Raw genomic sequence first — 46,678 nt, forward strand, 5'->3', positions numbered from 1 at the left:
TCATGGAGCAGTTGGGAATCAAGAAAATCGAATGGGTAACAACCAATTTCGGCTCGCTTATTCCCGGCCTCAGCGCCAATCGCTTTGATATGGTTGCCGCGGAAATGGCGATTCTGCCTCAGCGCTGCAAGGAAGTGCTGTTTTCCGAACCGAACAGCTCCTATGGTGAAGGCTTGCTCGTGGCCAAGGACAATCCAGACGATGTCCACACCTATGAGGATTTTGCCGACAACGACAAGAAGATCGCCATCATGGCGGGTGCCGACCAGCTCGAAATGCTGCAGGCGCTGGGCGTGCCGGGTGACCGCATGGTCACAATCTCAAATAATGCCGATGCAATTTCCACCGTTTCCACCGGCCGCGCAAGCGCCTATGCCGCCACCAGCCTGACCGTCAACCAGTTGGCCAGCAAAAGCGACAAGGTTGAAGAAGCCGCGGATTTCAAAGATCCCGTCATCGATGGCCAACCAGCGCGCAGTTGGGGTGGGTTCACCTTCAGCAAGAATGCCGAGGACTTGCGCGACGCCGTCAATGCAGAGCTGGCGAAATACAAAAAAACGCCTGAGTGGGAGAAAATGCTGACAGGCTATGGGTTTAGCGAAACCGACGCAAAAGAATCGTTCTCGCGAACCACGGAGCAGCTCTGCAAGGAGTAAAGCCCTTCGCCATGCCCACCAACACGCGCCGGCCGGCCGCCATGGGCGGTGAGTCCATGGGATCGGGATGGCGCGAGGGCATCCCGCCGTCAACCAGGAAATTTCCCTGATGGATTGGATAAGCTACAGCAAGCCGCTGATGGAAGGCGCCTGGGTTACGGTGCAGCTCACCATTTACTCGACAATTCTGGGCGCCATTGCTTCGTTTGTCTTTGGCATAGGCAAGCTTTCGCACAACTGGATTGCCAAGGGGTTGTCGATTGCTTTTATTGAAGTTTTTCGCGGCACTTCCTTGCTGGTGCAATTGTTCTGGCTGTATTTCGCGCTGCCGGTTCTCGGCCAGCAAATTGGCGTGGATCTTCGCCTGCCGCCTGTCGTTGCAGGAACATTGGCGCTGGGCCTGAATATCGGCGCGTACGGCGCGGAGGTTGTGCGAGGCGCCATACAAGCGGTGCCACCTTCCCAGCACGAGGCAGCAAAAGCACTTGATTTCACGCCACGCCAAGTGTTGTGGCGCATCTCGCTGCCGCAGGCCATTCCCGAAATGATGCCTAGCTTTGGCAATCTCGCCATACAGAATCTGAAAGATACAGCGTTGGTGTCCCTGATCAGTCTCGGCGACCTTGCGTTCAGAGCGGAGCAGATTCGCAATTTCACGCAGGACAGTGTCACGATCTATACCATGCTGCTGTTCATGTATTTTGGCATGGCGCTGGTGCTTACCGCCTTCATGAAGCTGCTGGAGCGCTCAGTTGGGCGCTGGCGCGCGGGGAGGGCCTGACATGTTGTTCGGCATAGAGTGGAACACCGCCTCCAACTGGCTTTTTGCCACGTCAATTTTTCCCATTCTTCTCAAAGGCCTGGTGATCACCATACAGGCCACGGTGGTTGGCTTCTTTGTGGCCGCCATCCTCGGACTGATATTGGCCGCACTCAAGTCAGCGCGCCTGCGTATCATTTCGTGGCCCGCCCGACTCATTACTGAATTCCTGCGCGACACGCCCTTGCTGGTTCAGTTGTTCTTTCTATACTACGTACTGCCCGAATACGGCATCGTGCTGCCCGCGTTTCTCACTGGCGCGCTGGCGCTGGGCGTGCAGTACAGCGCCTACCTGTCAGAGGTCTATCGCGCCGGCATCGAATCGGTGGCGCACGGGCAAACCGAGGCCGCTCGCGCACTGGACCTTTCCCCCCTGCGGCAGTTTGGCATCATTATTGTGCCGCAGGCTATTCCGCGCATTATCCCAGCCATGGGTAATTACCTGGTGTCCATCATGAAAGACGTACCCGTGCTGTCGGTCGTCTCTGTGCTGGAAATGCTCAATGTCGCCAAAATCATTGGTGATCGAACCTTCAATTACCTGATCCCGCTTTCCATGGTGGGCGGACTCTATCTGATAATGACGCTCGTGGCCTCCGGCGCCGTGCGCTACCTGGACCGCCGCCTGCCCAAGCAAGGAATACCGCTGAAATGAACGAATCCATCATTACCTTCGAAAAAGTCGTGAAGCGCTTTGGCGAAATCACGGTGCTGGATGAGCTCGATTTTCAGGTGCGCAAAGGCGAAAAAGTCACCATTATCGGACCTTCCGGGTCGGGCAAATCCACGGTGCTTCGCATTTTGATGACACTGGAAAACATTAACGAGGGTGTCATTTACGTAGCCGGCAAGCCTCTCTGGCACGAAGAGCGCAATGGGGACCTTGTGCCAGCCAGCGAAGAGCACCTGCGCGCCATGCGCAAGGAGATGGGCATGGTGTTCCAGCAGTTCAATCTGTTCCCTCACATGACTGTGCGTCGCAATATTACCGAAGCGCCTGTGCACGTATTGGGGCTGTCCAAGGAAAAGGCGGCCGAGCGCGCTGAAGAGTATCTTGAGCTGGTCGGCCTGTCGGACCAGGCCGACAAATTCCCCAGCCAACTCTCCGGCGGCCAGCAGCAGCGGGTTGCCATTGCCCGCGCTCTCGCCATGCGGCCCAACATCATGCTGTTCGACGAACCGACATCCGCACTGGATCCAGAACTGGTTGGCGAAGTACTGAATGTTATCCAGCGCCTTGCAGGTGAACACGACCTGACCATGCTGCTGGTCACTCACGAAATGCAATTCGCCAAACAGATATCGGATCGCGTCTGCTTTTTCGACAAGGGCAAGATCGTGGAAGAAGGACCACCGGAACAAGTGATGGTTCATCCCCGCGAAGAGCGCACGCGCGAATTCCTGAAAGCGTTCATCAGCCCCGAATAAACAGGTCAGAAAAAACAAGCGGCCCCACGCATGGGGCCGCCCTTTCGGAACCGCCAGGCTCTGCGCTGCTCAAGATCTGAAGCAGCGCACGTTCCAGTGGTCTTAATCCGCCGCCGCCGTCGCCGCAACCTCCAGCGGCACCAGCGGGTCGAAACGCTCGCGGGTGGCAATGTGTTCCGGCCGTGGCTTTAGGCCATATTTCGGTGGCTCCAGCGTGTTCTCCATGCTGTTGTAAACCATGAAAACATTGGCGCGCGGCCATGGCGAAATATTGCTGTTGGAACCGTGCATGGTGTTGCAGTCGAAAAACACGACTGATCCAGCCTTGGCTGTCATCGTCTGAATACCGCCCTGCTCGACCAGCAACTGCAGGCTGAGCGGATCAGGCACACCATACTCCTGCTTCTTCAGCGATTTCTTGTAATGGTTGTCTGGCGTCTGGCCCTGGCACGAAATGAACTGCTGCTGCGAGCCAGGAACCAACATCAAAGGCCCGTTGCAGTCGTTGTTATCCGTCAGCAGCACGGAGCAACTCAACGCCCGCATGCCTGGCATGCCATCTTCGACGTGCCACGTTTCAAAGTCCGAATGCCAGTAGAACTCCTTGCCCTTGAAACCGGGCTTCATGTTGGCACGCGATTGATGCATATACACCTCGGAACCGAGTATCTGCCGCGCCACATGAATGAGACGGGGATCGCAGGCCAGCTGGCCTATCAGGTCGCTCAACGCATGCACACGAAAGATGGAACGCACAGCATTACTGCCAGGTTCGGTAATGGCCTCGTCCAGGCTGGTAATCGCCTTGTCGGAGCTCATGCGCTTGATTTCATCCAGCAGCCCCTGGACTTCGCTGTCGGTAAATACGTCTTCCAGCAACAGAAAACCGTCGCGCTCGTAGGCGGCAAGTTGTTCGGCATCAAGCGCATCGGCATAGGTGCCGCCTGCATAAACGACTGGATCCTGTCGTGCAATGATGGCTGCCGTCCTGTCCGTACGCGACGCGTACAAATCCTTTACGGTAGATGTCATAGCTACTCCTTACTGATTCAGGCCGCGGTCGACTCTAGCGGGTAAACACCTTCTGCATCGTGCACCTCAAAGCCGGTCAGCGGCGGATTGAACACGCAAATCACGCGCAGCGGCTCCTTGCCGCCACGCAGCCAGTGTTCGTCATTCTGGTCCAGTGCGTAGACAACGCCTGGGCCCAACGCGTATTTCTTGCCATCGGCAATCGTTTCGATCTCGCCATCACCCTCCACGCACCAGACCGCCTCAAGGTGATTCTGGTAATGGATATGGGTTTCCGTACCGGGAAAAATGACGGTTTCATGAAATGAAAAGCCCATGCCGTCTTTTTTGAGCAAAACCCGACGGCTCAGCCAGTTTTCCGTCTTCACTTCCTGATCGGTGCCAATGACATCCTTGACGTTCCTTACGATCATCGTGCTTGTCCTCCAAACTTCAATACACGGGCCCTGACGCCCTTCTCTGCCAAAACTTCTGCAACGCTGCGCTCAATGACCCCAAGCCCGCGCTCCAGCAACTCATCTTCAATGGTCAACGCCGGCAGAAGCTTGAGCACTTCATCGTTGGCGCCAGACGTTTCGATCACCACACCGTGCTCGAAGCACCGACGTGCAAACTGATTGGCCAGATCGTCATCGGCAGGCGTCACCAGGCCCTGTATCAGACCGCGCCCGCGCACGCTGAGCCCCGCCATGGGGTAGCTGTGCACCAGGTTCTCCAGCCAGTCACGCACAATGCGTTCCTTGCGGGCAGTTTCTCCCGCAAAGCTGTCGTCAGCCCAATAGCTGTTAAGCGCTTGCGACGCCGTGACGAATGCCAGATTGTTGCCACGAAACGTGCCGCTGTGCTCGCCAGGTTTCCAGATATCCAGTTCGGGCTTCATCAGCACGAGCGACATGGGCAGTCCGAAGCCGGAGAGAGACTTGGACAACGTAATAATGTCAGGCTCGATGCCAGCGCATTCGAAACTAAAGAAATTGCCTGTCCGACCGCAACCGACCTGGATGTCATCCACAATCAGCAGCATGTCGTGCTTGCGACAAAGTTTTTGGAGCTCCTTCAGCCAACGTTGGGTTGCGACATTCACGCCGCCCTCGCCCTGCACGGTTTCCACAATCACTGCAGCAGGGTGATCCAGCCCGCTGCTGGGATCGTCGAGCATCCGCTCCAGATAAGCCATGGTATTGATGTCTGGCCCGAGGTAGCCATCGAATGGCATAAACGTTGTGTTGGCCAGCGCCACGCCTGCAGCGTTGCGGAATTTCGCATTGGCCGTCACCGCCAGCGATCCGCCGCTGACCCCGTGGAAACCATGTGTGAAAGAGATGATATTCTGGCGGCCCTTGACCTGGCGCGCAATCTTGAGCGCAGCCTCGACCGCATTGGTACCGGTAGGCCCGGTAAACTGCAAGGTGTAGTTCCAGTCGCGCGGCTTGAACAGCACGCGGTCAACGGTTTCCAAAAAGAACTTCTTGGCGCTGGTTGCCATATCCAGGCCGTGGACCACGCCATCAGTGCTGAGATAGTCAATCAGGCTATCTTTGAGGATGGGGTTGTTGTGGCCGTAGTTGAGCGTACCTGCGCCACTAAAAAAATCGATGTATTCCTTGCTCGCCTCATCAACCAGGATCGAGCCTCTGGCCTTCTTGAACACCACCGGGAACGACCGGACGTAGCCCCTAACTTCCGACTCCATCCGGTCAAATATTTTCAAGTCCATCATCTTTTCTCTCCTTGTTTTGGTGAACGCTATTGAGACGGCTATACGGCCCTTCCGGCGCCGCGAGCGTTCAAGTTTCAGACTACCGGCCAGTTCCAGCCCTGTGTTTACAGGGATTGGAATGGGCCGATACGAAGCAAGGGTTCATCTTCATGCCCATGCCGACCAAATAAAGCGCGGTCGAACAGGGGCGTTTCGAGAACCGGGGCATTGAGGGTGCGGGCCAGACTGTTGAACATGCCTCGCGAGGCAAGATTGTCCGGACCGACGGTGGTTTCGATGTAGCGTACGTGTTCCAGGCTGGGACGCTGCAGCAATTGCGACAGCATACGTTTACCCAGCCCTTTCCCACGGGCGTTGGCATGTACGGCGACTTGCCAGATAAACAGCGTGTCGTGTTTTTCCGGAACGAGATAGCCAGAAATAAATCCTTCAAGCTGATCGCCTTCGCCGGCCAAAATACTGGTGTCGGCGAAGTGCTCGCTCAAAAGCAGATAGGTGTATACGGAATTGAGGTCGAGTGGAGGACACTCGGAGATCAACTGATGGATGCCTGCGCCGTCTGTTCTACGCGGCTGGCGCATCCACGCGCCGGTAGTCTTGCGGTTATCCGCGAGTGTGGGTGAGTTCTGGGTGAGGGACGTTTCTGCTGTGCAATCCGTCACACCACCAATCCCGATTCAGGAAGCGCTCCCTTTGTGACGGGCACATCCAGGAGCGGCGAAGCCTGTTCGCCTGGCGCTTCGGCCGGCACAACGCCATCGGACTCCATCAAGTCAACGATGCGTTCAAGCGACATGGTAATCGTGGCCTGCTCCGACTCGGGCAAGGCATTCAGGGCATCCGACAGCTTTTTCTGCAATGGCGACGGCGTATCGGTGGCAAGCTGGCGCCCTTCGTCCGTCGCGGTAACAAACACAATGCGACGGTCTTCCCGGCCCCGCTCTCGCCTGATCAAGCCTTTGTCTTCGAGCCGATCGAGTATGCCGACCACCGTGCTGGCGCTCACGTGTATTTCACGGCTGATTGCCGTCGCGGTGAGCGGACCATGGTCGATAACCGCGCGCAAGCACACCAGCTGCGGTGCCGTGATATTGCTGCAGGCAGCCAACTGCCGCGAATGCAGCGCGACAGACCGCGTTATGCGGCGCAGGGCGCGAAGAATTCGCAGGTCGTACTGTTGCGGAGTCAATTGCGTGGTCATAGGTAAATAAAATTGTATAAAAACAATTCAATCAAATTGATTTCTACTGAAATCATAAGCTCGCGAACAAATTATGTCAAGCCAACAATACGGTTTCAGGTATAAAGAAAGCGGCGCCGTAACAAGGCGCCGCAACGAATAACCGGATAAACGAACTGCGCTGGCACGACGCCTGGCCGTGCCTCACCCAGCGCTCACCAGTCAGCACCTGAGATTTGATCCATAGCCAAATCCTGCAGTGCGCGAACGGCGGATGTCAGGCCGTGCCGCCCACGGTCAGACCGTCCATCCGCACCGTGGGCATGCCGACGCCGACCGGCACGCTTTGCCCTTCTTTTCCGCACGTGCCGACACCAGAATCCAGTTGCAAATCATTGCCTATCATGCTGACTGTATTCATGGCGTCGGGGCCATTGCCTATCAATGTCGCCCCCTTGACGGGATACGTAATTGTTCCGTTTTCGATCATATAGGCCTCAGAGGCCGAAAACACAAACTTGCCGCTGGTGATATCTACTTGGCCACCCCCGAAATTGGCGGCATACAACCCCTTCTTGACGGACCTGATGATTTCTTCGGAAGGCATGTCGCCCGCCAACATATAGGTGTTGGTCATTCGGGGCATGGGCAGATGCGCGTAGGATTCGCGTCGACCATTACCTGTCACTGGCATTTTCATTAGCCGCGCATTCAGCGAATCCTGCATATACCCCTTGAGGATGCCATCTTCAATCAACACATTGCGCTGCGTGGGCGTGCCCTCGTCGTCGATATTGAGCGATCCGCGGCGGTCGGCAATTGTGCCATCGTCCACCACTGTCACGCCTCGGGAAGCGACACGTTCGCCGATACGGCCGGAAAATACACTGGATCCCTTGCGATTGAAGTCTCCCTCAAGCCCATGCCCTACCGCCTCATGCAGCAGAATGCCAGGCCATCCCGCCCCCAGCACTACCGTCATTTCCCCAGCGGGCGCAGGACGGGACTCTAGATTGGTCAGTGCCTCGTGCACCGCTCTCTGTACATACGAACGCAGAATATCGTCCGTGAAATATGCTAGGCCACTGCGCCCCCCGCCACCTGCGGAACCCACTTCGCGGCGGCCATTGCGCTCGGCAATAACCGTCAAGGACAGCCGAACCAGCGGGCGAATATCTGCGGCAAGACGCCCGTCACTGCCGGCTACCATAATCACATCGTATTCGGCCCCAAGCCCCGCCATCACCTGAATAATATGCGGATCCGCAGAACGGGCCATCGCCTCGATGCGGCCCAACAACGCAACCTTGTCGGGCGCAGAAAGCGTCGCAACAGGATCCAGGGCCGGATACAAACTCTCACGAGCCCGCGGCTCTTTGCTGTTTACCTTCTGGCGGCCGGCGCCACGCCTGGCGATAGTGCGCACCACTTCAGCCGAAGACATGAGCGCCTCAGGCGACAGGCTATCGGAATAGGCAAAAGCCGTTTTCTCGCCGCTGAGCGCGCGCACCCCGACGCCCTGCTCAATCGAGAAGCTGCCCGTTTTGACAATACCCTCTTCCAGACTCCAGCTTTCGCTGCGCGTGTACTGAAAATAGAGGTCGGCATAATCAACTTTGTGCGTGAAAATTGCGCCGATGGCGCGAGCCATGTGGGCTTCGGTCAGCCCCCAGGGATCGAGCAGCAGCGTTTTTGCCGTGGCAAGTGATTGGATCGAAGGATCAACAGGTTTCATAAATTATGTGATATACAGTAAAAAAACAGCCCGTCCGGAACAGACAACGTGGTTTGTTCCAGGCTGACTAATAATGAATTACATGGTCCGATGCGCCAACGCTGGCAGGGACGCACGAACCGAAGCAATACGGTCAGGATTAATATCGCCGATGGCAAACCCAGGGCCTTCGGGCTTTACATCAATGATTTCCCCCCAAGGGTCTATCAGCATTGAATGCCCCCAGGTACGGCGTCCATTTTCGTGCTTGCCTCCCTGGGCGCTGGCCAGCACATAGCACTGGTTTTCGATTGCACGCGCCCGCAGCAAGGTTTCCCAGTGAGCCGAGCCGGTGGTATATGTAAATGCGGCTGGCAGGATAATCAGGCTAACATCTCCCAGCGCACGAAAGTACTCCGGAAAACGCAAATCGTAGCAAACGGAAATGCCAACCTTTCCACAAGGCGCGTCGAATAACTGGGGATTATTCTCTCCGGGCCTGATCGAAATGGATTCATCGTACGATTCGTCTCCCTTTCTGAAGCCGAAAAGGTGGATTTTGTCGTAGCGAGCCACCTGCGCACCCGACGGGTCGTAAACCAGGCAAGCGTTATAGATTCGATCGGCATCGGGGCTCTCCAATGGCAGCGTCCCGCCCACCAGCCAGACGCCATGACGACGCGCCTGCCCAGACAGAAAATCCTGAATGCGACCTTCGCCGGGCCGTTCCTTCAGCGCCAGCTTGTCAATATCGTGATGGCCCATGAAACAGAAATACTCGGGCAAGGCAAGCAAACCTGCCCCAGCCTGCGCGGCTTGCGCAATAAGCGCTTCTGCTTGCGTCAGATTATCCTCCAGACTGGTGGAAGATACTGTCTGTATCGCGGCCACTCGGAAACCATTATGTGTTTGCGCCATGAGTAAACGATTAATAAATATTGCACACTGGCAGGCATTCAAGATATCTCACGCCCGAACCTGCCACCATATGGATAAATAAACTGTCATAACAAACAGCCTAATAAAACACCGCTGCGTCATTCAATCCGTAGAATTGCAGCCATATATCCCGCTAGTTTCAATCTATATTCATCGCATATGCTTTGTGTCGCAATTTAATCCATATTCAATATAAAAAATACGATAGAATCCATTGCTGCCGTAACCTATTCGGCTACCATCACTTTATAAGCTTGAAATCATCAATACAGGGATATCTAATGCCTCGCGAAACAAGCTCTGCGCTTCAGAAAATTGAAAAAGAAATCCAACGGCTTCAAAAACAGGCCAAAACCCTCCAGGCAAAGCGCCGGGGCCCCGTCCTGACCAGCATACTGCGATCGATGCGTGAATACGATATCACGCCAGAGGATATTGCAGCGGCCTTCAACAAAAAAACGGTGACCAAGACGCCACGGAAGCAGGCTACGCCCGCAAAGCGTGTGGTTCCAGCCAAATACCGCAACCCGGAAACCGGCGACACCTGGACAGGCCGCGGCAAGCCTCCACGCTGGGTCACGACAGCTGAAGCCGAAGGCAAAAGCCGGGCAGACTTCCTGATCCAGCAGTAAAGCTGTTTGCCGGGCGCCTGCCAGGCAACAGCGTCGCTGAAGATGGCCTGGAGCCGCCCCAAGCACCTTATCAGTTTTCGCGATATATCCCGGCTTCGGCCGGGATTATCTTTGGCGGGGGTATTCCACCTCTCTTACCTGCCCGTTGTTTCCGGGAAAACTATCAAATACCGCCTGGGCCAGATAAGGCATCGCCTGGAGCAGGTTCTCTTGGCTGCTGAGGTTGACTGCGGTTGATCGATACACTTCGGCATTGTTGTTTTTGCTGTCATTGATGACGACCGTCAGGGTATTCTTGTAAACCATGACCGGTACATTCTCTATCGGCGGAGAATAAAACACCGAGCCGCCCCAGTATCGATACCCGCCATTGAAGAAACCGAACGACGGCCCGAAACCCCAGCCATCATTCAGATAAGGATCCGGATAGCGCTGCACCCATGTCTGGGTAGCCGGATTCGAATATTGGATGTGGATATCGAAGCGGGCATCCGATTTTCCGTTGCCATTGGGCGATGAATGGCCCTCGACCAGGCCCACTGGCCCAAGCGAAGCGCGAACCATATCCGCTACGGCATCGAACTCCAGATTATTGCGCTGACCGGGTTCCGCCACGATGCGATAGCTTGCACCCTGCGCGTCCGGAGGCCATTGCTGAAAGCTGGTAACACGCGCCGAAAGGGTTGATGCGCAACCCGATACCAATACAACACTCAACGCTATCATCCAGCACTTGAGCAGCGCACGTTGACGCGACCATAGACTGTGCCACATATTACCCCCTTGCGCATGTACGCGTTCATGACGTCGCACAGCGACGATATACATCCCGTTATCAGACCAGCAAAGCCGGTTAAAGGTTGCATCTTTATTATAAAAACCGCAACACGCCGCAAACACTACAATAAGAACACTTGGAACCTGATGAAACACTTGTCATGCGCACTGAAACAGCCCCGACCATCACTCGCCTCGATTACAAGCCTTATCCTTACCGGCTTCCAGCCGTCGAACTGCTCTTCGATCTGGATCCGGCCCAAACGACGGTACGCGCCACACTGCAGTTCGAGCGGGCAGGAAGCCAGGGCGACGCCTTGATTCTGAATGGCGAAGACCTGGAGCTCCTGAGCCTGGTCCTTGACGGCAAGCCACTCAGTTCAGATGAGTATGAGCTTGCAGACAGCACACTGACCCTGTACCCGGAGCAAGCCCGCTTTACGCTGGAGATCACCAGTCTTTGCAGACCCGCGGACAATTCCTCGCTCATGGGGCTTTATGTGTCAGGCGATCAACTGTTCACGCAGTGCGAAGCCGAAGGCTTTCGTCGCATCACGTGGTTTCCGGATCGTCCCGATGTCATGGCTCGCTATCGCGTACATCTGCGGGCCGACAAGAAGCGCTACCCCCTGCTCCTTTCCAATGGCAATCTCGTGGCCCAGCAAGACCTGTCCGAGGGACGCCACGAGGCAATCTGGGAAGACCCTCATCTCAAGCCAAGTTATCTGTTCGCGCTGGTCGCAGGCGATTTCGAATGTCGCGAGCACACGCTCACCACGCGCAGTGGCCGTTCAGCCCTGTTGCAGGTCTACAGCGACCGGGGTTCGGGCGCCAAGACCGCCTGGGCGCTGGATTGCCTGGCCCGCTCAGTGCGCTGGGACGAGCAGCGTTTTGGCCTGGCGCTGGACCTGGACCGATTCATGGTGGTCGCGGCTCGCGACTTCAATATGGGCGCGATGGAAAACAAGGGCCTCAATATCTTCAATTCCGCCTATGTATTGGCGGACAAGGACACGGCCACCGATGCGGCCTACCGCGCCATTGAGGCGGTCATCGGCCACGAATACTTCCATAACTGGACCGGCAATCGCGTGACCTGCCGGGATTGGTTTCAGCTGTCCCTGAAAGAAGGGCTTACCGTGTTTCGGGACCAGGAATTCTCGGCAGATATGTTGGCCCAAGGATTGGAAGGTACCGAGGCGGTCAGCGCGCGCGCCGTCAAGCGCATTGACGATGTCACCACCTTGCGCATCGCGCAGTTTCCGGAAGACGCTGGCCCGATGGCGCACCCGATTCGCCCTGAGAGCTATCAGGAGATCGGCAATTTTTATACCGCGACGGTGTACGAAAAAGGCGCCGAAGTCGTCCGCATGCAACATACCTTGCTGGGCGAAGCGGGCTTCCGGGCGGGCCTTGACGAGTATTTTCGCCGGCACGATGGTCAAGCAGTAACTTGCGACGACTTCGTCAGTGCAATGGAGTCGGTGTACAGTCAGCGGAACCCGGGTAAAGACCTGCAAGTGTTCAGGCGCTGGTACAACCAGGCAGGAACGCCGCGCGTCACGGTCACCCTGTCCTGGAACCAGGCAACACAGACCTGCTCAATCACGCTACGCCAGCGCTGCGCCCCCGCCGGTATCGAAAAACTCCAGGATCCTCCGGTCGCCAAACCACCGCTGCACATCCCGTTTGCCCTGGGCTTGCTGGGCCGCGACGGGCGCTCGCTTGCGCTTTCTCACGAAGGCAAAAGCGCCGAGACTGTGTTGCTGGAGCTTACCGAGGCACAGCAGACGTGGACATTCGAAAATATCCCTGAAGCGCCGGTGCCCTCTCTGCTGCGCAACTTCTCAGCCCCCGTCATGGTGGAATTTGACCGCCCTGATGCCGATCTGGCCCTGCTGGCGCAACACGACACAGACCCGTTCGCCCGCTGGGAGGCGGGCCGTGAGCTGGCTTCGCGCCAGTTGCTCAAAATGGTGAGCGCGGGCGCCAGCCAATCGACCGTCGATCCCCTGTTCATCGACACCTGGCGCAGCCTACTGCAGGACGACAACATTACCGATGCCTACAAGGCACGCGTACTTAGCCTGCCGAGCGAGAAGGAGTTGCTCGAAAAAACCGAGCCGCTGGATCCGCTTGGCGCCGTGCGGGCCTGCCGGGAACTGCGTGGTGCGCTGGGCAAGCAGTTGGCTCCGTTGTGGCAGAAAACCTACCAATCTACGCTGGCCCAGGCTGGCTCGGAATACAGTCCTGATCCCGTGTCGGCGGGCAAACGCGCACTCAAGAACCTTGCACTGTCCTATCTGATGGCGGGCGGAGCGGAATTCGGGCGCCTGGCCAGAGAGCAGTATTATGGCGCCGGCAACATGACCGATCGAATGGGCGCATTGTCCGCATTGATGCACTACAGCGCCGAAAGCGAACGTGCAGCAGCCCTGGAACACTTCTATCAGCAATGGCAGCAAGATCCGCTGGTCATGGACAAATGGTTTTCGCTGCAGGCCACGGCGCCGGACGCTACGGTGGAAACCATGCGCTCCCTGATGCTGCATCCGGCGTTTTCGCTTCGCAATCCCAATCGCGCGCGTGCGCTCATTTTTCAGTTCTGCATGAACAACCTCCAGGGGATACACAATGTACAGGGCTACGATTTCTGGGCGGACCAGGTATTGGCCCTGAACAGTCTGAATCCCGAGGTCGCCGCGCGCCTGGCACGCGCCTTCGACAATTGGGCGCGTTTTGCGGAACCCCAGCGCAGCGGCATGCGTGCTGCGCTGGAGCAGGTTCAGCAACACCCCGAGCTGTCACGCAATGTCGCCGAAATCATTTCCAAAGCCTTGAAAATATAATTGACGGAGCATTCATGTCACGCAAAACCCTGACCCAGTATCTGGTCGAACAACAGCGAAAAAAGCAGGCGGTCTCAGCCGAAGTACGCCTGCTGATCGAAACCGTGGCGCGCGCCTGCAAGGCCATTAGCCACGCCGTGAGCAAAGGTGCGCTGGGCGGCGTGCTTGGCAGCCTGGGCACAGAAAACGTGCAGGGTGAAGTGCAGAAGAAGCTGGATGTCATGTCCAATGAAATTCTGCTGGAAGCCAATGAGTGGGGCGGCCATCTTGCCGCCATGGCCTCCGAGGAAATGGAAACCATCCACCTGATTCCCAACCGCTACCCCAAGGGCGAATACCTGTTGCTGTTCGATCCCCTGGACGGTTCTTCGAATATCGACGTCAACGTATCCATTGGTACTATTTTTTCGGTGCTGCAGGCGCCGCATCATACGTCCGGGCAGGATGTGGATGAGCAGGATTTCCTGCAGCCCGGCTCGCGTCAGGTGGCCGCCGGCTACGCCGTCTACGGACCGCAAACAACGCTGGTGCTCACGGTGGGCACGGGCGTGGTGTCCTTTACCCTGGACAAGGAAATGGGCTCGTGGCTGCTGACAGGCGAAGACCTCAACATTCCCGAGCAGACGTCGGAATTCGCCATCAATATGTCCAACATGCGCCACTGGGAAGCGCCGGTCAAGCGGTATATCGACGACTGTCTGGCCGGCAAGGAAGGCTCGTTGGGCAAGGATTACAACATGCGCTGGATCGCGTCCATGGTGGCCGATGTGCATCGCATTCTGACGCGTGGCGGCCTATTCATGTACCCACGTGACAACCGCGCTTCGGGCAAAAAGGGAAAACTGCGGTTAATGTACGAAGCCAACCCCATGAGTTTCATCATCGAACAGGCGGGCGGCGCTGCCATAGACGGAAACCAGCGCATTCTGGACATTCAGCCCGAAGCGCTGCACCAGCGCGTGGGCGTTGTATTGGGATCCAAGGAAGAAGTCGAGCGCGTCAGGCGCTATCACGAAGAAGGCTGACGCAAAACCGGGATGTATGTACATCCCGGTTTTGCTATGGCTGCACGCAGGAACGCGCTACCGCTCCCCCCTGCGCGCGCCTTCAGAAAGGCTTACTCCAGCGTAAGGATGGTCGCGCCCGTGGTCTTGCGGGCGGCCAGCGCCTCCTGGGCCGCACCGGCATCTTCCAGCGCAAAGCGCTGTCCAATGGCGATACGGATTTTCTTTTTGGTTACTAGCCCAAAGAGCTCATCGGACGCGGATTGCATTTTTTCGTGGGTGGTGACATGGTCCCCCAGCTTGGGCCGCGTCACGAACAACGAACCCTTGGCGGCCAGCACCCCCAGATTGACCCCTTCGACGGGACCAGACGCGTTGCCAAAGCTGACCATCAGGCCGCGAGGCTCAAGACAGTCGAGCGACGTGCTCCAGGTATCCTTGCCCACGCCATCGTAGACCACAGGCACTTTACGCCCATCGGTCAATTCGAGCACACGCTCGGCAACATTCTCGCGCGAGTAGTCGATGACCTCCCAGGCGCCATTGGCCTTGGCAAGCGCCGCCTTCTCGGGGGTGGACACCGTGCCGATGAGCTTGACGCCCAGTGCCCTGGCCCATTGGCAGGCAATCAGGCCCACCCCGCCGGCCGCCGCGTGAAACAATATGGTTTCACCGCCCTGCAGCCGGTATGTCTGGCGAAAAAGATACTGCACCGTCAGGCCCTTGAGCATCAGGGCCGCGGCGTCCTCGAAACTGACACCGCGTGGAATCTTGACCACACGTTCAGCAGGCACGTTATGCGCTTCGGCATAGGCGCCGATGGGGCTTTGGCCATATGCCACGCGGTCGCCGACCTTCAAGTGCCTGACGTTTTCTCCAACCGCCTCGACGATACCCGAGGCTTCGAATCCCAGCCCATGCGGCAACGGATGCGGATATAGGCCAGTGCGGAAGTAGATATCGATAAAATTAAGGCCAACCGCTTTTTGGCGTATAGTTACTTCGTTTTTCTGTGGGGCGGGTACGTCTATCGTTGCCAGTTTAAGGACATCCGGACCGCCATGCTGTTCGATGCGTATTGCTTTGACCTGGGTTTCCAAAAGAAGCTCCTTGCATAAGTGTCGCGCTGCCGTTTTTTTGCGCTGCTCAGTCACGCGCTAGTTTAAATCCATATCGCGACTCTGTACCTGAAAACATGAATCGTCAACGGGCGCTTTTTGCGATTCATATCGCAGCCGTATTATTTGGCCTGACCGGCATCTTCGGCAAGCTCATACAGGGCGACCCGATGGCCATCACCGCGGGGCGCGCCGGTTTCGCCGTGCTTGCGCTCTACGGGGTGCTGCGCTTTCGCAACAGTTCTCCTTTTCGAAACCTCAACCGCCATAACCTGCTCCTGCTTTTTATGGCCAGCATCATGCTGGCCGTGCACTGGGCCACATTTTTCCTGTCGGTGAAAATCGCAGGCGTGGCCATTGCCACATTGGGTTTTGCCAGCTTTCCCGCCTTCATTACCCTGTGCGAATATTTTGTGTTCAAAGCAAAAATAAACCGCACAGAATGGGCCATTCTTGCCATCGTGACGGCAGGCCTGATTCTGGTCACGCCATCATTCGATTTTCGTGACGACGCCACCATCGGCCTGGCCTGGGCCATCGTATCCGGTCTGACCTTTGCCCTGTTCACGCTGATCAACCGCCGGGCGGCAGCCAAACTGCCCGCCCAGCAGGTCGCGTGCTGGGAAAACCTGTTTGTGCTGGCGCTGACCCTGCCTTTTGGCTGGTCATCCCTGGGCGGGTTTGGCACCATAGACTGGATATGGCTGGCCATGCTCGGCGTTCTCTGCACGGCCTTGTCGCACTATTTGATGGTGGCCAGCCTGATGGTACTGGAAGCACGCAGCGCAGGCATTGTCATCGCCCTGGAGCCCGTATATGCCATTTTCTTTGCTGCAATCCTGTTTGCGCAATACCCTTCGATCAGGGCCTTGTTTGGCGGGGCGATGATGGTCGGTGCGATTGTGTGGTCCGGATTGCGGCAGGCGGACAAGTCCGCCTGATGCCCGGCGCGGTGACCGGCGACGCGGCAAAAAACCGTGTTGCCATTTGCAGGCCCCCCGCCGTGCAGAAACCGCTGCGCGCCTCAAGGCGGCAGCGTCACCCGCGGCTTGGCTGCCCGCTCAGCCAGCCTTGGCCACGAGCTCGGCGATCGCCTTGCCGATTTCCTGCGTCGTCGCCTTGCCGCCCATGTCGGGCGTACGCGGACCTTCTGCCAGCACAGTCTCAATAGCCGTCATCACGTCGGCGCTGGCCTGGGGGTAGCCCAGGAAATCCAGCATCAGCGCGCCACTCCATATCTGGCCGATGGGGTTGGCAATGTTTTTGCCGTAGATATCGGGCGCGGATCCATGTACCGGCTCGAACAGCGACGGAAAAAGGCGATCCGGATTCAAATTGGCCGACGGAGCGATCCCGATCGTGCCTGTGCAGGCCGGGCCAAGATCGGACAGGATGTCGCCAAAAAGATTGGAGGCGACCACCACATCGAACCAGTCAGGGTGTTGCACAAAGTGCGCGCACAGGATGTCGATATGGTATTTATCCCAGCGCACATCCGGGTACTGGGTAGCAATATCCGCAACACGCTCATCCCACCACGGCATCGAGATCGAAATGCCGTTTGACTTGGTGGCGGCCGTCACATGCCTGCCTCGTTTTTCTGCCAGCTCAAAGGCAAACTTGAGCACGCGGTCTGCACCGACCCGCGTAAACACGCTTTCCTGGATGACGACCTCGCGCTGCGTGCCTGCAAACAGGCGCCCGCCGCTATTGGAGTATTCGCCTTCGGTATTTTCACGAACAATGTAAAAATCGATATCTCCCGGCTTTCGCCCCACCAGTGGCGAAGGGATGCCAGGCATCAGGCGCACCGGACGCAGATTGATGTACTGGTCGAACTCGCGGCGAAACTTGAACAGCGACTCCCAGAGCGCCACATGATCCGGCACGGTTTCAGGCCAGCCGATGGCGCCAAAGAAAATGGCTTCCTGATCCATCAACCGGGATTTCCAGTCTTCGGGCATCATGCGGCCATGTTTGGCATAGTAGTCGCAGCTCCAGTCCAGCTCCAGCCAGTCGAACCGGATGCCGCGCCGTGCCGCCACCGCCTCCAACACTCGCACGCCCTCGGGCATGACCTCCTTGCCTATGCCGTCTCCGGCCATGACTGCTATCTTGTGAGTCTTTGACACCTCAGCCCCTGTGTGATTGTTAAATATAAAATTGATGGCGCAGACCTAGCCTAGCGACGGCTACGCTTGCCCACTAACGAACCCAGCACGCCGCGCACCAGTTGGGTTGCTGTGCTGCGGATGGCGCTCTTGACCGCGGACTGCACCACACCTTCGCGCCGCCCTCCCCGTGGCCCTACGGATCCAAACAGGAAATCGTTGACCGTACCCAAGAGACCGCCGTCCCCGTCACTTTGCTGTGCCGGGCTCGACGATCTGGCGCCGCCGGCAGCCTGATCCGCCTCAGCGCCGGCCGCTGCACGCGCGGCAAGCACCTCGTAGGCAGATTCGCGGTCCACGACCTGCTCATATTTGCCGCCTAGCGTCGACGCAGCGCGGATGGCGCGGCGCTCGCTGTCTGTGGCAGGCCCAATCCGACTGCCTGGCGCCAGCATCCACACGCGTTCGGTGGGCGCCGGGCTACCCTTGGCATCCAGCAGGGAAACCAGCGCCTCGCCCACGCCAAGCTCCGTAATGGCTGCGGCAACATCCAGGCCGGGGTTGGGCCGCATGGTTTCCGCGGAAGTGCGCACCGCCTTTTGATCGCGCGGCGTGAAGGCACGCAAGGCGTGCTGAACCCGATTGCCCAATTGCCCGAGCACGACATCGGGGATATCCAAAGGATTCTGCGTCACAAAATAAACCCCTACGCCCTTGGAACGCACGAGCCGCACAACCTGCTCGATTTTCTCCAGCAACGCTTTGGGGGCGTCATTGAACAGCAAATGCGCTTCATCGAAGAAAAACACCAGCTTTGGCTTATCCGGATCGCCTACCTCCGGCAATTTTTCGTAAATATCGGCCAGCAGCCACAGGAGAAAGACGGCATAGAGGCGAGGCGACTGCATGAGCTTGTCGGCAGCCAGAATGTTGACCATGCCATGCCCTTTGGCATCGATCCGGATCAAATCGAAGATATCGAGCATCGGTTCGCCAAAAAAATGCTCCGCGCCCTGGCTTTCCAGCCGCAGCAGGCTGCGCTGTATGGCGCCGATGGAGGCAGAGGAGACGTTCCCGTACCGCGTGCGCAGTTCGGAGGCGCGGTCTGCAACGTTCTGCAACATGGCGCGCAGATCCTTGATATCCAGAAGCAGTTGGCCTTCGTCGTCGGCAACCTTGAAAACCAGGCTGAGCACGCCCTCCTGGGTATCATTCAACTCCAGCATGCGCCCGAGCAGCAACGGGCCCATATCCGAAACCGTTGCGCGTACCGGGTGGCCCTGCTCGCCGAAGACGTCCCATAAGGTGACGGGACATGCGCCGGGCACAGGCTCGGGAAGCCCCAGGCGCGAGAGTCGCTCGGCCAGCTTGGGCGTGATGTCGCCCGCCTGGGAGATGCCGGTAAGGTCGCCCTTGACGTCGGCCATGAAGACAGGCGTGCCCATGCGGGAGAATGCCTCAGCCATGACCTGCAGGGTAACGGTTTTGCCCGTGCCGGTCGCGCCGGTGATACACCCATGCCGGTTGGCGCGCTGGGGCAGCAGGAAGGCCTGCGCCTGATTATTCTGTGCAAGGAGAACGGGATCAGCCATATTTTTCATCTTCCGCGAGAGGGCCCAGGGGAAGCCCAAGTGTAATTCGATGCCAGTATCCGTGCACGGGTTAAAATGCGGACCTAGACTCTCTCTTAACTGAATTCATTGCATCTAAGGTTATGGCCGGACACAGTAAATGGGCGAATATCCAGCACCGTAAGGGTCGCCAAGACGCCAAGCGCGGCAAGCTCTGGACAAAAATCATACGCGAAATCACCGTGGCAGCCCGCGCCGGTGGGCCCGATCCAGACGCCAATCCCCGCCTGCGCATGGCGTGGGACAAGGCGACCGCCGCCAATATGCCCAAAGACAACATCCAGCGCGCCATTCAGCGCGGCGCAGGCGGCGCTGACGGCGCCAATTACGAAGAAATCCGCTACGAAGGCTATGGCGTCGGCGGCGCAGCCGTTGTCGTCGACTGCATGACGGATAATCGTACCCGTACTGTCGCCGAGGTACGTCACGCCTTTACCAAGCACGGCGGCAACCTGGGCCAGGAAGGCTCCGTCGCTTTCATGTTCAAGCATTGCGGGCAGTTCGTGTTTGCGCCGGGCACCTCCGAAGAACAGGTCCTCGAAGTCGCGCTGGAGGCCGGCGCCGAAGATGTCCAGACTGACGAAGAAGGCGTGATAGAAGTCACCAGCGCGCCTACAGACTACGCAGCCGTCAAGACAGCATTCGAGGCGGCGGGCCTGATCCCCGAAGTGCAAGCCCTGACCATGAAGCCACAGAACGAAACAGAACTGTCCCTCGATGACGCGGCAACGATGCAAAAGATGCTGGAAGTATTGGAAAGCCTGGACGACGTCCAGGAGGTATACACTACCGCCGTTTTCGACGAGGCCGACGAGCCCAACTGAACAAACACGGCACACGCCATGGCAGCCACGCCACCCATGAAAACTCCCTTTCGCCCCAGGGCAAGAACAAGCAAGCTATGAAACTACTGGTAATCGGCGGCGGAGGCCGCGAACATGCCCTGGCCTGGCGCCTGGCGCGCGCTCCCCGCGTACAAACGGTCTTCGTGGCCCCAGGCAATGGTGGCACCGCCACCGCGCAGAACATACAGAACGTGAGTCTCTCCACCAACGAGGAACTCGTTGCCTTTGCGCAAAAAGAAAAGATCGCCTTCACAGTGGTCGGTCCGGAAGCCCCCCTCGCTGCCGGGGTGGTCGATGCCTTTCGCGCCGCCGGCCTGAAGATATTTGGCCCCACCCAGGCGGCAGCTCAACTTGAAAGCTCCAAGGATTACGCCAAGGCCTTCATGGTGCGGCACAACATCCCTACGGCGGCCTACCAAACCTTCACCGACCCCGCCGAGGCACGCGCCTATATCGCCGCCCAGGGCGCACCCATCGTCGTCAAGGCGGACGGTCTGGCTGCGGGCAAGGGCGTGGTCGTGGCGGCCACGGTCCAAGAAGCGCAGCAGGCCGTCGACCAAATGCTGGGAGACGGATCCTTCGGCGCTGCCGGCGCGCGGGTCGTCATCGAAGAGTGCCTGCAGGGCGAAGAGGCTTCTTTCATTGTCATGTGCGACGGACGCAATGTGCTGGCCCTGGCCACCAGTCAGGACCATAAACGCCTGAAAGACGGCGACCAGGGCCCCAACACGGGCGGCATGGGCGCTTACTCTCCGGCGCCGGTCATTACGCCCGCACTGCACAATCGCATCATGCGCGAAGTCATCCAGCCCACGATGGCAGGCATGGCGCGCGATGGCTTGCCCTATACCGGTTTTCTCTATGCAGGACTGATGATAGGGGATGGTCCCGACGCCACGCGCCCGCTCAAGGTGCTCGAGTTCAATTGCCGCATGGGTGATCCTGAAACCCAGCCCATCATGATGCGTATCAAGAGCGACCTCACCAAGGTGTTCGAACTGGCCGTCGCGGGACGCCTGGACGAGGCCGACATCGAATGGGACCGCCGCTGCGCCCTGGGTGTCGTGGTTGCCGCCAAGGACTACCCGGCCCAGCCCCGCACCGGCGATATCATTGACTGCCTGCCGCAGGACACCGACGATTGCGTTGTATTCCATGCCGGCACCAAGCTGGACAACGGCGTACTCAAAACCACCGGTGGCCGTGTGCTGTGCGTCACCGTCCTGGCAGACTCGGTCAAGCGCGCGCAGGCCGCGGCCTACGGCGCCATTGCACAAACCCATTTCGATGGCCAGCAGTATCGCAGCGATATCGGCTGGCGCGCAGTGCCATGACACTTCCCATTTCAACTGTTCACGATTATTTTCTGGACCTGCAGTCACGCATCGTCGACGCGCTGGAAAAGGCTGACGGCAGCCGTTTTGAGGCTGAGCAATGGACGCGCGAAGAAGGCGGCGGCGGCTTGTCCCGCTACCTCGAAGGCGGCCCGCTGCTGGAACGGGCTGGCGTGTTGTTCAGCCACGTTCGGGGCAAAACCCTTCCTCCGTCGGCCAGTGCCCACCGCAAGGAACTGTCGGGCCGGTCCTGGGAAGCCATGGGCGTATCGCTGGTGCTGCACCCGCGCAACCCCTATATACCCACCGTGCACATGAACGTACGGCTATTCGTCGCCCACGCTCCCGACAACGGCGAAGACGTGTTCTGGTTTGGCGGCGGGTTGGATCTCACCCCGTACTATCCGTTCGAAGAGGATGCCCGGCACTTTCATCAGGTGTGTCACGACGCCGTGGCACCCTTCGGCAACGACCGGTATCCGCGCTACAAAAAATGGTGCGACGAGTACTTCTTCCTGAAGCATCGCAACGAAACGCGTGGTGTCGGCGGCTTGTTCTTCGATGATCTGAACGAAGACGGCTTTGATCCGTCCTTTGCGCTTGTCCAGTCTGTCGGCAACAGTTTTCTGGATGCCTATATGCCCATTGTCGAAAAGCGACGCATGATGGACTACGGTGAAACGCAACGCAATTTCCAGGCATATCGCCGCGGACGCTATGTCGAGTTCAATCTCGTCTTCGACCGGGGAACCCTGTTCGGCCTGCAATCTGGCGGCCGAACGGAGTCCATTTTGCTGTCCATGCCGCCCATGGCCAGTTGGCGCTATAGCTGGACACCCGCGCCGGGTACCCCTGAAGCCAGCCTGTCGAACTACCTCAAGCCGCGAGACTGGCTGTGAAAATGGGTTTGCTGGGCGGCAGCTTCGACCCCGTGCATCTGGCTCATATCGCGCTGGGTCGCACGGCGGCGGAGACATTGGGCCTGGATGAAGTACAACTGATTCCCGCAGCCAACCCCTGGCAACGCCCGCCGCTCGCCGCCACCGCCGAACACCGACTGGCCATGCTGGAAATCGCCACGCGAAATGATCCAGTGATGCGAATCAATCCCATAGAGCTGGATCGCGGCGGCAAGACCTTTACCGCGGATACCCTCAGGCAATTACCGGCAGGCCCCGAGTACTTTTGGATACTCGGTGCGGATCAGTTAAGCAATTTCTGCTCCTGGCACCAGTGGCAGGATATCGCCCGTCTTGCCTGGCTGGTGGTGGCGCAGCGCCCTGGTACCGCCCTGTCTGTCCCCAAGCCTCTGGACAACTGGCTGCGCGAACTGGCGCGCCCGCTCCAAACACTGCCTTTCGAGCCCATGGACATCTCATCCACCCAGATACGCGAGCGACTGGCCAGCGGGCTTCCCACGAAAGGGCTTCTTGATGTTGCAGTCACGCAATATATCCGGGAAAATCGGCTGTACGGATCTCCAGCGGCCTGAAGGACACGGTATAGTCACTACATGGATATACAAAAACTGCAACGCCTGGTCATTGATGCGCTTGAAGACGTCAAAGCCCAGGATATCAAAATCTTCAATACCACTCACATCACGGGGCTGTTCGACCGCGTGATCATTGCCAGCGGCACATCCAATCGCCAGACGCGGTCCCTCGCATCGAGCGTGGCAGACAAGGCGCGTGAACATAAAATCCCCATCGTCGCCTACGAGGGCGAAGACACCGGCGAATGGGTATTGGTCGATCTGGGCGACGTCGTTGTGCACTGCATGCAACCCATGGTGCGCCAATACTATAACCTCGAGGAAATCTGGGGCGGCAGGCCCGTGCGCGTCAAGCTGCTGCCGCAGTCTACGCAGCCTGTCATCGCCGAAACATTCGACGCCTACGACGACCTCGGCCAAGATTGATTCGCGGCGGGCTGCCCCATGAAACTCATTGTTGTGGCGGTGGGAACACGCATGCCAGACTGGGTCGAGGCAGGCTGGAAAGACTACGCTCGCCGGCTGCCGGCAGACTGCCAGCTCGAAATGCGGGAAATCAAGCCCGAACCGCGAACATCCGGCAAAACGCCAGTCCAGATGATGCTGGCTGAAGCACGCCGCATCGAAAACGCCATCCCCGCCGGCACACTGCGCCTGGCACTGGACGAACACGGCAAGGATCTCGACACCATGAGTCTTGCGCGCGAACTCGAAAAATGGCGCGGTGGTGGCCAGGATGTGGTCTTCATCGTAGGCGGGCCAGACGGCCTTGACGCCGATTTCAAGCGCCATTGCCATGGCCGGCTGCGCCTGTCCTCGCTTACGCTTCCCCACCCCATGGTCCGCGTGCTGCTGGCTGAACAACTCTACCGTGCGTGGGCTATCATGACTGGACATCCTTATCATCGCGCCTGATCACACGGACCCTTACGCCATGACTATCCGCCGCACAAAAATCGTCGCTACGCTGGGGCCCGCTTCCAGCAACCCCGAAGTCATCGAGCAACTCATTCTGGCCGGCATGGACGTCGCGCGGTTGAATTTTTCGCACGGCGAGGCCGACGATCATCGCGAACGGGCACGGTTGGTACGCGAGCTCTCCGCCAAACATGGCCGTTTCGTCGCCATCATGGGCGATCTGCAAGGGCCCAAAATCCGTATCGCACGCTTCCGGGAGGGCAGCGTCACGCTGTCCGCGGGCCAGCCCTTCACGCTGTCCAACAGTCATCCGCCCGAGGAAGGAGACAGCAGCATTGTCGGTATCGACTACCCCAGCCTCGTGCAGGACTGCAAGCCGGGTGATGAACTGCTGCTCGATGATGGGCGCGTGGTGCTGGTGGTGGACGCTGTCGAAGAACATGCCGTTCACACTACCGTGACCGTGGGTGGCCCGCTGTCCAACAACAAGGGCATCAATCGTCGCGGCGGCGGCATATCAGCGCCCAGCCTCACGGATAAGGATAAAGAAGATATCAAGCTGGCGGCCGAGCTGCAGATGGATTATGTGGCTGTTTCCTTTCCACGCTATGGCAGCGATATTCAGCAAGCCCGAAAACTGGTCCAGGAAGCCGGCAGCAAGGCCTGGATTGTTGCCAAGATTGAACGCGCCGAAGCCGTAGCCGACGACCGCGCGCTTGATGCAATTATCAAGGTCAGCGACGCAGTCATGGTTGCGCGCGGCGACCTGGGCGTGGAGGTCGGCGATGCGCGGCTTGTAGGCATACAGAAACGCATCATTCAACATGCGCGCACGCTCAACAAGCTGGTGATCACGGCCACGCAGATGATGGAGTCCATGGTCAGCAGCCCCATGCCTACCCGGGCTGAAGTCTCCGATGTCGCCAACGCGGTGCTCGACTACACCGACGCGGTCATGTTGTCTGCCGAGAGCGCGTCAGGCAACTATCCCGTACAAGCCGTCACGGCGATGGCCAGGGTGTGCCTGGGTGCCGAACAAGAACCCACCACGACCCGCTCGGGACATCGCTTGGGTGAAACGTTTAACCGTTGCGATGAAACCATTGCGTTAGCGTCCATGTACGCCGCCAATCACTTTCCGGGCGTCAAGGCCATCATCAGTCTGACCGAAAGCGGCCATACCCCGCTTATCATGTCCCGCATCCGCTCAGGCGTACCCATCTACTGTTACACGCGCCATCCAGGCACGCAGCGTCGCGCGGCGATGTTTCGCGGCGTCTACACGGTTCCTTTCGATGCCGCAAAGATCGACCCCGCCGCCGTCAGCGATCACGCTATCGAGAAACTGACCGAACGCGGCCTGCTCAAAAAAGGCGACTGGGTCATCCTGACCAAGGGCGATTTCTATAGCAACAGCGGCGGCACCAATGGCATGAAAATTCTCAAGGTGCGGTGATGCGGGCTGCCAGTCTGTTCAAGTTGCCACCCATTTACCTGGCCTCGGCCAGCCCCCGGCGCCACGAGATACTCACCCTGATGGGGGTCCAGCATCAGGTCTTGCGCGTTCCCGCGCCAGAAGGAGAAGACGAGCCCCAACTTCCGGGCGAATCTCCCGACATCTATGTGCGCCGCACCGCCCGCGAAAAGGCGCAGCGTGCCACGCACTGGCTCGAACAACTGGCCGCCCGAAACACCAATCCAGTCAGTGCTGGCGGCCTGGATGGCCCCTTGCCAACCTATCAACAACACCGACCCGCCCAGGACGCCCACGCGCAACCAGGCTGGCTGCTGCCTGTGCTCTGCGCCGACACAACCGTGATCCTGGACGGCGACATTCTAGGGAAACCACGCAGCAACGACGAAGCACGCGAAATGCTGGCCCGCCTCTCTGGGCGCACGCATGCCGTGCATACTGCGGTGGTTCTCGCGCATCAAAAAACCTTGATCGAAGACGTCTCGGTGACCCACGTCAACTTCCGTGCCCTGACCGGCGCCGATATCGATGCCTACTGCGCCACGGGCGAGCCTGCCGGCAAGGCCGGAGCTTATGGCATACAAGGGTGTGGCGGTATGTTCGTGCAATCCATCCAGGGCAGTTATACAGGCGTGATGGGTCTGCCCATGTTTGAAACGGCGAGACTATTGCAATCGCTGGATTGACAGCTTCGTTGTTGAACCGCCCTGCCTGGGCTACAGATTTTGTTCAATAAAGCGGCAGGCCACCCGTAGTTTTCGGGCATGCTCCTCCAATTGACTTTCTATGCGGTATAGGGGCCCCGCGATCGAAATCGCGTAATGGCCGCCCGAAAGCATCAGGGGCCAGGCAATGGCGCCCACATCGCGCATGGATTCGCCGCGATTGGCGAACCAGCCGCGCTCGAGCGAAGCCTTGATGTCCAACTCGATGTCCGCAAGGCTAACAAGCGTACGCTCGCTGTAACGTTTGAGTGGGCGGCCTTCCAGCAGGCGCTTGCGTTCGGTCTCATCCATGGTCGACAGCAACGCTTTGCCCAGCGAATTGGCATGCAAGTCTTTTCGTTCGCCAGGCACAGCAACATAGCTGATGGGATTAGGGGACGGCAGCACTTCGAGATACACCACACGCTGATCCTGCCCCACCTTGGCCAGCACAATGGTCTCGGATGTGGTTTGCCGCAACTCTTCAAGACTGGGCTCCACCTTTTCCAGAATAGGATCCGCGCGCGATATGCGGTGAGCCATGGCGAGTAGCCGGCCGGTTGGATAATACCCTTGCCGCCGACCCGTTTCATAGAGATAGCCCAGGCTGGTCAGGGTGCGCAGCAGGGCCAGGCAGCTTGAAACCGGCGCATCCAGCTGCCTGGCCAGTTCCGACAAAGCCAGCGGCCTGGCCTCCCGGGCAAATATTTCGATGATTTCAATCACCCGCAACGCTGTCTTGACGTTGCTTTCATTTTTTCGGTCAGACATGACCACACAATCCTCAGTACGATTTAGGCAGCCCCAGTACTTTCTCGGCGATGAAGCACATGATCAACTGCGGGCTGACGGGCGCGATCCGCGGGATGAAGCTTTCACGCAAATAGCGCTCGACATGATACTCCTTGGCATACCCCATGCCGCCCAGCGTCAGCACAGCTGTCTGGCAGGCATTGAATGCAGCTTCGGCAGCCAGGTACTTGGCCGAGTTGGCAAACTCGCCGCAGGGCATGCCTTCGTCATAAAGCCATGCCGCTTTGCGCACCATCAGGTCGGCGGCCTCCAGTTGCATCCAGGCTACGGCCAATGGGTGCTGAACACCCTGGTTCTTGCCGATCACCCGTCCAAACACCACGCGCTCATTTGCGTAGGCAACTGCCTTGGACAAGGCCGCGCGGCCAAGCCCGACCGCCTCGGCGGCGATCAGTATGCGCTCCGGATTCAGACCATGCAGAATGTACTCAAATCCTCTGCCCTCCTCGCCGATGCGATGGTCAGCCGGTATTCTGAGGCCATCGATGAACAGCATATTGGAGTCCACTGACTTGCGGCCCATTTTCTCGATCTCGCGCACCTCAATCCTGCTTCGATCAATATCCGTGTAGAACAAGGACAGGCCTTGCGTCGGTTTTTTTACATCAGACAATGGCGTCGTGCGGGCCAGCAGCAACATCTTGTCCGCCACCTGCGCGGTCGATATCCAGATCTTGCGGCCATGCACGACATACTCGTCGCCATCGCGCTGTGCGCGCGTTGTCAGTTTGGTCGTATCAAGGCCAGCATCTGGCTCCGTCACCGCAAAACACGCCTTCTGCTCGCCCTTGATCAAAGGCGGCAGTGCCGCTGCCTGCTGCGCTTCGCGACCGAACACCACAACAGGATTCAAGCCGAAAATATTCATATGAACTGCCGATGCGCCGGAAAATCCGGCCCCCGAGGCCGAGATGGCCTGCATCATCAAGGCCGCTTCGGTCATGCCCAACCCGGATCCACCGAACTGTTCGGGCATGGCAATACCCAGCCAGCCACCGTCGGCAAGGTCGCGGTGAAAGGCGTGAGGATATGCGCCATCACGGTCTCTTTCCAGCCAGTAATCATCCGGATATTGGCTGCAAACGGCTTCGATGCCAGCAACCAGGGCCTGCTGCTCGTCAGTCAGTACAAAACTCATGTTGTTGTTCCATTGTGGTGAGTGTCGCGCACAGCCGCGCCGGCATCGACCATTGCGGCAACCGCCGATTCATCAAATCCCGCTTCGAGGAGAAGCTCTTGCGTGTGCTCGCCAAGGCGAGGCGCATTCCTGCGTATGCTGAGCGGCGTTTCAGAATAGTTGCCAACAGGCGCCGGCGTACGCAGGCTTCCTTCCGAAGCATGCTCAAGATGCTTGAGCATGCCGACTTCCCGCAAATGAGGGTCTTCTATCAAGTCGTCCACGCTGTACAGCGGCGCAACCGGTATATCCGCCTTGTCGAACGCTCCCAGCCAGTAAGCGCTCGTTCGGGTTGCAATGGTTTCGGCTACAAGCCGGTAGGCTTCGTCGATATGCTCGGCGCGGGCGGTATGAGAACAGAATCGGGCATCCTGCAATAGATCCGCGCGATTTATCAAGTGAAAGAACTTGGACCAATGCTTGTCGTTGTAAATCAGCAGACTGATATGCCCATCCAGTGTCGCGTACGGTCGACGGTACGAAACAAGCAAACGCGAATACCCCGTATCACCCGCGGGAGGGTCGAACGTTTTACCGCCCAGATGATCGCCCAGCACCAGTTGGGACATGGCTTCGAACATAGGCACCTCGATCGCCTGGCCCCGCCCGGACATGCGGGCGCGCAGTACACCCGCAAGCATGGCAATCGCCACGTGCATGCCGACCGCACGATCCGCAAGGGTCAACGGCGCGTAACGGGGCACATCGCCCGAATTCTGCTGATACAGCGATGGAATCGCCGTCATGCCCTGAATCAGGTCATCATAGGCGGGCCTGCCTGCATAGGCTCCCCCCGAACCGAAGCCATATGCACCGACATAAACAATGCGAGGATTCACAGCCGCCACATCGTCATAGGCCAGCCCCAGCCGCGCCATGGCCTGCGGCCGGGTGTTATAAAGCAGCACGTCCGCCGTTCTGGCGAGCGCCAGGCAAGCTTCACGCCCCGGGGCAGTCTTGAGATCAAGTGCAACAGACCGCTTGTTCCGATTCAAGTGCAGATAAATCGCGCCCATGCCTGGATTTCGCATAGGCCCCACCGCCCGCATGTTATCGCCAGCGGGGGGTTCCAGCTTGATCACATCAGCGCCCAGATCACCCAGTATCTGGGTTGCATAAGGCCCCATCACCACAGCACTCAAATCAAGAATGCGGATGCCTTCCAACGGGCCGGCGGCCTGCGGACAAGACACTGTCGAAGCAGTTTCCACATTGCGCTGGCTCATTGCGGTGCGATGTTCGCAGCCTTGATCAACGCTCCCCAGAGCTGGTACTGATCACTCACAAACTTGGCAAATTCTTCGGGCGTACCACTGAACGCGTCAAAACCCAGTTGCGCCAGCCTCGCTTTCACGTCCGGATCGGCCACGATTTTGTTGATGGCTGTATTCAACGTTGCCACTATGTCGGGCGACATCCCTGCAGGCCCGAAATAGCCATTCCATGAATTGATATCAAAATTGGGAACACCAGCCTCTTCCATGGATGGCAAATCAGGCAGCAACTGGCTTCTTGCGGCAGTCGACACCGCCAGCGCGCGCAGTCGGCCATTGTCCACGAACGGCTTTCCTGACGTCACATCCGTGAACATGAAATCAACCTGGCCGCCTACAAGATCCGTCAATGCCTGGGGCGTGCCTTTGTACGGTACATGCAGGAGATCGAGCCCTGCCGCCACGCCCAGTGTTCCGCCAGCAACAATGCCGGTGCTGTTGCCACTGGCATAGGTAACATCGCCAGGATGCGCCTTGGCATAATCAACCAGATCCTGCACAGTTTTGTAGGGCCTCGAAGGATTGGTGACGAGCAGAAAGGGGAGATTTCCGCCACGCGCAATCGGGGTGAAATCCTTCACTGGGTCATACGACACGTCTTTCATGAGCCAGGGCGCCGCGGAATGCGAGGTATTCGTGGTAACAAACAGGGTGTAGCCATCAGGCTTGGCCTGCGAGACAAACTTGGCGGCTATCGTTGCATTCGCACCGGGCTTGTTCTCAACGACAACAGGCTGGCCCAGCTGTTTGCTTAGCTCTTCCGCAAAAATGCGGCCCACTGAGTCTGTGCCCGACCCTGCCGGGAACGGCACAACCAGGCTGATAGGCCGCTCCGGATAAGCGGCGAACGCCATGCTGGCGCAAAACGCCAGCCCCACGCCCACCGCAGCCAATGTCAGTTTCCCTGCCAGGCCGTGCCTGCTCTTCTGTATGAATGCATTGTTCATGTCGTCTCCTTTGCCGGCGTGATTGGCCGATCGTAGAATCGTGTTTCCCAAGGGGCCTTAGCGCATGACCCGATCGGGGTTTTCCTCGTAAGGCGGGGTATAAATCACCAACACTCTGGCCGGCTCATCGCTGGTGACCGTAAAAATGTGTTTTTTGTCCGGCGGAAAATAGCAGCAGTCGCCTGGCCGCAACTCCCCCCGCTCACCCTCCACCTCAACGATTGCAGAGCCGGAAAGCAAATAGCACACCTGTTCTATATTCGGGTGCGCATGTGGCAACGCCCCCTGGTTTTTTTCTATCGTGCCGACCAATACTTCTACCTGCCGCGCGCCAACGGTATCTGGGCCGATGAGTCGCCGATTGACCGTGCCACGATGATTGGCAGGTGAGTATCCCTCGACATCCTGCTCGCGCACTATCCATGCGGGCTTATTCATTACACATCTCTAAATTTTATATATGTGTAATTATTTTCACACACATAAAATTTCTGCGCAACGAAAAAATGCCCCCGGCCAGAAAAAAAATGCAACAGTCCGGCTTACCGGGCTGTTGCACAGCGGTGCCGCCCTGGCGGCATGACTCGAATCGAACAATGCAGAATCAGGAGGCCATGGAAGCCTTGGGCGTCTCCACGACCCCCTCATCAATAAATGCATCTATTTCGGCCTGACTATACCCATACCCTGTCAGCAACTCCCGAGTATGCTCGCCCAACATAGGCGCAGGTCTGGTGACCTGAGTGGGCGTTTTCGAAAAGTGAACAGGACATCCGAGTGACTGGGTCAGCCCGGCTTCAGGGTGGTTCAGTTCCACCACCATGCCCCGTGCCTTGGCCTGCGGATGCGAGAGTGCCTGGGCAATGGAATGGACCGGGCCGACCGGCACGCCTGCCTGATCAAACGCGCTCAGCCAGTGCGCTTGATCGTACTGAATCAATACACGCTCCATATCCTGAACCAGGCTATCCAGATTCTCCATGCGGGCCGTATTGCTGGCGTAGCGGGCATCTGCACACCACTCGGGATGTCCCAGCACCAGGGCGATACGTTCCCAATTGGCCTGATTGGCGCCGCCAATATTGATCCAGCCATCCGCCACGCGAAACGCCTGATAGGGTGCGGCCAGAAGGTGTGCGGATCCTGTCGGGGCAGGAGACTGGCCGGTCGCAAAGTACATGGCTGCATGCCAGTACGTTTGCTGAAGGCCTGCCTCCATCAGCGAAGTATCGACAACCTGGCCCTCGCCAGTTCGCAGCTTGTGAACGTAAGCCGCGATAATGCCTACGGTTGCCAGGATGCCCGCGTTGATATCGGCAATGGAGTTTCCTGTCTTGACGGGTGGCCTGCCCGGCTCGCCAGTGATCGACATCAAGCCGGTAAACCCTTGGGCAATCAGGTCAAAGCCGGCCTTATCGCCGTAAGGCCCATCCCTGCCGTAGCCCGACACGGCGCAATAAATCAAACCTGGGTTGACGCCAGACAATACGTCATAGCCCAGGCCTAGTTTCTCCAGAGTGCCGCGTCGATAGTTTTCTGTCAGCACATCGGCGTCACGCACCATGCGCAGCAGGATCTCCCGCCCCTGCGGCTTCTTCAAATTGAGCGCAATACCGCGTTTGTTGCGATTCAATATCATGAACGGCGCCGATACCCCGTTGACGCGTGGCTCCCGATACCCGCGTGAATCATCACCACCAGGCAGTTTCTCCACCTTGACGACGTCGGCGCCCATATCGGCCAGCATCATTCCGCAGGTTGGTCCTGCCATGATCTGCGCAAGCTCCAGGACGCGCATACCCGCGAGGGGCCCAGTGTGAGTGGACTCGCCAGGGGTCGGAACATCAGATTTTCTGTGCATTATCTCGCAGCCCCCGCATCATCAACCGGTCGAGCGGGTGGCGGGCCTTTGGGGCCTCCTGTCATTCTGCGCACGCCTTTCCATGCCAGCACCAGCAAAGGCCAGAAAAGCATGATGATGGCCAGGGTGGTGATCGTACCCACCAGTGAATTCGCCCAGAAAAGATGCAGGCCGGTTCCAGGTCCAAGCATGGACTGACGGAAGGCATCTTCCATGCGATCCCCCAACACAAGCGCCAGTATCATTGGCGCCAGTGGATAGGACAGCTTTTTGAGCACATAGCCGATCACGCCAAACAACAGCATGAACCAGACATCAAGCATCGCGTTGTTCACCGAATATGCACCAATGGCGCAAACCACAATAATGATGGGCGCCACGATGGCAAATGGTATGCGCAGTATGGCCGCAAACAGGGGCACAGTACTCAGCACAATAATGAGCCCGACAAAATTACCCAGGTACATGCTGGCGATCAGACCCCAGACAAACTCTTTCTGCTCCACAAAAAGCAGCGGCCCGGGCTGAAGCCCCCATATCATCAATCCGCCCAGCAACACTGCTGCCGTGGCAGAACCAGGAATACCCAACGCAAGCATAGGCAGCAATGCCGATGTTCCCGACGCATGCGCGGCGGTTTCAGGCGCAACAACCCCCTCCAGTTCGCCCGTACCGAATTTATGCCCATTGCGTGAAAACCGCTGGGCCAAGCCATACCCCATGAACGAAGCAGCCGTGGCGCCGCCGGGCGTGACACCCATCCAGCAGCCCACCACTGTACTGCGTACAAGCGTTACCCAGTATTTGGGCATCATCCGCCAAGTCTGCAACACCACCTTCAGATTGATCTTGCCGCTCTTGCCCTCGAATTTCAGCCCTTCTTCCATGCTGACCAGAATTTCGCCAATGCCGAAGAGGCCAATCACAACCACCAGAAAATCAACCCCTCGCAACAATTCAGACCAGCCGAATGTCATGCGCAGGCCGCCGCTTACGGTATCCATGCCGATGGCCGCCAGCCCAAACCCAAGCATCATGGAAATTACGGTTTTGAAGGGTGTCTTTCTGTCAGTGCCGACAAAACTGCAAAAGGTCAGCAGGAACACGGCAAAGAATTCTGCCGGCCCGAACCGCAAGGCAAAGCGCGACACCATGGGCGCCAGAAAGGTAATCAGCAACACACCCGAGAGCGCACCGAAGAACGAGCCGGTGAACGACGCAGTCAATGCCTGTCCGGCCTTGCCCTGCTGCGCCAACGGATAGCCATCGAACGTGGTCGCAACGGACGATGTCTCTCCCGGTATGTTGAAGAGTATGGATGTGATTGCGCCTGCGAACAACGAGCCCCAATAAATGCAGGACAACATAATGATGGCCGAGGTGGGCGGCATGGTGAACGTCAGCGGAAGCAGTATGGCTACGCCATTGGGTCCGCCCAGCCCAGGCAATACGCCGATCACCACGCCCAATACCAGGCCTATCAACATCATCCCAATGTTGTACCAACTCAGGACCGTTGCAAATCCGTGAAACAAAGCGCCGAGTTCATCCACGTACATTCTCCCTTTGCTGCATCAGTAGCCCAGATAAGTTTCAAGCGGCCCTTTGGGCAGCGGCACCATGAACTGAACCTCGAACATCCAGAACAAAAGCAAGGTAACGCCGAGGCTGATCAGTACCGTCTTGAGCCAGCCGATTTTCCCCAACAGGCGCATGAAACCGGCGATGAACAGCGCAGACGCAACGTAGATGCCGAGAAACTGAATCAGCAACACATAAAGCGCAGTGGGAAGCAGAACCAGCAGCACGAGGCGAAAACGATCCCATGTAACGAACACCTCGCGATTGCGCCGTTTTCCAAACAGCGACTGCGCCAGCACCGCCGCACTCGCAATGCACAGGATGATGCCGATGTGGTACGGAAAATACCCCGACTCTGGCCCGTTGTCGCCCCAAGTCACGCCCAGGCGCGAGTTGTCCACGATCATGACCACACCAATCAGGAATACGACGACCGCAGTGATCGCATCCACAGCGAAATGAGTCAGCCCGCCTTGCGGCGGACTGTCTTCTGTCGACTTCTGCTCCATTCGAAGCTCCCTTTCAGATCCGTTACTTGGCGGCGAGGCCGGCTTCGTTCATCAGGGTCTCGTGATAGTCTTCATCCTTCTCCAGAAAGGCCACAAAATCCTTGCCAGTCAGGTATTGGCCATTCAAGGCCTGCTTGGCCAGATAGTCTTTCCACTCCTGGGTTTCGCTCACCTTCTTGAGCACATCAGCGTAGTACTGCGCCTGCTCTGGCGTCGTATTGGGTGGCAGGAAAAAGCCGCGCAGCATCTGGTACTCCACGTCGTAACCGGATTCCTTGCAGGTCGGAATATCGGACCACGACAAATCGCCGGCCACTTTCTCCTGGTAGGGCATGCGCTCGTCCGAGAATACACACAAGGCGGTCACCTGCCCCGCCCGCCACTGGGCAATGTTTTCACTTGGATTATTGACGTTGGAGTCTGTGTGCTTGCCGACGAGCTGCGTCGCGGCCTCACCGCCACTCTTGTAAGGCACGTAGGTAAAATCGACGCCCGCCGCTTTTTCGAGCGCCACGGTAATGATCTGGTCTTCACGCTTGGCGCCCGTGCCGCCCATTTTGAAGCTGCCTGCCGGCTTGGCCTTTACGGCGTCAAGATAGTCCTTGGCCGTTTTGTAGCCTGCCTCGGCATTGGTCCACAACAGAAATTCGTCCTTGGCGATCATGGCAACGGGGTTCAGATCGCGCCAGTTGAATGGAAGCTTGACGGCGATAGGCAAGGTATAGATCGCAGAGAAAGCCACCATCAGCTTGTGCGGATTACCCGCTGAAGCCTTGGTATCCATGATGCCCTCCGCCCCGCTTGCGCCACCCTTGTTCAGCACAAGCGTGGACTGCTTCATGAGCTTGTGTTTGAGAATAATGCTTTGTATCGTCCGCGCCATCTGGTCGGAGGCTCCACCGGCGCCGGCGGGGACAATGATCTCAACGTTGCGCGTAGGTTCCCAGGCTTGGGCAGGCGATGCGCCAAGCGCAGCCAGAAGAAATAATGGGAGTACTGTGCAGGACTTTCCAGACAACCTGCGGATAGCTTTTTTCATGTGTGTCTCCTCCAGTTCGTGCTACGGAACCGCTCCAGCGGAGCAGCGATATGCGAGCCTTGTGGTCACTGCACGATGGCCCTGTCTTTATTGCTTTCGGGCCATTCGCTATGCTGTCTATGCAGCCTTTACTGCTTTCTGCTCAAAGGGCGAACTTGACTGCGCCAGTGAGGCCATCGCCGCCTGAACCCCTCCCTTCTGATAGGGCACGCCCGCCAGTTCCAGGCCCATCTCAATGCCTGCCAACGTGCCGCACAGCGTCAAATCATTGAAATAGCCAAGGTGCCCTATGCGAAATACCTTGCCGGACAGCTTGCTGAGCCCCTGACCCAGTGACATGTTGAAATGCTGCAGTACGGTCTTGCGAAACGCATCCGCCGAATGCCCCTCGGGCATGATCACTGCGGTCAGCACCGAACTGTATTGCGCAGGATCACGGCACAGGACTTCCAGCCCCCAAGCCTGCACCGCGGCGCGGGTCGCTTCGCCATGGCGACGGTGCCGCGCGAAAACATTGTCCAGGCCCTCCTCGAACAGCATTTCCAACGCCTCATGCAGGCCATACAACAAGTTGGTGGCAGGCGTGTAAGGAAAATAACCACTCGGGTTAATCGCCAGCATCTCCTTCCAATCCCAATACGATCTGCGCAGGCCGGCCTTGTCGGACGCCGCCAGCGCCTTTGCACTGATCGCATTGAAAGACAACCCTGGCGGCAACATCAATCCCTTTTGCGAACCAGACACTGTAACGTCAACCCCCCATTCATCATGCCTGTAATCAATGGAGCCAAGCGACGAAATCGTGTCAACCATCAACAGCGCGGGATGCCCACTGGCATCGATTGCCTGACGTATTGCCTGCACATCTGTCACGACACCGGTTGCGGTTTCATTGTGCACGACACACACTGCCTTATAGCGATGCGCTTGATCACTTTCCAGCAGCGTCTGCACTTGTGCGGGGTCGGCGCCATGGCGCCAGTCGCCATCCATGAACGTCACCTTCAGGCCCAGTCTCTCGGCCATTTTTTTCCAGAGCATCGCAAAATGCCCCGTCTCGGCCATCAAGACCTCATCGCCAGGCGACAGCGTGTTAACCAGCGCAGCCTCCCACGCCCCCGTACCCGAGGCGGGATATATCACCACATCGCCTTCGGTCTTGAAAATCTTCTTCATGCCCGAAAGCACGGCCTTGCCCATCACACCAAACTCGGGCCCGCGATGGTCAATCGTCACGTTATCGATGGCGCGGAGCACGCGGTCCGGCACATTGGACGGTCCCGGGATCTGCAGAAAATGGCGACCAGACGGATGTGACTGTAGGGGAATCATGCCCTGCTCCTAGTTATTTTGGTATACAAAATTCCAACATTGAGAAATAATACTCATCCAATACCACTCTTAGCAAGTAAAATCTGATTTGAAGAAAATATTTTGGTATACCTAATGATCAGAATAGAGGACGACGACCCTGCAGCCGCTCGCAGCCCTGCAGTCGAGGCCAGCCCCCCTGCGATCGACAGGCGCACGCTGCCTACCGCTATCGCGGATCGCCTGCGGGAAATGATCATCGAGGGCGAGCTCGTTTCGGGCGCCCGGCTCAACGAAAGGCTGCTGTGCGATCGGCTGCAGGTGTCACGCACCCCGCTACGCGAGGCCTTTCGCCTGCTCAACGCCGACGGGCTGATCACCCTGCAACCCAACCGCAGCGCGCAGGTTGTCTCTTTGTCGGAGCATGACATCCGCGAAAGCTTTGAAGTCATGGGAGCCCTGGAAGCACTCTCGGGCGAGCTCGCCTGTCAACGCATTACCAATCAGGAGGTCATCGAATTGCGCGCCTTGACGTTCGAGATGCAAGCCTGCCACGCGCGAGGCGATCTATCTTCCTACTATCACGTCAATCGCGAAATTCATGACCGCATCAACACCGCGAGCCATAACACCCTGCTCTCGCAGGTTTACAAGAACATCAATTTGCGCCTGCAGAATCTGCGATTTCGGTCTAATCTGAATCAGGACAAATGGGACGCGGCCATGCGGGAACATGCCGATATGGTCGATGCGCTCGAGGCACGCGATGGGCCACGGCTGGCAACCATCATGCGCAACCATCTGCGCCGCAAGGGTGAAGCTGTGCTCGAAGGACTGCGGCAAGCGCTGCCGCCTCATCACGGCTAGTATCTCCACCACTCACTGCACCTATCAGGATCCTCAATGAACGCGCCACACCCACCCTCCGGCATTCACCTTCAGCACGCCAAACAGCAAGCGCTGGCTGCGCGCCTGAAAAACGTTGTTGCCGGCGAAGTATTGTTTGGCGCGGCGGACAGGGGAAGGTACGCCACCGATGCTTCCATTTATCAAATCGACCCGGTGGGAGTCCTGATTCCACGTACCAGCGAAGATGTCGTCGCTGCGCTCGAACTGTGCCAGGAACTGCAGATGCCGGTATTGCCGCGCGGCGCTGGCACCTCGCAATGCGGTCAGACGGTCGGCGCAGCCCTCGTCATCGACAATAGCAAGTATCTGAACCAGATTACAGACTTCGACCCGGAAGCCATGACTGTCACGGTGCAGCCAGGCATCGTGCTCGATCATCTCAATGCATGGCTGCGGCCGCACGGACTCTGGTTTCCGGTTGACGTCAGCACCGCAGCCCAATGCACGATTGGCGGCATGGCAGGCAACAACTCCTGTGGCTCTCGGTCTATTGCCTATGGCAACATGGTGCACAACGTCGAAAGCATCGACGCGCTGCTCATGGACGGCACCAAAGCCTGTTTTGCGGACGTTCATCGCATGAACCATGCACCGAAGCGGGTGCGCGATATCTTGCAGACTGTAGCGGACATTGCCCAGCGCGAACACGACGAAATCGCCGAACGCGTACCGGCGGTGCTGCGCCGCGTTGGCGGCTACAACCTCGACATCTATCGTCCTCAAGGGCCTCGCCCTTACGGCCCGCCGGGCAGTATCAATATGGCGCATTTGCTGGTGGGCAGCGAAGGTACGCTGGCCTATACGCGGCAAATCACCCTGCGGCTTGTTCCTCTGCCCGCCAGCAAGATGCTGGGCGTCGTCAATTTTCCGACCTTTTATCAGGCCATGGACATGACACGCCATATTGTCGAATTGGGCCCCTGTGCCGTCGAGCTCGTGGACCGGACGATGATAGACCTGGCACGCAGCAATCCGGCCTTCCGTCCAGTCATCGACAAGGCCTTGATCGGAGAACCGGACGCCATTTTGCTGGTCGAGTTCTCCAGCGACAAGCCAGATCAAGACATCAGCAATCTCAAACGTCTGGTGGAACTCATGGCCGATCTGGGTTTGCCCGATGCCGTCGTGCAAATGACCGGCGCTGCAGAGCAAAAAGCCTTGTGGGACGTACGAAAATCCGGGCTCAACATCATGATGAGTATGCGAGGCGACGGCAAGCCTGTATCCTTTATCGAGGATTGCGCAGTTCCTCTTGAACATCTGGCCGAGTACACCAGTCGGCTCACCGAGGTCTTTCACAAGCACGGCACCCGCGGCACCTGGTATGCCCACGCCTCTGTGGGAACGCTACACGTACGGCCCATTCTTGACATGCGACGGAACGGCGCCGCGCAGATGCGCGCCATCGCCGAGGAAGCCGCAGCCATGGTGCGTGAATACAAGGGTGCGTTCTCGGGCGAACACGGCGACGGGCTGGTGCGCAGCGAATGGGTGGGCTGGCAATTCGGTCCGCGGCTCACCCGCGCGTTCGAGCAAGTAAAAGATAGCTTTGACCCGGACGGATTGATGAATCCAGGCAAAATCGTCCGTTGCAGCGCCATGGACGATACGTCTCTGTTCCGCTTTCCGCCCACCTATCGAACCATCTCCATCACACCTGCTCTGGACTGGTCGCCATGGAACGTAACCAGCGATCCATCCATCCAGTCCACCGGCGCGCCTGGATCCGGGAGCGACCCCACAGGCGGCTTGGCCAAAGCCGTGGAGATGTGCAATAACAATGGGCATTGCCGCAAGTTCGATGCCGGCACCATGTGTCCCAGCTATCGCGTCACCCGCGACGAAAAGCATTTGACGCGCGGCCGAGCCAACACCTTGCGCCTTGCACTATCGGGGCAGCTTGGCGCCGACGCGCTCGCATCCGACGCCGTCCGGGAAAGCCTGGATTTATGCGTGAGCTGCAAGGGATGCAAGCGCGATTGTCCAACAGGCGTCGACATGGCACGCATGAAAATTGAAGTCATGCACCAAAGGCAGCTCAAGCACGGTCTCGCGCTGAAAGACAGGCTGATCGCCACACTTCCACGCTGGGCGCCCTGGGCCGCGCGCATGCCATGGCTGGCCAACCTGCGCAATAATGTGCCCGGGGCAGCTATGCTGATGGAAAAGCTGCTTGGATTTTCCGCAAAGCGCACGCTGCCAGCCTGGCGGCGCAATTCCTTCCTGGGCAGCGCGGTATCAGTCGATGCCGAGCATGCGGATGTCGTCCTCTTCGCCGATACGTTCAACAATTATTTTGAATCCGAGAATGCCCATGCCGCCCTCCGGGTGCTCCAGGCTGCGGGCTATCGCGTGCATGTCGCTCGCGCCAGCGCCAACGATAGCCAACCAAACAGACCGCTATGCTGCGGGCGTACCTACCTGGCCAGCGGCCTGATCGACCACGCACGCCACGAAGCCCAGCGTGTACTGCAGGCGCTGGGTCCGTACATCGAACGCGAGATACCCATCGTGGGCCTGGAACCCTCCTGCCTGCTAAGCCTGCGTGATGAGTTTCTGGTGATGGGGCTGGGTAGCCAGGCGGACGCACTGGCCAAGCACGCATTTCTTTTCGAGGAGTTTCTGGCGAAAGAACTGGACGCCCAACGACTCAGTCTCACTTTACATCCGCTTCGGCAAAAACACGCATTGCTGCATGGCCATTGCCATCAGAAAGCATTTGATGCGGTGAAACCAACTCTGCGCATTCTGTCGCTCATACCCGATCTTCACGTCCAGCAAATCGAGTCCAGTTGTTGCGGCATGGCCGGCAGCTTCGGCTACGATGCAAACCACTACGACGTGTCGATGAAAATGGCGGAACTGTCCTTGCTGCCGACGGTACGCGCAGCCGATGCCGACACGCTGCTGATCGCCGACGGTACCAGTTGTCGACACCAGATTGCAGATGGCACCCGGGCACATGGCGAACGCCGTGCCATCCATGTAGCCCGGGTTCTGGAACAAGCCCTGGCGCCCCTTACTTGATCACGCCGCAGGCCATGCGTCCACCCCCACCGCCCAGCGGCGCAGGATGGTCTGCATGGTTGTCCCCACCTTTGTGCACCATCAGCGCACGCCCTGAAACCTGATCAAGCTTGGTCAACCGGGGAGCGAGCACCGGGTTCGTTGCGCTACCGTCCGCGTCGACATACAACGCAGGCAAATCGCCCAGATGGCCATCTCCCCACGGGAATCCATGCTTGCCCGTTTTGTCGGGATCCAGATGCCCACCTGCGGCGCCGGCTGGCGTCCGCTTTCCATCCTTCTCCTGCGCATCGCAGCTCGGATTCTCATGAACATGGAACCCATGGATGCCCGGCTCCAGACCATTCAATGCCGGCGTGAAAACCAAGCCATACCTGGTTTCGGAAATAACCACCTTGCCTATCTCTGTGCCCGGCCCCTGCTCAGTGGCCAACGCCATGGGAACTGTAATGTCGGCTTGCGCCGCTGCACCCACGCACAGGCATGCTGCTGTCAGGGTATGTTTAATCATGACCTTCAAACTGCTGCTACCAGTATTCATTTCCGATCTCCAAAATTGAGGTATTGACGCCAGTCTCGAACATGAACATCGACATTGATGCCATCTGGGCAGCGCCAGCAATGGCCGTGCCTGCGGTCAATGCTGCAGGCATGGCATGCTGGCGCTTGTCCATGGCTCAACTATATGCTCAAGCGCAGAGGGTTTCATACCCTGCTCATGCCAAACAAGCGTTTACCAGCAGGTATCCGCCGAGCATCGCAATACTCCACAGAAAACATCGACGGAAAAGCGCTGGAGACAGTGACTTCCTCAACAACTGCCCAAGGTACATGCCAGCCAGCGCCGGGATTAACATGAAGAACGATGCACCCGCAGCGCCCAGTGAATAGCTGTCGTTCATCCACAACCCGGCTGCCAGCGCCACTGTGGAAACCGTGAATGAAATACCCATGGCCTGAATCAACGCATCCCGCCCAAGCCCCAACGCGCCCAGATAAGGTACGGCCGGAACCACGAAGACGCCCGTTGCGGCGGTCACCATGCCGGTTAGCGCGCCGATGATCGGACCCAGCCATTTATCCTGGCCTGCGGTCACAGAAAAAGACCGGCCTGACAAACCCCAGGCGCCATACGCGATCAAGGCCAGCCCCAGCGATGCGGACGCCCAAGCGCCCGCGGGAGCGCCCAGCAACTTGGCACCGACCAGTGTGCCCACGACGATGCCCCATTGCATCCCGCCTATCCGCCGGAGCACCGTCCATACCGATCCCGGTGGGCCTGCCTGCCAGACATTGGTGACCAAAGAAGGCATCACAAGCAGCGCCGCGGCCTGTGCCGGCGCCATGAACAGCGACAGTACTGCCATGGAGATCGTCGGCAAGCCCAGGCCCACCACGCCCTTGACCACGCCCGCAAACACAAAGACGCCAAGCACCAGCACCCAAGAATCCATCACCATGGCACAGTCCACTCCTGATTGGGTTTAGAGAACCGTTTTACAGAACCATCACTACAAACCATTCTGGCGCCAAAGTCGGCATTTTCCCATCGGGAAGTATCAAACTCTGCCTCAGGCACTACCTGAGGCAGAATATGCTATCATTTTCGCCATGCGCTTCGACCTCACTGATCTACGGCTTTTCCTGAATATCTACGAAGCCGGCACGATCACAGGCGGCGCCAGCCGTTCGCATATGACGCTGGCCTCGGCCAGCGAACGCATCAAAGGCATGGAAAGCGCACTCGGCATAGCGCTGCTTGTGCGCAAGCGCCGCGGTGTCCAATTGACACCCGCAGGTCGAACGCTGATGCATCATGCGCATATCGTCTTGCAACAAATGGACAGGCTGCGCGGCGAACTCAATCATTACGGCAAGGGCCTCAAGGGCCATGTGCGCCTGCTTTGCAACACCTCGGCCCTGAGCGAACACCTCCCAGATATTCTGGGCGACTTTCTCGTCAGCCATCCGCGCATTTCCATCGATATAGAAGAGCGCCTGAGCTATGAAATCGCCGATGCCATTCGCATGGGCATGGCAGATATGGGCATCGTCGCAGATTCGGCCAATCTTCAGGGGTTGGAAACCTATCATTTCCGACCCGATCCTCTGGCGCTGATCGTAAGCAAACAACATCCGCTCGCCAGGCACACATCGGCAAGTCTGGAAGACATCGTTGATCAGGACTTCGTTGGCCTGATTGAAGGCAGCGCCCTGCAGGAACACATAACTTTCCACGCACGCCAAATCGGAAAACTGCTGAACTACCGAGTACGATTGCGCAGCATCACCGCAATCTGCCGGATGGTGGGTCTGGGCATCGGGGTCGCTGTCGTACCCGAAAATGCCGCCCGCCGTCATGCCAGAACCGCAGGCATCAAGCGGCTCACGCTCACAGACGCATGGGCCACGCGAGACCTGCTGTTGTGCGTGCGCGCCAAACACGCACTACCTGCCTACGCCATACAAATGATGGATCACATCCTCGCTCCTTCTCCTGACAATTCGAGCTGACGGTGGATTACAGCCTCGCTTTCACTCCTGCCAGCTCGAGCTGACGATGGATCACAGCCTCGCTTTCACTCCTCCCAACTCTAGCTGACGATGGATCACAGCCTCGCTTCCACTCCTCCCAACTCTAGCTGACGATGGATCACAGCCTCGCTTTCACTCCTCCCAACTCTAGCTGACGATGGATCACAGCCTCGCTTCCACTCCTCCCAACTCTAGCTGACGATGGATCACAGCCTCGCTTCCACTCCTCCCAACTCTAGCTGACGATGGATCACAGCCTCGCTTCCACTCCTCCCAACTCTAGCTGACGCCGCACCCTGACCTTTCATCGCTAATCCTCCCTGCCTCGAAGATAAGGACCTGAGGCTTTAGGACTGGCCGCGCTGGAATAAAATCATGAACAACCAAACTGAACCCAGGAACTCATCCATGTTTCCACAACGACTGACCGATGGCTATAAATCATTTCTGAACGGAGAGCTGCCGCTACAGCGCGAGCGATACGAAGAGCTGGCCTCCAAAGGGCAACATCCCGAAATCATGGTCATCGGCTGTGGCGATTCCAGAGTGGCGCCCGAAACCATTTTTGATGCGGGCCCTGGCGAAATCTTCGTCATACGCAATATTGCCAACCTGGTCCCGCCTTGCGAAAGCGATGTGGAAACGTCATTCCACGGAACCAGCGCCGCCATTGAGTTTGGTGTCAATGCGCTGGAAGTCAAGCATATCGTCGTGCTGGGCCATGCAAGCTGCGGCGGTGTCAAAGCGTTTGCGGACAACGCCCCGCCCCTGACCAAGCGCAATTTCATCGGCAAATGGATGTCGCAGATTGCGCCTGTGGCAGAACGCCTGGGCCCTCCCACCGGCGACCGCCAAAGCTGGATCCGGCAGTTGGAATGGGCAGTCGTGGAACACAGCATGGAAAACCTGCTCACCTTCCCCACCGTACGTGAACGGGTTGAGCAAGGCAAACTGTTCATTCATGGCGCCTATTTTGGCGTAGCAACTGGCGTACTCTTCATGCGCAATCCCGCAACCGGAACGTTCGAACCCTATATGGATGTCTAAACCAGGCAAGCCGCATCACTATCCAACAGCATGAATTGTCGTCCTCATTGCGGCGCCTGCTGTATCGCGCCGTCCATCACCAGCCCCATTCCAGGCATGCCGGACGGCAAGCCTGCAGGCGTACGGTGTATTCAGTTGTCCGAGGATAACCGTTGCCGCATTTTCGGACACCCAGACCGTCCGGCGGTCTGCGCAGGCTTGCAGCCTGCGGCTGAGATGTGCGGAGCCAACGCCCAGGAAGCCGTGGCCTGGCTCACGCACCTGGAACGCGCAACGCGCCCGGCCCCAAAAACGTCAGATCCAGCCCCCACTGAAGCACATCCGCTGATGCATACCCGCTGATGCATACCCGCTGATGCATACCCACTGACGCGTACCCACTGATGCGTACCCACTGACGCGTACTCACTGATGCGTACTCACTGATGCATGCCCGTTGGCGCACAACAAAGCGAGCAGACTGTGACACGCGCATCGAATCGATGGGCAGGGTACATCGACTACGTCGTTGCGAGGTTCACTCCTTTCAAATACTCACTATTACTGTTCCGTACCCTAAAAAGCTTTCCCATCAAGCGATAATTTATTCCGTCCTATCCTTGGCGATGGCGCTTAATGCTGCGGGCCCTGTCCCGAGGCGTTCAATCATCTCCGCGTCGACGCCCGCTTAGGCCCCCTCCTCGTAACAACGAGGCTGCGGTACAACAAAACACATAAGAATAGTACGGAGACAATATGACTTTAAGAATGCCAGCATTGGCATGCGGCGTGCTGGCCGCAACACTCTGCGCAAGCGGTGCAGCATTTGCGCAATCCAGCGTTCAACTGTACGGACTTGTGGATGCCTGGGTCGGACTCCACAAGCCGCCCGGCGCCAGCGGACGCTTGTGGGCTCAGGGTGGCGGCGGCATGACGACGTCGTACTGGGGAATGAAAGGCAATGAGCAACTATCCAATGATTTCAATGCCATCTTCGCGCTCGAAGGATTCTTCCGACCCCAGACAGGGGAGGCAGGCCGTTTCAACGGCGACCCGCTGTTCTCCCGAAGCGCATACGTGGGTCTGCAAAGCAATGACGTGGGTACATTGACCGTTGGCCGCCTCACAACGCCATACTTTCTCTCTACCATTCTGTTCAATCCCTTCGGCGATTCCTACACGTTCTCTCCGGCCGTTTTTCATACCTATATGGGACTACAAGGGCAAGGCGTCAGCGGAGACTCTGGATGGAGCAACGCCGTCAAATACACAACGCCCAGCTTCAGTGGCCTGTCGGCAAACCTGATCTACGGCTTCAGTGATGAAGCCGGAAAGTCAGGCGATAACAAATGGGGTGCAAACGCCATGTACTTTAATGGCGAATTTTCTGCGACACTCGCTTACCAGCAAATCAAGTTCAACAACAAAGCCGGCGATCTCGACAGCATCATCGCCGGTTTCAAGAACCAACAGGCAACACAGATCGGCCTTGCCTATGATTTCGATGTGGTAAAACTGTTTGGCCAGTTTCAGTACATCAAGAACACCATCAGCAGTGGCAACATCTCCATGAAAGGAGGTCAGCTAGGAGTATCGGTACCCTTGGGCGGCGGCGAGGTACTGGCTTCCTATGGCTATACACGCAGTAGTGGTGCCAGTGATGTCAAACGCAACAGCTGGGCCGTTGGTTACGATTACAAGTTGTCCAGGCGCACCGATGTTTATGCCGCCTACTACAGCGACAAGGTCAGCAACCTGTCTCGGGGCGACACGATGGGCGTAGGGATTCGCACCAAATTCTAGAAAGATATCATGAAGTCAGATCGAAAAAGCGCGTGACCTGAGCGGGTCCACTCTTTCGATCTACCCACAGCTTTATCCTCGGCTTTAGCATCCGTGGCTTTGGCGATTGGTCGCGCCGGAATCCTTGTCGGAACGCGAAAGCCTTATCCATAATAACTTCCCATTCGATCTCGTCAATACATAGCGCCCGCCGCTCACCAGCGCCACGCCGATCAGTATCCAGGCCCATAACGGTACAGCCTGCTGCGAGGCGTCCGCTGTCGATACGCCAAACACCACGTCATGCATGATGCGGCCAGGTAAAACCGTAAAAAAGATGGCCAGCAGCAAGGCGTTATAAAAAGCGGATTTCATGAGATCGGCGGTAAGCGTCCGGGGAACTCATCTTGCTGAGTTAACGGCGTTAGCTACTTAAGCGGTTGGCACCCAGTTGTGCGGCAAGAGTTCGCCAATGCGGCTGGCCGGTTGTGTCGGTAGACGCGTAA

General features: G+C 58.0%; 47 protein-coding genes (1 of these 47 only partly in view). 22 read left to right on the forward strand and 25 right to left on the reverse strand.

Features of this window, described 5'->3' with window-relative positions; translation table 11 throughout:
• From ehuB to ehuA, 4 genes are all read left to right on the forward strand, one after another.
• Nucleotides 1-656, forward strand: partial view of an ectoine/hydroxyectoine ABC transporter substrate-binding protein EhuB gene (ehuB, locus tag ERE07_RS11910; protein WP_130009047.1) — the 3' portion only. 202 nt of this gene lie to the left of the window's left edge; only the last 656 of its 858 coding nucleotides appear in the window; its start codon lies off the left edge, out of view; it ends in the stop codon at nucleotides 654-656.
• 109 nt (nucleotides 657-765) lie between these two features.
• Nucleotides 766-1,437 carry an ectoine/hydroxyectoine ABC transporter permease subunit EhuC gene (gene ehuC, locus ERE07_RS11915; protein WP_130009048.1) on the forward strand — a complete coding sequence of 224 codons (672 nt, stop codon included), beginning with the start codon at nucleotides 766-768 and terminating at the stop codon, nucleotides 1,435-1,437.
• A 1-nt stretch (nucleotide 1,438) separates the two neighbouring features.
• A complete protein-coding gene (ehuD, locus tag ERE07_RS11920; protein WP_130009049.1) occupies nucleotides 1,439-2,131 on the forward strand; it encodes an ectoine/hydroxyectoine ABC transporter permease subunit EhuD in 693 nt (230 codons plus the stop codon).
• Nucleotides 2,128-2,904: an ectoine/hydroxyectoine ABC transporter ATP-binding protein EhuA gene (gene ehuA / locus ERE07_RS11925; protein ID WP_130009050.1), complete on the forward strand. Its 777-nt coding sequence runs from the start codon at nucleotides 2,128-2,130 to the stop codon at nucleotides 2,902-2,904. The genes ehuD and ehuA overlap by 4 nt, the downstream gene beginning before the upstream one ends.
• Nucleotides 2,905-3,006: 102 nt before the next feature.
• Here ehuA and thpD read toward each other — a convergent pair whose 3' ends face one another.
• The 7 genes from thpD to ERE07_RS11960 all read right to left on the reverse strand — a co-directional run bounded on the left by thpD (nucleotide 3,007) and on the right by ERE07_RS11960 (nucleotide 9,468).
• Entirely contained in the window at nucleotides 3,007-3,936 is a 930-nt protein-coding gene (gene thpD, locus ERE07_RS11930; RefSeq protein WP_130009051.1) for an ectoine hydroxylase, read from the reverse strand.
• Between the two features lie 17 nt (nucleotides 3,937-3,953).
• Nucleotides 3,954-4,349, reverse strand: a complete 396-nt coding sequence (locus ERE07_RS11935) for an ectoine synthase (RefSeq protein WP_130009052.1) — start codon at nucleotides 4,347-4,349, stop codon at nucleotides 3,954-3,956.
• Nucleotides 4,346-5,653: a diaminobutyrate--2-oxoglutarate transaminase gene (gene ectB, locus ERE07_RS11940; RefSeq protein ID WP_130009103.1), complete on the reverse strand. Its 1,308-nt coding sequence runs from the start codon at nucleotides 5,651-5,653 to the stop codon at nucleotides 4,346-4,348. Before ectB ends, ERE07_RS11935 begins: the two co-directional genes overlap by 4 nt.
• 107 nt (nucleotides 5,654-5,760) lie before the next feature.
• On the reverse strand, nucleotides 5,761-6,237 hold the full coding sequence (gene ectA, locus ERE07_RS11945) for a diaminobutyrate acetyltransferase (protein ID WP_130009105.1): 477 nt from the start codon (nucleotides 6,235-6,237) through the stop codon (nucleotides 5,761-5,763).
• 77 nt (nucleotides 6,238-6,314) lie between these two features.
• The gene (locus ERE07_RS11950) at nucleotides 6,315-6,857 is read right to left on the reverse strand and encodes a MarR family winged helix-turn-helix transcriptional regulator (RefSeq protein WP_130009053.1); all 543 of its coding nucleotides are present in this window, start codon (nucleotides 6,855-6,857) and stop codon (nucleotides 6,315-6,317) included.
• 256 nt (nucleotides 6,858-7,113) lie between these two features.
• Entirely contained in the window at nucleotides 7,114-8,571 is a 1,458-nt protein-coding gene (tldD, locus tag ERE07_RS11955; protein ID WP_130009054.1) for a metalloprotease TldD, read from the reverse strand.
• Between the two features lie 78 nt (nucleotides 8,572-8,649).
• Entirely contained in the window at nucleotides 8,650-9,468 is an 819-nt protein-coding gene (locus ERE07_RS11960) for a carbon-nitrogen hydrolase family protein (protein ID WP_130009055.1), read from the reverse strand.
• Between the two features lie 302 nt (nucleotides 9,469-9,770).
• Here ERE07_RS11960 and ERE07_RS11965 point away from each other — a divergent pair, with 302 nt between their 5' ends.
• On the forward strand, nucleotides 9,771-10,121 hold the full coding sequence (locus tag ERE07_RS11965) for an H-NS histone family protein (RefSeq protein ID WP_130009056.1): 351 nt from the start codon (nucleotides 9,771-9,773) through the stop codon (nucleotides 10,119-10,121).
• A 105-nt stretch (nucleotides 10,122-10,226) separates the two neighbouring features.
• On the opposite strand, the gene ERE07_RS11970 is transcribed toward ERE07_RS11965, so the two are convergent.
• Entirely contained in the window at nucleotides 10,227-10,895 is a 669-nt protein-coding gene (locus tag ERE07_RS11970; RefSeq protein WP_130009057.1) for a DUF4136 domain-containing protein, read from the reverse strand.
• 164 nt (nucleotides 10,896-11,059) lie between these two features.
• Here ERE07_RS11970 and pepN point away from each other — a divergent pair, with 164 nt between their 5' ends.
• The gene (pepN, locus tag ERE07_RS11975) at nucleotides 11,060-13,747 is read left to right on the forward strand and encodes an aminopeptidase N (RefSeq protein WP_130009058.1); all 2,688 of its coding nucleotides are present in this window, start codon (nucleotides 11,060-11,062) and stop codon (nucleotides 13,745-13,747) included.
• 14 nt (nucleotides 13,748-13,761) lie between these two features.
• Nucleotides 13,762-14,772 carry a class 1 fructose-bisphosphatase gene (locus tag ERE07_RS11980; protein WP_130009059.1) on the forward strand — a complete coding sequence of 337 codons (1,011 nt, stop codon included), beginning with the start codon at nucleotides 13,762-13,764 and terminating at the stop codon, nucleotides 14,770-14,772.
• A 92-nt stretch (nucleotides 14,773-14,864) separates the two neighbouring features.
• On the opposite strand, the gene ERE07_RS11985 is transcribed toward ERE07_RS11980, so the two are convergent.
• Nucleotides 14,865-15,851, reverse strand: a complete 987-nt coding sequence (locus ERE07_RS11985; RefSeq protein ID WP_130009060.1) for a quinone oxidoreductase family protein — start codon at nucleotides 15,849-15,851, stop codon at nucleotides 14,865-14,867.
• Between the two features lie 95 nt (nucleotides 15,852-15,946).
• Here ERE07_RS11985 and ERE07_RS11990 point away from each other — a divergent pair, with 95 nt between their 5' ends.
• On the forward strand, nucleotides 15,947-16,810 hold the full coding sequence (locus ERE07_RS11990; protein ID WP_130009061.1) for a DMT family transporter: 864 nt from the start codon (nucleotides 15,947-15,949) through the stop codon (nucleotides 16,808-16,810).
• Nucleotides 16,811-16,930: 120 nt separating this feature from the next.
• Here ERE07_RS11990 and ERE07_RS11995 read toward each other — a convergent pair whose 3' ends face one another.
• The gene (locus ERE07_RS11995; protein ID WP_130009062.1) at nucleotides 16,931-18,001 is read right to left on the reverse strand and encodes a tartrate dehydrogenase; all 1,071 of its coding nucleotides are present in this window, start codon (nucleotides 17,999-18,001) and stop codon (nucleotides 16,931-16,933) included.
• Nucleotides 18,002-18,051: 50 nt separating this feature from the next.
• Nucleotides 18,052-19,572 carry a helicase HerA-like C-terminal domain-containing protein gene (locus ERE07_RS12000; RefSeq protein ID WP_130009063.1) on the reverse strand — a complete coding sequence of 507 codons (1,521 nt, stop codon included), beginning with the start codon at nucleotides 19,570-19,572 and terminating at the stop codon, nucleotides 18,052-18,054.
• 122 nt (nucleotides 19,573-19,694) lie between these two features.
• Between ERE07_RS12000 and ERE07_RS12005 the strand changes: the two genes are divergently transcribed.
• The 8 genes from ERE07_RS12005 to ERE07_RS12040 all read left to right on the forward strand — a co-directional run bounded on the left by ERE07_RS12005 (nucleotide 19,695) and on the right by ERE07_RS12040 (nucleotide 26,363).
• Nucleotides 19,695-20,435, forward strand: coding sequence for a YebC/PmpR family DNA-binding transcriptional regulator (locus ERE07_RS12005; RefSeq protein ID WP_130009064.1), 741 nt, complete (start codon nucleotides 19,695-19,697; stop codon nucleotides 20,433-20,435).
• 77 nt (nucleotides 20,436-20,512) lie between these two features.
• The gene (gene purD, locus ERE07_RS12010; RefSeq protein ID WP_130009065.1) at nucleotides 20,513-21,790 is read left to right on the forward strand and encodes a phosphoribosylamine--glycine ligase; all 1,278 of its coding nucleotides are present in this window, start codon (nucleotides 20,513-20,515) and stop codon (nucleotides 21,788-21,790) included.
• On the forward strand, nucleotides 21,787-22,689 hold the full coding sequence (gene hemF / locus ERE07_RS12015) for an oxygen-dependent coproporphyrinogen oxidase (RefSeq protein ID WP_130009066.1): 903 nt from the start codon (nucleotides 21,787-21,789) through the stop codon (nucleotides 22,687-22,689). The genes purD and hemF overlap by 4 nt, the downstream gene beginning before the upstream one ends.
• 2 nt (nucleotides 22,690-22,691) lie before the next feature.
• Nucleotides 22,692-23,282 carry a nicotinate (nicotinamide) nucleotide adenylyltransferase gene (gene nadD, locus ERE07_RS12020; protein WP_130009107.1) on the forward strand — a complete coding sequence of 197 codons (591 nt, stop codon included), beginning with the start codon at nucleotides 22,692-22,694 and terminating at the stop codon, nucleotides 23,280-23,282.
• 21 nt (nucleotides 23,283-23,303) lie between these two features.
• Nucleotides 23,304-23,711 (forward strand): ribosome silencing factor, encoded by a 408-nt coding sequence (gene rsfS, locus ERE07_RS12025; RefSeq protein ID WP_130009067.1) that lies wholly within the window; start codon nucleotides 23,304-23,306, stop codon nucleotides 23,709-23,711.
• 18 nt (nucleotides 23,712-23,729) lie between these two features.
• On the forward strand, nucleotides 23,730-24,200 hold the full coding sequence (gene rlmH / locus ERE07_RS12030; RefSeq protein WP_130009068.1) for a 23S rRNA (pseudouridine(1915)-N(3))-methyltransferase RlmH: 471 nt from the start codon (nucleotides 23,730-23,732) through the stop codon (nucleotides 24,198-24,200).
• 19 nt (nucleotides 24,201-24,219) lie between these two features.
• Entirely contained in the window at nucleotides 24,220-25,659 is a 1,440-nt protein-coding gene (gene pyk, locus ERE07_RS12035; protein ID WP_130009069.1) for a pyruvate kinase, read from the forward strand.
• Complete coding sequence (locus ERE07_RS12040) at nucleotides 25,659-26,363, forward strand: Maf family protein (protein WP_130009070.1); 705 nt, start codon at nucleotides 25,659-25,661, stop codon at nucleotides 26,361-26,363. The genes pyk and ERE07_RS12040 overlap by 1 nt, the downstream gene beginning before the upstream one ends.
• Nucleotides 26,364-26,393: 30 nt before the next feature.
• On the opposite strand, the gene ERE07_RS12045 is transcribed toward ERE07_RS12040, so the two are convergent.
• The 10 genes from ERE07_RS12045 to ERE07_RS12090 all read right to left on the reverse strand — a co-directional run bounded on the left by ERE07_RS12045 (nucleotide 26,394) and on the right by ERE07_RS12090 (nucleotide 36,914).
• Nucleotides 26,394-27,152: an IclR family transcriptional regulator gene (locus ERE07_RS12045; RefSeq protein ID WP_130009071.1), complete on the reverse strand. Its 759-nt coding sequence runs from the start codon at nucleotides 27,150-27,152 to the stop codon at nucleotides 26,394-26,396.
• Nucleotides 27,153-27,165: 13 nt separating this feature from the next.
• Entirely contained in the window at nucleotides 27,166-28,332 is a 1,167-nt protein-coding gene (locus tag ERE07_RS12050) for an acyl-CoA dehydrogenase family protein (protein WP_130009072.1), read from the reverse strand.
• Entirely contained in the window at nucleotides 28,329-29,597 is a 1,269-nt protein-coding gene (locus ERE07_RS12055; RefSeq protein ID WP_130009073.1) for a CaiB/BaiF CoA transferase family protein, read from the reverse strand. The genes ERE07_RS12050 and ERE07_RS12055 overlap by 4 nt, the downstream gene beginning before the upstream one ends.
• Nucleotides 29,594-30,592 carry a Bug family tripartite tricarboxylate transporter substrate binding protein gene (locus ERE07_RS12060; protein WP_425330978.1) on the reverse strand — a complete coding sequence of 333 codons (999 nt, stop codon included), beginning with the start codon at nucleotides 30,590-30,592 and terminating at the stop codon, nucleotides 29,594-29,596. Before ERE07_RS12060 ends, ERE07_RS12055 begins: the two co-directional genes overlap by 4 nt.
• A gap of 57 nt (nucleotides 30,593-30,649) precedes the next feature.
• Nucleotides 30,650-31,030, reverse strand: a complete 381-nt coding sequence (locus ERE07_RS12065; RefSeq protein WP_130009074.1) for a cupin domain-containing protein — start codon at nucleotides 31,028-31,030, stop codon at nucleotides 30,650-30,652.
• A 166-nt stretch (nucleotides 31,031-31,196) separates the two neighbouring features.
• The gene (locus ERE07_RS12070; RefSeq protein ID WP_130009109.1) at nucleotides 31,197-32,390 is read right to left on the reverse strand and encodes a CaiB/BaiF CoA transferase family protein; all 1,194 of its coding nucleotides are present in this window, start codon (nucleotides 32,388-32,390) and stop codon (nucleotides 31,197-31,199) included.
• 62 nt (nucleotides 32,391-32,452) lie between these two features.
• Nucleotides 32,453-34,006, reverse strand: a complete 1,554-nt coding sequence (locus ERE07_RS12075) for a tripartite tricarboxylate transporter permease (protein WP_245153678.1) — start codon at nucleotides 34,004-34,006, stop codon at nucleotides 32,453-32,455.
• Between the two features lie 21 nt (nucleotides 34,007-34,027).
• Nucleotides 34,028-34,543, reverse strand: coding sequence for a tripartite tricarboxylate transporter TctB family protein (locus tag ERE07_RS12080; RefSeq protein WP_130009075.1), 516 nt, complete (start codon nucleotides 34,541-34,543; stop codon nucleotides 34,028-34,030).
• A 22-nt stretch (nucleotides 34,544-34,565) separates the two neighbouring features.
• Nucleotides 34,566-35,582 (reverse strand): Bug family tripartite tricarboxylate transporter substrate binding protein, encoded by a 1,017-nt coding sequence (locus tag ERE07_RS12085; RefSeq protein ID WP_130009076.1) that lies wholly within the window; start codon nucleotides 35,580-35,582, stop codon nucleotides 34,566-34,568.
• Between the two features lie 117 nt (nucleotides 35,583-35,699).
• Nucleotides 35,700-36,914 carry a pyridoxal-phosphate-dependent aminotransferase family protein gene (locus ERE07_RS12090; protein WP_130009077.1) on the reverse strand — a complete coding sequence of 405 codons (1,215 nt, stop codon included), beginning with the start codon at nucleotides 36,912-36,914 and terminating at the stop codon, nucleotides 35,700-35,702.
• A gap of 114 nt (nucleotides 36,915-37,028) precedes the next feature.
• Between ERE07_RS12090 and ERE07_RS12095 the strand changes: the two genes are divergently transcribed.
• Nucleotides 37,029-37,760, forward strand: coding sequence for a GntR family transcriptional regulator (locus ERE07_RS12095; RefSeq protein WP_130009078.1), 732 nt, complete (start codon nucleotides 37,029-37,031; stop codon nucleotides 37,758-37,760).
• Nucleotides 37,761-37,796: 36 nt separating this feature from the next.
• Nucleotides 37,797-40,829, forward strand: a complete 3,033-nt coding sequence (locus ERE07_RS12100) for an FAD-binding and (Fe-S)-binding domain-containing protein (protein ID WP_130009079.1) — start codon at nucleotides 37,797-37,799, stop codon at nucleotides 40,827-40,829.
• Here ERE07_RS12100 and sodC read toward each other — a convergent pair.
• From sodC to ERE07_RS12110, 3 genes are read right to left on the reverse strand one after another with little or no spacing between them, the layout of a single operon-like run.
• Nucleotides 40,822-41,340: a superoxide dismutase family protein gene (gene sodC / locus ERE07_RS12105; RefSeq protein WP_130009080.1), complete on the reverse strand. Its 519-nt coding sequence runs from the start codon at nucleotides 41,338-41,340 to the stop codon at nucleotides 40,822-40,824. The genes ERE07_RS12100 and sodC overlap by 8 nt on opposite strands.
• A gap of 16 nt (nucleotides 41,341-41,356) precedes the next feature.
• A complete protein-coding gene (locus ERE07_RS21700) occupies nucleotides 41,357-41,503 on the reverse strand; it encodes a hypothetical protein (RefSeq protein WP_167670862.1) in 147 nt (48 codons plus the stop codon).
• Nucleotides 41,504-41,545: 42 nt separating this feature from the next.
• Nucleotides 41,546-42,289, reverse strand: coding sequence for a sulfite exporter TauE/SafE family protein (locus ERE07_RS12110; protein WP_130009081.1), 744 nt, complete (start codon nucleotides 42,287-42,289; stop codon nucleotides 41,546-41,548).
• Between the two features lie 151 nt (nucleotides 42,290-42,440).
• Here ERE07_RS12110 and ERE07_RS12115 point away from each other — a divergent pair, with 151 nt between their 5' ends.
• The 4 genes from ERE07_RS12115 (at nucleotide 42,441) to ERE07_RS12130 (ending at nucleotide 46,193) form a co-directional block, all read left to right on the forward strand.
• Nucleotides 42,441-43,343: a LysR family transcriptional regulator gene (locus tag ERE07_RS12115; protein ID WP_130009082.1), complete on the forward strand. Its 903-nt coding sequence runs from the start codon at nucleotides 42,441-42,443 to the stop codon at nucleotides 43,341-43,343.
• 429 nt (nucleotides 43,344-43,772) lie between these two features.
• On the forward strand, nucleotides 43,773-44,411 hold the full coding sequence (locus tag ERE07_RS12120) for a carbonic anhydrase (protein ID WP_130009111.1): 639 nt from the start codon (nucleotides 43,773-43,775) through the stop codon (nucleotides 44,409-44,411).
• 30 nt (nucleotides 44,412-44,441) lie between these two features.
• Nucleotides 44,442-44,753 (forward strand): YkgJ family cysteine cluster protein, encoded by a 312-nt coding sequence (locus ERE07_RS12125; protein ID WP_130009083.1) that lies wholly within the window; start codon nucleotides 44,442-44,444, stop codon nucleotides 44,751-44,753.
• A gap of 393 nt (nucleotides 44,754-45,146) precedes the next feature.
• The gene (locus tag ERE07_RS12130; RefSeq protein WP_130009084.1) at nucleotides 45,147-46,193 is read left to right on the forward strand and encodes a porin; all 1,047 of its coding nucleotides are present in this window, start codon (nucleotides 45,147-45,149) and stop codon (nucleotides 46,191-46,193) included.
• A gap of 84 nt (nucleotides 46,194-46,277) precedes the next feature.
• Here ERE07_RS12130 and ERE07_RS12135 read toward each other — a convergent pair whose 3' ends face one another.
• Nucleotides 46,278-46,547, reverse strand: a complete 270-nt coding sequence (locus ERE07_RS12135) for a DUF2306 domain-containing protein (RefSeq protein ID WP_130009085.1) — start codon at nucleotides 46,545-46,547, stop codon at nucleotides 46,278-46,280.
• Nucleotides 46,548-46,678: the final 131 nt, after the last annotated feature.

The organism is Allopusillimonas ginsengisoli, from assembly GCF_004153455.1.
GTDB lineage: Bacteria > Pseudomonadota > Gammaproteobacteria > Burkholderiales > Burkholderiaceae_B > Allopusillimonas > Allopusillimonas ginsengisoli.

Coding starts and splice junctions, on each gene's coding strand:
- ERE07_RS12120 (WP_130009111.1), top strand. CDS start 43,773: ATGTTTCCACAACGACTGACCGATGGCTATAAATCATTTCTGAACGGA.
- ERE07_RS12070 (WP_130009109.1), bottom strand. CDS start 32,390: ATGCGCGTCCTGGAGCTTGCGCAGATCATGGCAGGACCAACCTGCGGA.
- ERE07_RS12130 (WP_130009084.1), top strand. CDS start 45,147: ATGACTTTAAGAATGCCAGCATTGGCATGCGGCGTGCTGGCCGCAACA.
- ERE07_RS12000 (WP_130009063.1), bottom strand. CDS start 19,572: ATGGCTGATCCCGTTCTCCTTGCACAGAATAATCAGGCGCAGGCCTTC.
- ERE07_RS12125 (WP_130009083.1), top strand. CDS start 44,442: ATGAATTGTCGTCCTCATTGCGGCGCCTGCTGTATCGCGCCGTCCATC.
- ERE07_RS12100 (WP_130009079.1), top strand. CDS start 37,797: ATGAACGCGCCACACCCACCCTCCGGCATTCACCTTCAGCACGCCAAA.
- ERE07_RS12005 (WP_130009064.1), top strand. CDS start 19,695: ATGGCCGGACACAGTAAATGGGCGAATATCCAGCACCGTAAGGGTCGC.
- ERE07_RS12060 (WP_425330978.1), bottom strand. CDS start 30,592: ATGAACAATGCATTCATACAGAAGAGCAGGCACGGCCTGGCAGGGAAA.
- pepN (WP_130009058.1), top strand. CDS start 11,060: ATGCGCACTGAAACAGCCCCGACCATCACTCGCCTCGATTACAAGCCT.
- ERE07_RS12065 (WP_130009074.1), bottom strand. CDS start 31,030: ATGAATAAGCCCGCATGGATAGTGCGCGAGCAGGATGTCGAGGGATAC.
- ERE07_RS12135 (WP_130009085.1), bottom strand. CDS start 46,547: ATGAAATCCGCTTTTTATAACGCCTTGCTGCTGGCCATCTTTTTTACG.
- tldD (WP_130009054.1), bottom strand. CDS start 8,571: ATGAAACCTGTTGATCCTTCGATCCAATCACTTGCCACGGCAAAAACG.
- ERE07_RS11980 (WP_130009059.1), top strand. CDS start 13,762: ATGTCACGCAAAACCCTGACCCAGTATCTGGTCGAACAACAGCGAAAA.
- ERE07_RS12040 (WP_130009070.1), top strand. CDS start 25,659: ATGCGGGCTGCCAGTCTGTTCAAGTTGCCACCCATTTACCTGGCCTCG.
- ERE07_RS11935 (WP_130009052.1), bottom strand. CDS start 4,349: ATGATCGTAAGGAACGTCAAGGATGTCATTGGCACCGATCAGGAAGTG.
- rlmH (WP_130009068.1), top strand. CDS start 23,730: ATGAAACTCATTGTTGTGGCGGTGGGAACACGCATGCCAGACTGGGTC.
- ERE07_RS11965 (WP_130009056.1), top strand. CDS start 9,771: ATGCCTCGCGAAACAAGCTCTGCGCTTCAGAAAATTGAAAAAGAAATC.
- ERE07_RS12045 (WP_130009071.1), bottom strand. CDS start 27,152: ATGTCTGACCGAAAAAATGAAAGCAACGTCAAGACAGCGTTGCGGGTG.
- hemF (WP_130009066.1), top strand. CDS start 21,787: ATGACACTTCCCATTTCAACTGTTCACGATTATTTTCTGGACCTGCAG.
- pyk (WP_130009069.1), top strand. CDS start 24,220: ATGACTATCCGCCGCACAAAAATCGTCGCTACGCTGGGGCCCGCTTCC.
- ERE07_RS11950 (WP_130009053.1), bottom strand. CDS start 6,857: ATGACCACGCAATTGACTCCGCAACAGTACGACCTGCGAATTCTTCGC.
- ERE07_RS11970 (WP_130009057.1), bottom strand. CDS start 10,895: ATGTGGCACAGTCTATGGTCGCGTCAACGTGCGCTGCTCAAGTGCTGG.
- ehuA (WP_130009050.1), top strand. CDS start 2,128: ATGAACGAATCCATCATTACCTTCGAAAAAGTCGTGAAGCGCTTTGGC.
- ehuD (WP_130009049.1), top strand. CDS start 1,439: ATGTTGTTCGGCATAGAGTGGAACACCGCCTCCAACTGGCTTTTTGCC.
- ERE07_RS21700 (WP_167670862.1), bottom strand. CDS start 41,503: ATGGACAAGCGCCAGCATGCCATGCCTGCAGCATTGACCGCAGGCACG.
- sodC (WP_130009080.1), bottom strand. CDS start 41,340: ATGATTAAACATACCCTGACAGCAGCATGCCTGTGCGTGGGTGCAGCG.
- ERE07_RS12055 (WP_130009073.1), bottom strand. CDS start 29,597: ATGAGCCAGCGCAATGTGGAAACTGCTTCGACAGTGTCTTGTCCGCAG.
- ERE07_RS12080 (WP_130009075.1), bottom strand. CDS start 34,543: ATGGAGCAGAAGTCGACAGAAGACAGTCCGCCGCAAGGCGGGCTGACT.
- ERE07_RS12090 (WP_130009077.1), bottom strand. CDS start 36,914: ATGATTCCCCTACAGTCACATCCGTCTGGTCGCCATTTTCTGCAGATC.
- nadD (WP_130009107.1), top strand. CDS start 22,692: ATGGGTTTGCTGGGCGGCAGCTTCGACCCCGTGCATCTGGCTCATATC.
- rsfS (WP_130009067.1), top strand. CDS start 23,304: ATGGATATACAAAAACTGCAACGCCTGGTCATTGATGCGCTTGAAGAC.
- ERE07_RS12085 (WP_130009076.1), bottom strand. CDS start 35,582: ATGAAAAAAGCTATCCGCAGGTTGTCTGGAAAGTCCTGCACAGTACTC.
- ERE07_RS12110 (WP_130009081.1), bottom strand. CDS start 42,289: ATGGTGATGGATTCTTGGGTGCTGGTGCTTGGCGTCTTTGTGTTTGCG.
- ectA (WP_130009105.1), bottom strand. CDS start 6,237: ATGCGCCAGCCGCGTAGAACAGACGGCGCAGGCATCCATCAGTTGATC.
- ERE07_RS11990 (WP_130009061.1), top strand. CDS start 15,947: ATGAATCGTCAACGGGCGCTTTTTGCGATTCATATCGCAGCCGTATTA.
- ERE07_RS12050 (WP_130009072.1), bottom strand. CDS start 28,332: ATGAGTTTTGTACTGACTGACGAGCAGCAGGCCCTGGTTGCTGGCATC.
- ectB (WP_130009103.1), bottom strand. CDS start 5,653: ATGGACTTGAAAATATTTGACCGGATGGAGTCGGAAGTTAGGGGCTAC.
- ERE07_RS11960 (WP_130009055.1), bottom strand. CDS start 9,468: ATGGCGCAAACACATAATGGTTTCCGAGTGGCCGCGATACAGACAGTA.
- thpD (WP_130009051.1), bottom strand. CDS start 3,936: ATGACATCTACCGTAAAGGATTTGTACGCGTCGCGTACGGACAGGACG.
- ERE07_RS12095 (WP_130009078.1), top strand. CDS start 37,029: ATGATCAGAATAGAGGACGACGACCCTGCAGCCGCTCGCAGCCCTGCA.
- purD (WP_130009065.1), top strand. CDS start 20,513: ATGAAACTACTGGTAATCGGCGGCGGAGGCCGCGAACATGCCCTGGCC.
- ERE07_RS12115 (WP_130009082.1), top strand. CDS start 42,441: ATGCGCTTCGACCTCACTGATCTACGGCTTTTCCTGAATATCTACGAA.
- ehuC (WP_130009048.1), top strand. CDS start 766: ATGGATTGGATAAGCTACAGCAAGCCGCTGATGGAAGGCGCCTGGGTT.